49 protein-coding genes and 3 pseudogenes (1 of these 52 running past the window's edge) are annotated in these 57,482 nt (G+C 70.3%); 29 read left to right on the forward strand and 23 right to left on the reverse strand.

From position 1 onward, the window contains the following. Positions 1-306 precede the first annotated feature (306 nt). Positions 307-666, forward strand: a complete 360-nt coding sequence (locus FAF44_RS09120; RefSeq protein ID WP_237102612.1) for a DoxX family protein — start codon at positions 307-309, stop codon at positions 664-666. Positions 667-724: 58 nt separating this feature from the next. Beyond that, the gene (locus tag FAF44_RS09125; protein WP_237102613.1) at positions 725-1,318 is read left to right on the forward strand and encodes a TetR/AcrR family transcriptional regulator; all 594 of its coding nucleotides are present in this window, start codon (positions 725-727) and stop codon (positions 1,316-1,318) included. 88 nt (positions 1,319-1,406) lie between these two features. On the opposite strand, the gene FAF44_RS09130 is transcribed toward FAF44_RS09125, so the two are convergent. Next, positions 1,407-2,039 carry a TetR/AcrR family transcriptional regulator gene (locus tag FAF44_RS09130; protein ID WP_237102614.1) on the reverse strand — a complete coding sequence of 211 codons (633 nt, stop codon included), beginning with the start codon at positions 2,037-2,039 and terminating at the stop codon, positions 1,407-1,409. Between the two features lie 101 nt (positions 2,040-2,140). Here FAF44_RS09130 and FAF44_RS09135 point away from each other — a divergent pair, with 101 nt between their 5' ends. Then, positions 2,141-3,673: an FAD-dependent monooxygenase gene (locus FAF44_RS09135; RefSeq protein WP_237102615.1), complete on the forward strand. Its 1,533-nt coding sequence runs from the start codon at positions 2,141-2,143 to the stop codon at positions 3,671-3,673. A 128-nt stretch (positions 3,674-3,801) separates the two neighbouring features. On the opposite strand, the gene FAF44_RS09140 is transcribed toward FAF44_RS09135, so the two are convergent. Further along, the gene (locus FAF44_RS09140; RefSeq protein ID WP_237102616.1) at positions 3,802-4,149 is read right to left on the reverse strand and encodes a DoxX family protein; all 348 of its coding nucleotides are present in this window, start codon (positions 4,147-4,149) and stop codon (positions 3,802-3,804) included. Between the two features lie 697 nt (positions 4,150-4,846). Between FAF44_RS09140 and FAF44_RS09145 the strand changes: the two genes are divergently transcribed. After that, positions 4,847-5,368, forward strand: a complete 522-nt coding sequence (locus FAF44_RS09145) for an SDR family oxidoreductase (RefSeq protein WP_308193307.1) — start codon at positions 4,847-4,849, stop codon at positions 5,366-5,368. Between the two features lie 93 nt (positions 5,369-5,461). Here the strand turns inward: FAF44_RS09145 and FAF44_RS09150 are convergent, their stop codons facing one another. Next, the gene (locus FAF44_RS09150; protein WP_237102617.1) at positions 5,462-6,808 is read right to left on the reverse strand and encodes a leucine-rich repeat domain-containing protein; all 1,347 of its coding nucleotides are present in this window, start codon (positions 6,806-6,808) and stop codon (positions 5,462-5,464) included. A 399-nt stretch (positions 6,809-7,207) separates the two neighbouring features. On the opposite strand from FAF44_RS09150, the gene FAF44_RS54550 reads away from it, so the two are divergent. The 5 genes and pseudogenes from FAF44_RS54550 to FAF44_RS09175 all read left to right on the forward strand — a co-directional run bounded on the left by FAF44_RS54550 (position 7,208) and on the right by FAF44_RS09175 (position 15,774). Continuing rightward, the gene (locus FAF44_RS54550) at positions 7,208-10,132 is read left to right on the forward strand and encodes a LuxR family transcriptional regulator (RefSeq protein ID WP_272894265.1); all 2,925 of its coding nucleotides are present in this window, start codon (positions 7,208-7,210) and stop codon (positions 10,130-10,132) included. 33 nt (positions 10,133-10,165) lie between these two features. Next, positions 10,166-10,297 (forward strand): hypothetical protein, encoded by a 132-nt coding sequence (locus tag FAF44_RS54555; protein WP_272894266.1) that lies wholly within the window; start codon positions 10,166-10,168, stop codon positions 10,295-10,297. A gap of 33 nt (positions 10,298-10,330) precedes the next feature. Then, positions 10,331-14,437 carry a S8 family serine peptidase gene (locus FAF44_RS09165; protein ID WP_237102618.1) on the forward strand — a complete coding sequence of 1,369 codons (4,107 nt, stop codon included), beginning with the start codon at positions 10,331-10,333 and terminating at the stop codon, positions 14,435-14,437. Positions 14,438-15,118: 681 nt separating this feature from the next. Continuing rightward, positions 15,119-15,403, forward strand: a pseudogene (locus FAF44_RS09170) (transposase family protein); the annotation flags it as partial. Positions 15,404-15,609: 206 nt separating this feature from the next. Next, entirely contained in the window at positions 15,610-15,774 is a 165-nt protein-coding gene (locus tag FAF44_RS09175) for a hypothetical protein (protein WP_237102619.1), read from the forward strand. A gap of 391 nt (positions 15,775-16,165) precedes the next feature. Here FAF44_RS09175 and FAF44_RS09180 read toward each other — a convergent pair whose 3' ends face one another. After that, on the reverse strand, positions 16,166-16,894 hold the full coding sequence (locus tag FAF44_RS09180) for a hypothetical protein (protein ID WP_237102620.1): 729 nt from the start codon (positions 16,892-16,894) through the stop codon (positions 16,166-16,168). A gap of 796 nt (positions 16,895-17,690) precedes the next feature. On the opposite strand from FAF44_RS09180, the gene FAF44_RS09185 reads away from it, so the two are divergent. Continuing rightward, positions 17,691-19,424: a tetratricopeptide repeat protein gene (locus tag FAF44_RS09185; RefSeq protein WP_237102621.1), complete on the forward strand. Its 1,734-nt coding sequence runs from the start codon at positions 17,691-17,693 to the stop codon at positions 19,422-19,424. A 90-nt stretch (positions 19,425-19,514) separates the two neighbouring features. Here FAF44_RS09185 and FAF44_RS09190 read toward each other — a convergent pair whose 3' ends face one another. Further along, positions 19,515-20,075, reverse strand: coding sequence for a TetR/AcrR family transcriptional regulator (locus tag FAF44_RS09190; RefSeq protein WP_237102622.1), 561 nt, complete (start codon positions 20,073-20,075; stop codon positions 19,515-19,517). Between the two features lie 89 nt (positions 20,076-20,164). On the opposite strand from FAF44_RS09190, the gene FAF44_RS09195 reads away from it, so the two are divergent. Beyond that, positions 20,165-21,076 carry a TIGR03564 family F420-dependent LLM class oxidoreductase gene (locus tag FAF44_RS09195; RefSeq protein ID WP_237102623.1) on the forward strand — a complete coding sequence of 304 codons (912 nt, stop codon included), beginning with the start codon at positions 20,165-20,167 and terminating at the stop codon, positions 21,074-21,076. A 158-nt stretch (positions 21,077-21,234) separates the two neighbouring features. Here FAF44_RS09195 and FAF44_RS09200 read toward each other — a convergent pair whose 3' ends face one another. Next, complete coding sequence (locus FAF44_RS09200; protein WP_237102624.1) at positions 21,235-22,242, reverse strand: helix-turn-helix domain-containing protein; 1,008 nt, start codon at positions 22,240-22,242, stop codon at positions 21,235-21,237. 470 nt (positions 22,243-22,712) lie between these two features. Here FAF44_RS09200 and FAF44_RS09205 point away from each other — a divergent pair, with 470 nt between their 5' ends. Continuing rightward, positions 22,713-23,384: a hypothetical protein gene (locus FAF44_RS09205; RefSeq protein ID WP_237102625.1), complete on the forward strand. Its 672-nt coding sequence runs from the start codon at positions 22,713-22,715 to the stop codon at positions 23,382-23,384. Between the two features lie 153 nt (positions 23,385-23,537). Here the strand turns inward: FAF44_RS09205 and FAF44_RS09210 are convergent, their stop codons facing one another. Next, on the reverse strand, positions 23,538-25,343 hold the full coding sequence (locus FAF44_RS09210) for a discoidin domain-containing protein (protein ID WP_237102626.1): 1,806 nt from the start codon (positions 25,341-25,343) through the stop codon (positions 23,538-23,540). Positions 25,344-25,397: 54 nt separating this feature from the next. After that, entirely contained in the window at positions 25,398-26,564 is a 1,167-nt protein-coding gene (locus FAF44_RS09215; protein WP_237102627.1) for an ROK family protein, read from the reverse strand. Positions 26,565-26,715: 151 nt separating this feature from the next. On the opposite strand from FAF44_RS09215, the gene FAF44_RS09220 reads away from it, so the two are divergent. Genes FAF44_RS09220 through FAF44_RS09240 form a run of 5 tightly spaced genes read left to right on the forward strand, consistent with a single transcriptional unit; the run spans position 26,716 to position 32,520 of the window. Then, positions 26,716-27,960, forward strand: a complete 1,245-nt coding sequence (locus FAF44_RS09220) for a Gfo/Idh/MocA family protein (protein ID WP_237102628.1) — start codon at positions 26,716-26,718, stop codon at positions 27,958-27,960. Continuing rightward, positions 27,957-29,561: a beta-N-acetylhexosaminidase gene (locus FAF44_RS09225; protein ID WP_237102629.1), complete on the forward strand. Its 1,605-nt coding sequence runs from the start codon at positions 27,957-27,959 to the stop codon at positions 29,559-29,561. The genes FAF44_RS09220 and FAF44_RS09225 overlap by 4 nt, the downstream gene beginning before the upstream one ends. Positions 29,562-29,585: 24 nt before the next feature. Next, a complete protein-coding gene (locus FAF44_RS09230; protein ID WP_237102630.1) occupies positions 29,586-30,830 on the forward strand; it encodes a sugar ABC transporter substrate-binding protein in 1,245 nt (414 codons plus the stop codon). A gap of 3 nt (positions 30,831-30,833) precedes the next feature. Beyond that, entirely contained in the window at positions 30,834-31,712 is an 879-nt protein-coding gene (locus tag FAF44_RS09235) for a carbohydrate ABC transporter permease (RefSeq protein ID WP_237102631.1), read from the forward strand. Then, complete coding sequence (locus FAF44_RS09240; protein WP_237102632.1) at positions 31,705-32,520, forward strand: carbohydrate ABC transporter permease; 816 nt, start codon at positions 31,705-31,707, stop codon at positions 32,518-32,520. The genes FAF44_RS09235 and FAF44_RS09240 overlap by 8 nt, the downstream gene beginning before the upstream one ends. A 59-nt stretch (positions 32,521-32,579) precedes the next feature. Here the strand turns inward: FAF44_RS09240 and FAF44_RS09245 are convergent, their stop codons facing one another. Then, positions 32,580-33,461, reverse strand: coding sequence for a LysR family transcriptional regulator (locus FAF44_RS09245; protein ID WP_237102666.1), 882 nt, complete (start codon positions 33,459-33,461; stop codon positions 32,580-32,582). Positions 33,462-33,588: 127 nt separating this feature from the next. Here FAF44_RS09245 and FAF44_RS09250 point away from each other — a divergent pair, with 127 nt between their 5' ends. Beyond that, entirely contained in the window at positions 33,589-34,758 is a 1,170-nt protein-coding gene (locus FAF44_RS09250; RefSeq protein WP_237102633.1) for an alpha/beta hydrolase, read from the forward strand. Here FAF44_RS09250 and FAF44_RS09255 read toward each other — a convergent pair. Next, complete coding sequence (locus FAF44_RS09255) at positions 34,755-35,471, reverse strand: TetR/AcrR family transcriptional regulator (protein ID WP_237102634.1); 717 nt, start codon at positions 35,469-35,471, stop codon at positions 34,755-34,757. The genes FAF44_RS09250 and FAF44_RS09255 overlap by 4 nt on opposite strands. A gap of 138 nt (positions 35,472-35,609) precedes the next feature. Between FAF44_RS09255 and FAF44_RS09260 the strand changes: the two genes are divergently transcribed. Continuing rightward, positions 35,610-37,064, forward strand: coding sequence for a serine hydrolase (locus tag FAF44_RS09260; RefSeq protein WP_237102635.1), 1,455 nt, complete (start codon positions 35,610-35,612; stop codon positions 37,062-37,064). Positions 37,065-37,193: 129 nt separating this feature from the next. Here FAF44_RS09260 and FAF44_RS09265 read toward each other — a convergent pair whose 3' ends face one another. Further along, positions 37,194-37,595 carry a nuclear transport factor 2 family protein gene (locus FAF44_RS09265; protein ID WP_237102636.1) on the reverse strand — a complete coding sequence of 134 codons (402 nt, stop codon included), beginning with the start codon at positions 37,593-37,595 and terminating at the stop codon, positions 37,194-37,196. Positions 37,596-37,646: 51 nt separating this feature from the next. On the opposite strand from FAF44_RS09265, the gene FAF44_RS09270 reads away from it, so the two are divergent. Next, positions 37,647-38,201, forward strand: coding sequence for a TetR/AcrR family transcriptional regulator (locus tag FAF44_RS09270; protein ID WP_237102637.1), 555 nt, complete (start codon positions 37,647-37,649; stop codon positions 38,199-38,201). Positions 38,202-38,541: 340 nt separating this feature from the next. Here the strand turns inward: FAF44_RS09270 and FAF44_RS09275 are convergent, their stop codons facing one another. The 3 genes from FAF44_RS09275 to FAF44_RS09285 form a co-directional block, all read right to left on the reverse strand. Next, positions 38,542-40,212 (reverse strand): hypothetical protein, encoded by a 1,671-nt coding sequence (locus tag FAF44_RS09275; RefSeq protein ID WP_237102638.1) that lies wholly within the window; start codon positions 40,210-40,212, stop codon positions 38,542-38,544. A gap of 175 nt (positions 40,213-40,387) precedes the next feature. Then, complete coding sequence (locus tag FAF44_RS09280; protein WP_237102639.1) at positions 40,388-41,578, reverse strand: DUF2786 domain-containing protein; 1,191 nt, start codon at positions 41,576-41,578, stop codon at positions 40,388-40,390. 386 nt (positions 41,579-41,964) lie between these two features. Beyond that, entirely contained in the window at positions 41,965-42,405 is a 441-nt protein-coding gene (locus FAF44_RS09285; protein ID WP_237102640.1) for a MarR family winged helix-turn-helix transcriptional regulator, read from the reverse strand. Between the two features lie 52 nt (positions 42,406-42,457). On the opposite strand from FAF44_RS09285, the gene FAF44_RS09290 reads away from it, so the two are divergent. Further along, positions 42,458-42,871 (forward strand): RidA family protein, encoded by a 414-nt coding sequence (locus FAF44_RS09290; protein WP_237102641.1) that lies wholly within the window; start codon positions 42,458-42,460, stop codon positions 42,869-42,871. Positions 42,872-43,163: 292 nt separating this feature from the next. Here FAF44_RS09290 and FAF44_RS09295 read toward each other — a convergent pair whose 3' ends face one another. Further along, positions 43,164-43,925 (reverse strand): TetR/AcrR family transcriptional regulator, encoded by a 762-nt coding sequence (locus tag FAF44_RS09295; protein WP_237102642.1) that lies wholly within the window; start codon positions 43,923-43,925, stop codon positions 43,164-43,166. Between the two features lie 109 nt (positions 43,926-44,034). Here FAF44_RS09295 and FAF44_RS09300 point away from each other — a divergent pair, with 109 nt between their 5' ends. Together FAF44_RS09300 and FAF44_RS09305 are read left to right on the forward strand one after the other, a co-directional pair. Further along, the gene (locus FAF44_RS09300; RefSeq protein WP_237102643.1) at positions 44,035-45,639 is read left to right on the forward strand and encodes an MFS transporter; all 1,605 of its coding nucleotides are present in this window, start codon (positions 44,035-44,037) and stop codon (positions 45,637-45,639) included. Between the two features lie 189 nt (positions 45,640-45,828). Further along, positions 45,829-46,187: pseudogene (locus FAF44_RS09305) on the forward strand (ATP-binding protein). Between the two features lie 135 nt (positions 46,188-46,322). Here FAF44_RS09305 and FAF44_RS09310 read toward each other — a convergent pair. Both FAF44_RS09310 and FAF44_RS09315 read right to left on the reverse strand, forming a co-directional pair. After that, positions 46,323-46,979, reverse strand: coding sequence for an SAM-dependent methyltransferase (locus FAF44_RS09310; RefSeq protein ID WP_237102644.1), 657 nt, complete (start codon positions 46,977-46,979; stop codon positions 46,323-46,325). Between the two features lie 180 nt (positions 46,980-47,159). Next, the gene (locus tag FAF44_RS09315; RefSeq protein WP_237102645.1) at positions 47,160-47,636 is read right to left on the reverse strand and encodes a hypothetical protein; all 477 of its coding nucleotides are present in this window, start codon (positions 47,634-47,636) and stop codon (positions 47,160-47,162) included. A 115-nt stretch (positions 47,637-47,751) separates the two neighbouring features. Here FAF44_RS09315 and FAF44_RS09320 point away from each other — a divergent pair, with 115 nt between their 5' ends. After that, on the forward strand, positions 47,752-48,300 hold the full coding sequence (locus FAF44_RS09320) for a hypothetical protein (RefSeq protein WP_237102646.1): 549 nt from the start codon (positions 47,752-47,754) through the stop codon (positions 48,298-48,300). 234 nt (positions 48,301-48,534) lie between these two features. Here the strand turns inward: FAF44_RS09320 and FAF44_RS09325 are convergent, their stop codons facing one another. After that, positions 48,535-49,251: a TetR/AcrR family transcriptional regulator C-terminal domain-containing protein gene (locus tag FAF44_RS09325; protein ID WP_237102647.1), complete on the reverse strand. Its 717-nt coding sequence runs from the start codon at positions 49,249-49,251 to the stop codon at positions 48,535-48,537. A gap of 109 nt (positions 49,252-49,360) precedes the next feature. Between FAF44_RS09325 and FAF44_RS09330 the strand changes: the two genes are divergently transcribed. The 3 genes and pseudogenes from FAF44_RS09330 to FAF44_RS09340 all read left to right on the forward strand — a co-directional run bounded on the left by FAF44_RS09330 (position 49,361) and on the right by FAF44_RS09340 (position 50,613). Then, positions 49,361-49,942: an NAD(P)H-dependent oxidoreductase gene (locus FAF44_RS09330; protein ID WP_308193306.1), complete on the forward strand. Its 582-nt coding sequence runs from the start codon at positions 49,361-49,363 to the stop codon at positions 49,940-49,942. A gap of 42 nt (positions 49,943-49,984) precedes the next feature. Next, positions 49,985-50,161: pseudogene (locus FAF44_RS09335) on the forward strand (MFS transporter); the annotation flags it as partial. A gap of 65 nt (positions 50,162-50,226) precedes the next feature. Continuing rightward, positions 50,227-50,613, forward strand: coding sequence for a transposase (locus FAF44_RS09340; RefSeq protein WP_272894276.1), 387 nt, complete (start codon positions 50,227-50,229; stop codon positions 50,611-50,613). A gap of 62 nt (positions 50,614-50,675) precedes the next feature. Here FAF44_RS09340 and FAF44_RS09345 read toward each other — a convergent pair whose 3' ends face one another. From FAF44_RS09345 to FAF44_RS09355, 3 genes are all read right to left on the reverse strand, one after another. Next, on the reverse strand, positions 50,676-51,422 hold the full coding sequence (locus tag FAF44_RS09345; protein ID WP_237102649.1) for a hypothetical protein: 747 nt from the start codon (positions 51,420-51,422) through the stop codon (positions 50,676-50,678). An 831-nt stretch (positions 51,423-52,253) separates the two neighbouring features. Next, positions 52,254-53,354 (reverse strand): VLRF1 family aeRF1-type release factor, encoded by a 1,101-nt coding sequence (locus FAF44_RS09350; protein ID WP_237102650.1) that lies wholly within the window; start codon positions 53,352-53,354, stop codon positions 52,254-52,256. A 385-nt stretch (positions 53,355-53,739) separates the two neighbouring features. Next, on the reverse strand, positions 53,740-54,324 hold the full coding sequence (locus FAF44_RS09355) for an NUDIX domain-containing protein (RefSeq protein WP_237102651.1): 585 nt from the start codon (positions 54,322-54,324) through the stop codon (positions 53,740-53,742). 498 nt (positions 54,325-54,822) lie between these two features. Here FAF44_RS09355 and FAF44_RS09360 point away from each other — a divergent pair, with 498 nt between their 5' ends. After that, entirely contained in the window at positions 54,823-55,137 is a 315-nt protein-coding gene (locus FAF44_RS09360; protein ID WP_237102652.1) for a hypothetical protein, read from the forward strand. 90 nt (positions 55,138-55,227) lie between these two features. Here the strand turns inward: FAF44_RS09360 and FAF44_RS09365 are convergent, their stop codons facing one another. Further along, a complete protein-coding gene (locus FAF44_RS09365; protein ID WP_237102653.1) occupies positions 55,228-55,608 on the reverse strand; it encodes a hypothetical protein in 381 nt (126 codons plus the stop codon). Between the two features lie 337 nt (positions 55,609-55,945). Here FAF44_RS09365 and FAF44_RS09370 point away from each other — a divergent pair, with 337 nt between their 5' ends. Further along, entirely contained in the window at positions 55,946-56,383 is a 438-nt protein-coding gene (locus tag FAF44_RS09370; RefSeq protein WP_237102654.1) for a hypothetical protein, read from the forward strand. Positions 56,384-56,488: 105 nt separating this feature from the next. Here the strand turns inward: FAF44_RS09370 and FAF44_RS09375 are convergent, their stop codons facing one another. Next, positions 56,489-57,482, reverse strand: partial view of an ABC transporter substrate-binding protein gene (locus FAF44_RS09375; RefSeq protein ID WP_237102655.1) — the 3' end only. It continues 1,463 nt past the right edge of the window; the window shows 994 of its 2,457 coding nt (coding positions 1,464-2,457); the start codon falls outside the window, past its right edge; its stop codon occupies positions 56,489-56,491.

Genomic DNA, 57,482 nt, shown 5'->3' on the forward strand with positions numbered 1-57,482 from the left:
GCGCTGGTGGCCGGGGCGCTCGACACCGGCGCGGTGGTGGTGGGCGGGGGTGCGGCGGCCTTCGTCGGCAGCATCCCGCACCCGGTCGTGGCCAGCGCGAGCACGGTCGTCAGGGCCAGAATCCGGTGAGCCATGGGGGAGAACCTATCTTGTCCGAAATTGTGGCGTTCGGGCCGCATGAGAGCGCCTGATGTGTCCCGCCCGCCGGTCGCGCATACGACACCACCATGAACGAGTCCGGAGCATACTATACGGTATAGTATGGAAACTGGTTCATCGTGATCAATCCACTGCCTGAGGAGAGACGTGTCAGCATTGCCCGATCCGGTCTGGCCGGTTGTCGTCCTGGCGATCATCCAGGTCGGTGACGCCGTCATGTGCATCAAGCCCGTTCCGTTCATCGCCCAGTGCTTCGAAAACGTGAACTGGCCGCGCCGTCACTGGTGGATCATGCCGCCGTTGAAGTTCGCCGCCGCGGCCGGTCTGATCCTGGGCATCTGGCTGCCGTATCTCGGTGCCGTGACCTGTGCTGCGCTCGTCCTCTACTTCGTGGTCGCCATCGCGATGCACATCGCGGCCCGAGACTTCGGCCGCAACCTCTTCCTCAACGCCACCGCCATGCTGCTGATCTGCATCGCGGTCGGCGTCTACAGCTTCGCGGCATGAAGCGCGCAGGCGCCTCGGCGAGCGCGGACCGTTCCATACTCAGTGGTACGTTTGCCCGATGAGCACGGCACGAGACCGGTGGCTGAACGAAGGCTTGAAAGTACTCGCAGAGGAAGGCGCAGCAGGGATTCGAATCGACCGGATCGCCGCCCGGCTCAATCTGTCGAAAGGGTCGTTCCACCATCACTTCGATGGCGCCGAGGGATACAAGAAAGCGCTTCTCGCCCACTTCGAGAGCCTGTCGATCGAAACGCTCGAGAATGCGATCGCCGACGTCGGCGAATCGGCCGGCGCCCGGGTGATCCTGGCACGGCTGACGAAACTCGTCCGGCCCGGCGGCGCGGGGCTCTATCGTCCAGAGCTCGATATCGCGGTGCGGGCGTGGGCGACATGGGACGCGGATGTGCGTGCCGTGCAGACCCGCCTCGACGAGGCCAGGCTGTCGGCGCTCCAGCGGGTGTGGCGATCAGCCGTCACCAGCGACGAGGAGGCCCGGACGGCGGCCCTGCTGCCCTACCTGCTCGCGGTTGGAGCGACGATCGTCTTTCCGCCCATCGGCGCTGACCAGCTTCGCGACCTCTATGAGATCCTCCTGCCGCTCGTGCCGGACAGCGCCGGCCAGGCACGCAACGGCGCGACGTCAGCACCGTGACCCGGCCATGAAGGAGCATGCCCAGTTGGTGGGAGGCGCCACAGGCCCTGATCCCGCCGGGGCCGTGCACCCCGGTCGTCCCCGAGATTCACCGAAGCCGCTTGGTGATCGGTTCGCCGGCGTTCAGGCAGAGCGGAAGCGCCTGGATGATCAGCTTGCTCGTCGCTTCGACGTAGGAGTCGTCGACGGCCCGGCCGGTGTTGAGTACCCGCCACTGCGTGAGCCCGACCAGTAGGTCGAGGGCCAGGTCGAGGTCGAGGTCCGCGGGCAACTGGCCACGCTCCACCGCGTTCCGCAGAAACCGCTCGCACGCCGTCCTGCGCGGTTGCCGGATCGCGGTGTCGAATGCCGCGGAAAGCTCGGGGTTGCGAGCGGCCTCGGCTGTCAGATCGAGCACGATGCGCATGACCACGGGATCCGACAGCGTATCCGCCACCGCCCGGACGTAGGCGCGTACGTCGCTGCTCAGGTCATCGGCCCCGCCTGCCGGGACCTGCCGGGAGGCGATGACGTCGATGAGGTCGACCACCATCGCCTCTTTCGAGGGCCACCGCCGGTAGAGCGCGGCCTTTCCGGTACCGGCCCGCCGGGCCACCGCCCCCATCGACATGCCGGCATAACCCGTCTCGGCCAGCTCGGCGACCGCCGCCGCGACGATGGTGTCGGTGACTGCCTGGCGCAGGACGGCGGCGCCACGGCCACGCGGGCGGATCTCAGCCATGCCGGCGATCGTAACACGAGACGGAACGGTTGCGTCTCGACTTCCTGGCCGCTTATCCTCCAAACGGAACGGATAGGTTCCGTCCTTGATTGAGGGAAGACATGACCGACGTAGACGTACTCATCGTCGGAGGCGGACCCACCGGGCTGACGCTGGCTTGCGAGCTGGCCCGGCGCGGCGTCACCTTCCGAGTGATCGACAGATCTCCCGAATTCCACCACCAGTCCCGGGGCAAGGGCATACAGCCACGTAGCCTGGAGGTCTTCGACGATCTCGGCGTGGTCCAAAACTTCCTCGACGCGGGAACGGCCGAGATGCCGGCGCGCATCCACATGGACCGCCGATTCGTCGCGGAACTGCACCTCCTGGCCGGCGCCCACCCGCGGCCGGACGTGCCGTACCCGACGCTCGTCCTGCTGCCGCAGTGGCGCACCGAGCGGATACTTCGCGCCCGCCTGGCCGAACTGGGCGGCCACGTGGAGCTCGGCCTGCGACTGGCCGGCCTCGAGCAGTCCGACAACCAGGTCGTCGCGCACCTCGCCACAGGTGAGGTGATCCACGCCTCCTACCTCGTAGGCTGCGACGGCGGCGGCAGCGCCGTGCGCGAGGCCGCCGGACTCGCCTTCCCCGGGCTGGTGTCGGAGACCGAGCACTACCTGCTCGGCGACGTCGAGGTGGACGGCCTGCCCCGCGACGGCTCCTACGTCTGGTACGCGGCGGACGAGTCGTCCGTGGGCCTCGCGCTGCTGCCCGGTACGCAGTCGTGGCAGTTCGGCCTCACCGTACGTCCCGGCGAGGAGGGCGCCGGCCAGGAGCCCTCACTCGAGCTTTTCCAGCGCCTGTTCGCGCAGCGCACCGGCCGGACGGATGTGCGCCTGCACAATCCGACCTGGCTGTCGCGCTTCAGCTACAAGGTACGGCTCGCCGACCACTTCCGTGCCGGCCGCGTCTTCATCGCCGGAGACGCCGCCCACGTCCACCCGATCGCGGGCGGTCTCGGCATGAACACCGGCATCCAGGACGCCTACAACCTGGGCTGGAAGCTGGCCCGCGCGGTACGCGGCCAAGCCCCCGACAGCCTGCTCGACACGTATGAGCGAGAGCGCCGCCCGGTGGCCGAATCCGTGCTCAGGACCAGCGGCGCCGGCATGACCACGCTGTTCTCCACCAAGCCGCTGATGACCTGCCTGCGCGACCGGATCATCCTGCCGCTGATGCGCAGCACCGCGGTGACCAAGGCGATCATCAGCAAGACCTCCCAGCTCAGCGTGAACTACCGCGACTCCGAGCTGTCGGTCGGCGACAAGGGCAAGGTCCGTCCCGGCGACCGGGCACCCGACTCGCCGTGCCGGCACCCGGTGACCGGCGAGCCGTCGAGGCTGTTCGACCTCTTCCGCGGCCCTCACTTCACGCTGCTGCACTTCGGCGCGGTGGTGCCAGGTCTGGCCGAGCGCCTGGACGCACTCCACGGCGACGACATCCGCGTCCACCATCTGGAGCCGGGGCCCCCGAGCAAGCGCTATGGCGCCGGCAAGGGCACGTTCGTCCTCGTCCGGCCGGACGGCTATGTGGCCGTACGGACCCGGTCGGCCGACGCAGTGGCCGACTACCTGCGGACACTCTCAGTCGCCTGAACCGGGACGAGCCGCTCCCAGCCGCTGCCGCCAGGCCCGCTCCAGGTCCGTTTCCCTGGCCCGCCCGCCGCACCCGGCGGGCGACTCTCACCACACCGGGCTCTCCACGAGATCATGCCGCCCGGCACTCAGTAGTAGGCCACGTTCACGGCCAGGGCGGCCGCCGCCAGCGTGAAGAACACGGACCATGCGCCGAAATGGTAGTCACGGACCCGCAGGTGGACGCAGAACGCGCCGAGGAAGTACAACACGAGGCCGGTGGCGGCGAGCAGGCCCAGCACCGGAACGGCGAACCCGGCCAGCAGTCCCAGCGAGCCCGCCCCCAGCAGCACGCCCAGCGGGAGCGTCCAGGAACGGGGCACGCGAAGCTGGTCCGCCTGCTTCTTGGGGTAATCATGGCCGATGAGGTTGGCGATGGCGGCCAGGCCGACGACGGCCGAGGCGAGGAGAGTGATCACGAGGTAGGCGGCGAACACGATGGTCCCCTTGTCCGTGAGAGTGATGGGCCGGTTTGCGGCACTACACGGACGAGACGAGCACCGGGAACGTGACAGGCCCCGGCGTGATGTGGGTCACAGACGGACCCGGAGTGGCGTGATCAGCGCATGTCGCCACATGCGAAGCGGAAGTCCGGCACAGCCGCCGGTGCTCGGGGCCGCGGGTGGAGAACGTGGTCGCGCCCGGTCACCAGGCGCAGGCCCCTGCCGGCCGCACGGCAACCGCGCCGGGGAGGGGCCGGGATGTTCCGGCCGGTGTCGCACGCCGTTTCGCCTGCTGTCAGGTGAAGAAGCGTCGCGGTTCTGCGGCGGCTCGTTGCGGGTCGCCACCCTTGTCAGCGTTCCACGGCCCCGCGTGGCCCAGGCCGGCGAACTCCGTGCGACGCACGCGTGGCAGGATGCGCTCCAGCGCGCTTCTGGAAGGCGGGACTCCTGGAGCCGCCCAGGAGGAGGACCTCGGTCCCCAGGTCGCGGAACTCGTCCAGCCGGTCGCGGGTCGAGCAGGCGTACATCCCCGAGGCCCGCAACAGACGACCAGCTCCGAGGCGTGCAGCATCACCCGTACCATCCGGCCGATCAACCGGACCGGCACCGAGTAGCCGCCGCCGCAGTCAGCCGCCGCACGCCACCGCGACAACAGCCGGTCCACGGACAAGGAGCGAAACCATGAGATTCCATCCGCGACTTCGCCTCCGGCGTCACCCAGCACACCGACCGCGTCGACATCCTGATCAACAACGGCTCGCGCTACCTCGAAGGGCCGGACCTCCAGTCAGCCTCCGACGCCGATGTCGTCGACACCATCGCATCCGGCGCAACGGGCACGGTCCTGACCGTGAAGAACTTCCTCCCTCTCCTGCTCAACTCGGACAAGCCGGATGTGGTGACGATGGTCTCTGCCTGCGGAACGGCCGGACATCACCGCTCGGACGCGCACGACGCCTTCTATGCGGCCAAGAGCGCCCAAGCCGGGTTCACCGAGATTCTCTCCAAGCGCCTGCGGCCCCAGGGAGTCCGGGTGATATCGCTCTACCCGCCCGACTTCGACAACACCGACCCCCTCTCCGAGGAGTGGAAGTCCACGCCACGGGAGGCCAAGGACGCCCTCACCGCACAGTCACTCGTGGACTGCATCCTCTTCGCAGTCACCCAGCCCCGTGACTGCTTCATCAAGGCATTCCACTTCGAACAGGTCTGAGCGCCGCCGCTGCGGGCGTCACGGTGCTGAAGACACCGCCGTCCAGTTGCGACCGCAGCTCCTGGGTGGGCGCGGAGCAGCAATGGTCGCCCCTCAGTCGACGAGCAGGCCCCGGGCCTCCAGGTCGGCGATGACGGTGGACGTCAGCGCGGGGCATTGATTCACCCGGACCTCCTTGAGGGACGGCAGGTCGATGAGCGTCCCCAGGTCCGCCAGGGCGCCGCAGCGGTAGAGGTCCAGGACGCGCAGGCCGGGCAGGTTTCCGGGGTCGCCGAGGGCCCGCAGATGATCGTCGAAGGCTATGTGGAGTTCCTCGAGCCGCCACAGCCCGGCGAACGGGGTCAGGTCGGTGAGCTGGTCGAGACCCTGCAGGGTGAGCTCGCGCAGGGCGGGCATGCGGGCCAGGGCGGAGAAGTCGCGCAGGTCGTGGGCGTAGGTCAGGCTGATCTCGGCGAGCGAGGGGTGGTTTTCCAGTCCGTCGAGCGAGATCAGTTTCTGCCAGTTGTCGATGTTGAGCTCGGTGAGGGCGGGCAGGCGGGACAGGGGGCGCAGATCCGGGATGCGCGCGTTCGGCAGGCCGAGGTTGGTCAGGTGGGGGTGGTGGCCCAGGCCGTCGAGGCTGGACAGGTTCGTGCAGCCGCTGAGCCACAGCCGGCGCAGCCCGGGCATGGCGTCGATGCCGTCGAGGCTGGTCAGGCGGGCACAGTGCATGGTCAGCTCGGTGACGGAGCCCAGGTCGCGCAGCCCGGCGATGGACCGGATCTTGGTGCCGGAGAGGTCCAGCTCGGTCAGGCGACGCAACCCCGACAGGGGCCGGACGTCCTCGATCGCCCGGCAGTGGTCGAGGTCGAGGCGTTCCAGGTGGGGGAAGGCGTCGCCGACCCCTTCGACGCTGGTCACGCCGCTGCTGCGCAGGTCGAGATGGCGCAGGGTGAGCAGCGGGGTGATGTCGGTGAGCGCCCGGCTGCTGCGGAGGATGAGCGTTTTCAGCACGGGGAGACCCGACAGCGGGGAGAGGTCGGTGACGGCCGCGCAGCCGTCCAGTTCGAGCCGGAACAACCCGGTCAGCGCGGCGAGGTCGGACAGGTCCGTGAGGTGCTTGCAGTGGTCCAGGCGCAGTGTCCGCAGCATGGTCAGGTGCCGCACACCGGTGATCGTCTCGCGGCGGCGCAGCTCCAGCTCGGTACGCCCCTCGCGGGTGAACGCGGGCCCCAGCAGCAGTTCGGCGAAACCGTCCGGGTCGGGCGCCGCCGGCCAGAGCTTGAGCAGCTTGTCGGTGGACGGCTCGGCGATCTCCGCGAATTCGGCGGCCAGCGCCAGGGCGTCTTCGCGGCCGTCGAGGACGAGCTCGCGGGCCGCTTTCCAGGCGCGCGCGGGAGAAATCGAGTCGAGCTTGGCCCGGTAGCCCGGCAAGTCCGGTCGTGCTGGGGAGAAGGTCATGCCACGGCAGCGTAGGGGGTCGCACCGACGGAATCGATCATCCCCTCACCGGCGTCGGCGGGGGTTCGGCGGACGCAGAGTCACCAGGCCCGAGGGCCACGGCCCGCGTTCCGGCGGCACCCGGTCGCCTGCGCCCGACCTCGACGATCGAGCCCGCGAGGCGCGCAACGCCCGTCTTCCTTCGACCACCGGCTCGTCACCGGCACCGGGGTCTGCCGGCTCGGAGGCTCGTTCCCGGCCGTGGCGGGCGGGCGGTGGGCCTGCTGATCACTCACTTCCAGCCGGCGGTTCCGCGTGCACCGACGCCTCATGCAGGACGCACGGCCCGCCAGGATGTCCGCAGGGCCGGTTGCGGTATGAATGGTCGCGGCAAGGGGCAGGTGAGCGGAGGCGATCCCGATGGCCAACGGTGACACGGTCGAGGGACGGGTGGTCTCCCCGGTCCTGGTCGGGCGTGCGGAGGAGCTTCGCCGCCTGGTCGCGGCGGTGAGCCGGCCGCCCGCCGTGGTGGTCCTCGAAGGCGAGGCCGGGATCGGCAAGAGCAGGTTGCTGGCGGAGCTGGCGGCGCTGCCCGGGACGGCCGATCGGCTGCTGCTGCGCGGGGGCGCCCGGCGTATCCGGGAGCCGTTCCCGCTGGGCCCGCTGGTGGAGGCGCTGCGCGGAGCCGAGGAGCCGCTGGCGCGGGCCGAGTTGTCGCCGGTGGCGGGCGCGCTGCGCGGTCTGCTGCCCGAGCTGGCGCCGGTGCTGCCGCCCGCGCTGGAGCCGCTGGACGATCGCGCCGCCGAACGGCACCGGCTGTTCCGTGGGCTCGCCGAGATGCTGCGGGCGCTCGGCCCGGTGGTGCTGGTCGTGGAGGACCTGCACTGGGCCGACGAGCAGACCGTCGAGTTCCTGGCCTACGTGCTGGCGGCGCCGCCCCCGGGGTTGTCGGTCGTGCTCACCTACCGGGGTGAGGAGGCCGGCGCGGTCGTCAGGGAGGTGACCGGGCGGCCCGCCGACGCGGTGTTCCACGATCACATCCTGCTGAAGGCGCTGGACGTCGCGCAGACCGGCGACCTGGCGGCGGCGATCCTCGGGGAGCCGGGCGTCACCGACGACTTCGGCGCGCATCTGCACGAGCTGTCGTCGGGGCTGCCGCTGGCCGTACAGGAGCTGATGGCGCTGCTGCGCGCGCGGGGCGCGCTGATCAGGCTGCGCAGCGGGCGGTGGGCGCGTAAGGCGGTGGCGGAGCTGGACGTGCCGCCGGGGGTGCGTGACTCGGTGCGCGAGCGGGTCGCGCGGCTGCCGGAGGCGGCGCGTGCCGTGGCGGAGGCGGCGGCGGTGTTACAGGCGCCGGCGCGTCCGGCGGACCTGGCCCGGGTGTCCGGGCTGCCCAGGGCCGAGACCGTGGCCGGGGTGGACGAGCTGCTGGTGTCCGGGCTGCTGGCCGAGCAGGCGGGCGCGGTGGCATTCCGGCACGTCCTGGCGGCGCAGGCGATCTACGGCGCGATCCCGCTCGGACGGCGGCAGGAGCTGCACGCGCGGGCGGCGGCGGCCGTGCGGATGCTGAGTCCGGTGCCGCTCGGCCAGGAGGCCCACCATCTGCGCCAGGCCGGGCGGCTGGCCGACTGGGTCGGGGCCGCCGAGCAGGCGGCCGAGCTGGCCTCTCGGCTCGGCGACGACGCCGAGGCGGTGCGGATCCTGGAGGACGTGCTGCGCCACGCGCCGCTCGCCCCGGATCGCCGGGGCCGCCTGGCCGCCCGCCTGGGCTGGGCCGCCGCCCAGGTGCTGCGCCCGCCGCAGATCATCGACCTGCTGTCGCAGGCGCTGGAGACGGAGCAGCCGGGCCCGCTGCGCGGAGAGCTGAACTTCCTCATCGGCACCCTTCAGGAGAGGCTCGGGGTGGACCCGGCCGTGCAGCGCCGCACCATCGCCGCCGCCGTCGGCGACCTCGCCGACCGGCCCGACCTCGCGGCGTGGGCGATGGCGACGCTCGGCAGGCCGATGGACCCGGGCGTGCCGCTGGCCGAGCACGTCGTGTGGCTGGAACGGGCCCTGGAGACCGCGCCGCGCATCGGCGACCCGGTCGAGGAGGTGTTCGTCCTCGGCAAGGTCGCGACCTCCTTCAGCGGGTACGGCGACCCGCGCTGGCTGGCGCTGACCGAGGAGGTGCGCCGCAGGACCGGCGGCCGGCCACGGCACCGGCAGGAGGTGGGCGCCTACCGGTCCATCGCGGAGAACGCGTGCCTCGCGGGCGGCTATGAGGTCGCCGCCGAGTTGCTGGACGCGGCGATGCGGGGCGCGGCGGGCGAGGAGTCGTCACGTGAGCCGCGGTCGCGCTGCCGGCTGATCGCCCTGCTGCTGGCCTGCTGCCGTGGCCGCTGGGACGGCCTGGAGGAGGAGACCGCGCTGCTGCTCGACGAGTACGGCGGGCGCCCGTACGACCGCCTGGGCGCCGAGATCGTCGCGGCCTGCCTGGCGCTGGCGCGCGGCGAGGTCGACACCGCCAGGCGCGAGCTGCCCGAGGTCACCGGGAACGCCCTGGCCCATGGCGCCTACGAGCTGCTCACGCTGTCGGTGGCCGCGTTCCTGCGGTTGTCCACGGCGAGCGGCGAGGCCGGGGCCGCACTCGCGGCGACCGAGGCGGCCGTCGAGGTGTGGGAGGTCAAGGGCCTCTGGCCGCTGGCGGTGCGCGCGCTGCCCGCGCTGGCCGAGGCGATGGCAGCGGCGGGCCGGCGGGACGAGGCGGTCGCGCTGGTGGACCGCCTGTCGGCGAAGCTCGGCGGCCTCGACGCGCCGATGGCTTCGGCGGCGCTGGGGCACGCGCGCGGCCATCTGATCGGGGGAGACACGGAGGCCGCGGCGGAGTTCCGCGCGGCGGCGACCGGCTACGACCTGCTGGGGGCGCCGTATGAGGCGGCCCAGGTCCGCGAGCTGGCGGCCGGACGGCAGTTCGCGGCCGGGGCCGCCGGGGCAGGGGAGCCGCTGCTGGAGGCGATGGCGGCGTTCCGCGACCTGGCCGCCCGATGGGACCTCGACCGCGCCGCGCAGCTCGCCCGCAGGCACGGCGTGACGGTCAAGGGCCGCTACCCCGGCGGTCCGCAGGGCTACGGCGATGACCTGTCGCCTCGGGAGCGGGAGATAGCCGAAATGGCCGCCGCCGGGCTGACCAACCGGGAGATCGGCCGACGGCTGTTCGTCTCGCCCAGGACGGTGGAGAAGCACCTCGGCGCCGCGCTGCGCAAGCTCGGCCTGCGCTCCCGTACCGCGCTCGGCGCGCGTCTCGGGGACCCCCGTAGTGACCCACCCGGTACGGGAACCGCGAATGGGGTGGCCTACCCATAGTCCCCACTGGGGGGCGCGAACGACGCTTGTGGCATGTCCGAAACCGACTCCACCGATGGCGAACCGGTCGGCGCCGACCCAGCGCCGAAAGGACCGGCGGGCCCGCCGGAGAAGCCGGCCGTCGAACCCCTCGAGGACGCCCCCGAAGGGTTCGAGCCCGTCTGAACCTCCCCCCAGCACCCGAAAGGGCAGTTCCGCATGTCCCCACGCAGATCACCGCATGATCCCCCTTCCCTCAGGTCCCGCCGCGCCGGCGCGCTCCTCGCGGCCTCGGCCCTCGTCCTCGGCACGCTCGCCGTCCCAGGCGGCCCCGCCCTGGCCGCCCAGGAACCCACACCCGCCACCCCGGCGACCGGCCAGGACACCGCTCAGGTCACCGCTCAGGTCACCGGCCAGGTCACCGGACCGATCGCGCTGACCGGGCTCGGCGAGGGGGACCGCACGGTCACCCTGATCACCGGCGACCGGGTGCGCCTCAGCGACGCGGGCGGCGGCACGTACTCCGTCCGGCCCGAGTCGAGCGTGCGCCCCGACGGCAGCACCGCCCAGCTCGCCACGCTGGCCACCCCGAAGGGCGTCTACGTCACCCCGAGCGACGCCGTGCCCGCCGTCAACGCGGGCCGCCTGGACCCGGAGCTGTTCAACGTCACCTACCTGGCCGAGAACGGCTACACCGACGACAGGACCAAGCAGTTACCCGTCATCGTGCAGTATCCCGGGCAGTACACCGCCAGGGCCGTCGCCGCGGCGGCCGAGGCCATCCCCGCCGGCGAACCCGTGCTCACACTGGAGAGCGTCAACGCCTCGGCGCTCCAGGTCAGCAAGGCCGAGGCGGGCGCCTTCTGGACCGCGGTGCGGGCCGTACCCGACGGGAACGGGCTCGCCGGGCGGTCGGCGCTGCGCGGCGAGATCGCCAAGGTGTGGCTGGACGGCAAGGTCGAGGCCGACCTCGCCGAGAGCGTCCCGATGATCGGCGCGCCGCAGGCGTGGGCCGGCGGCCATGACGGCACCGGCGTGAAGGTCGCGGTCCTCGACACCGGGATCGACGCCACCCACCCCGACCTGGCCGGCCGGATCGCCGACAGCAAGTCCTTCATCCCCGGCGAGGAGGTGCGGGACGGCCACGGCCACGGCACCCACGTCGCCTCCACCGTCGCCGGTTCCGGCGCGGCCGGAGGCGGCAGGCACAAGGGCGTCGCGCCCGGCGCCCGGCTGGTCGTCGGCAAGGTGCTGTCCGACCAGGGACAGGGCCAGGACTCCCAGATCATCGAGGGCATGGAGTGGGCCGCCGCCTCCGGGGCCAAGGTGATCAGCATGAGCCTGGGCGGAGGCGCGAGCGACGGGAGCGACCCGATGAGCCAGGCGGTCGACGCCCTCAGCGCGTCGACCGGGGCCCTGTTCGTGATCGCCGCGGGCAACGAGGGCGAGGGAGGCGCCGAGACCGTCGCCACCCCCGGCACCGCCGACGCCGCGCTCACCGTGGCCGCCGTGGACAAGAACGACGCGTGGGCCCCCTTCTCCAGCCAGGGACCGCGCGTCGGCGGCGGCCTGAAGCCGGACATCGCCGCTCCCGGCGTGGCCATCACCGCGGCGCGCGCCGCCGGCACGGGCCTGGGCAGCCCGCTCGACGAGCACTACACCGCCCTGAACGGCACCTCGATGGCCACCCCGCACGTCGCCGGAGCCGCCGCGATCATGGCGCAGCGCCACCCCGGGTGGACGGGGCCGCAGCTCAAGGCCGCGCTCATGTCGACCGCCAAGGACGACGCGCTCAGTGTGTACAAGCAGGGCGCCGGCCGGGTCGACCTGGCCAGGGCGTACACCCAGCAGGTCTTCGCCACCACCGGCGGGATCGACTTCGGCGCCGTCGAGAGCGGCGCCGAACCCGCCACCCGGGAGGTGACCTACACCAACCTGGGCGGCGCGCCCGTCACGCTGACGCTCGCCGCGGACCTGCGCGAGTCGGCGGGCGGCGCGGTCGAGGGCGGGCTGAGCCTCGGCGGGACGACGCTCACCGTGCCCGCCGGAGGCACCGCCACCGCCACCGTCACCGTCGACCCCAAGACCCTGACCGGCCTGGACAACTACACCGGCGCCGTCACCGCGACCGCCGACGGCGTCCGGTTGCGCACCCCCGTGGGCGTCGTCCGCGAGGCGCCCAAGGCCACGCTCACCATCCGCACCCTGGGCCGCGACGGCAAGCCGCTGACCCCCTGGGCCCAGGACACCATCGACGTCTCCGGCGACAAGGGCGTCATCGGCGGCGTCTCCGTGACCGCCGAGGGCACCACGGTCGTCCGCGTCCCGCAGGGCGTCATCAGCGTGGCCCAGTTCGTCGAGTGGGTCGGTGACGACGACCGGTTCAACCTGGCGATGCTCTCCGTGCCGGAGCTCAACGTCACGGGGGACACCGAGATCACGCTCGACGGCCGGAAGCTGAGCGAGGTGCGGTTCAGCACCCCGAAGCCCGCCGAGCCGCTGAGCAACTTCCCCAACCTGGCGTATCAGCGGACCGTGGTCAACGGAGACTCCTACATGGGGTTCACCTGGCCGCGCGCGCCTTACGGAGGGTTCGCCCGGCTGTGGGCGCTGCCCACCGAGAAGGTCACCAAGGGCGCCTTCCGCTTCCACACCCGCTTCACCCTCGGACAGGCCGAGGTCGCCATGAGCGTGCGCGGGCGCGACGGGCTCACCCTGCATCCGGTCCCCGCGCTGCACGGTTTCAACACGTTCGGGGTGCACGAGCAGAGTGACGGATACCCCGACTTCCGGCCGTTCACCGGGACCCGCGATGTGGAGGTCACCGACGTCGGCGAGGGCAGGCCGGAGGACCTCGCGGGCCGCGACCTGCGCGGCAAGCTCGTCCTGCTGGAGGCGCCGATGTCGACGGGCGTGTTCGGCGACACGTGCGGCGTCCAGATCGAGCGGATCGGCCCGATCCGTGACGCCGGCGCGGCGGCGGTCGCGTACTTCCCGAAGCCCGGGACCGGCTGCGCGATCCCGCTGGGCTTCACGCAGATCCCGTTCACCGGGGAGGCCAAACCCATCGGCGTGCCGACGGTGTCCCTGCCCTCCCGAGACGGGCTCGCCCTGCGCGACCGGCTCACCGGCGGCAAGCAGGTGACCGTACGGGTGACCGGCACCGAGGAGTCCCCCTACACCTACACCTTCGCCCCCTACGAGGAGGGCCGGGTGTCGCGCTCGCTGCACTACACGTTCAAGGAGCGCGACCTGGCCAGGGTCGATCTGGACGTGCACGTCGTGTCCCCGCACCGCTATGACGACTGGCGGTACGCGGCCAGGCCCGACGACGTCCTGCCGCTGTCGGCGAACCTCGCCGGGTGGGGCGGCCCCAGGCTCACCCGGCAGGAACGCCGCGACTGGGTCGGGCCGCTCGACGGCGGACTCCTCTGGTCGCACGGCATGGAGGAGATGCGCGGCGCACCGGCGGACTTCCGCGTCCCGCAGTGGGCGCTGGAGGTGTTCGACAAGCCGGTACGCGTCCGGCAGCCCTGGATGGCCACGCCGCTCACTCCCGGCGCCGCGACCGGCTCGGCCAAGGTCCACGAGCTGGCCCGGCCGGGCGCCAACCTGGGTGCGTTCTTCCGGTGCATGATGTGCGTCCAGGGCGACAAGCTGTGGGCGGAGTTCGAGCCCAGCTACGGCTCCCCGGGAACCAGGCAGTACAGCGGCGGCTACTGGCCGGCGAACGACCTGACCAAGCCGGGCTTCGACGTCCGTCTCTACAGGGACGGCCAGGAGATCCCGCGCGCCGAGGCCGGCGGCTCGACCGTCCTGCCGGTCTTCACCCTGCCGGAGCGGTCGGGCCGCTACCGGCTGACCGCCAGGAACGACCGGCACGACACCGAGTGGACCTTCACCGCCCCGGTCGGGACCGAGCGCCTGCCCGGCTCGTTCTGCTCGTTGGACGTGCTGTACGGGACGGCTCAGCCCTGCCGGCCGGCTCCGGTCGTGTTCGTCAGCTACGACCTGGGCGACACGCTGGACGCCGCCAACAGCGTGCGCGCCGGGCGTACGCACTCCTTCACCGTGTCCGCCTACCACTCGCCGTCCGCGTCGAGGATGGCCGGCATCGCCGGTCTGAAGTTGTGGGCCAGCACGGACGACGGCGCCACGTACACGCCGGTCGCCGTCAAGCGCGGCAAGGACGGCGCCTACACCGCGAAGACCCGCTATCCCGGACTCGGCGCCACCAAGGGCGCCGTGACCCTCAAGGTCGAGGCGTGGGACGAGGCGGGCAACACCGTCAAGCAGACCACCGTCCGGGCTTTCGACCTGCGTTGACGGTGACCGGGGCGGAAGGCGGGCTCGTGCCGGTCGTCGAAGGTCTTCGGGAAGTCGTTCCCGTCGCCGTTGACGTCGCTCACCAGCGTACGGTCACCCATCGCGTACGTGGTCGAGCCCCGGACGAGGCCGCCTCCGCCCCGGCCCGGCAGGTGGAGGCGATCGCCTGAGCCGCAGGCGGGATCGAACCGGTCGTACCTGAGCCTCTGGACGAGATGCGCCGCCTTTCACCTCCAGGGCCAGAACCTGCCGATCGACAGGCCCTCTGAGGGAGACCCCCAGCGGAAGTGGTCGATTCGGTGCGGCAGATGAAACGGGCACCACCGGGCACTTTGCCGGCTGGCCCGTCGCTGCCAAGCACGTGGTGAAGGGCCCGTAAGAAAGGTGTGCCAGCTCGGTTTTCCGGGGCCAAACCGTTACCGACAACTACCCCAGCTTCAGGCCGCTGAACTGAGTCCAACCACACCGGTCGTACTTCGCCGCGCTGGCCGGGGAGGAGCGCCCGACGAGGGCCTGAGCGGTGCACGTCGGCAACGTCGGTGACCAGGGCCTCCCCAGCGAAATGAGCGATCTTCCCCGGCGATACACCATCCAGCCACACCTCGGTCGGCCCGATCGCGTCCATGCCCTCCAGCAGCTTGAACCGATCGGATCCACCACCAGCATCCGCGCCGGCCTGGCCTCGCCTCTCCAGACGGCACCGTCATCTGGACCTCCGGCGCACTGCCGGGCAGCACTCACGACCTGACCGCCGCCCGCATCCGGGGCGCACTGACACAGGCCGACGTCCTGACCCTGGCCGACCAGGGTAACGAAGGCGCCGAAGGCCCGGTCGCCACGCCGTACAAGGGCCGCACCAAGCCCCTCCCCCAGAAGACGGCCAATCGCTCTCACACACGGTCACGCGGACCCGGCGAACGTGCCAACGCCCAACTCAAGAGCTGGCGTATCCTCGGCAAGCTCCGCTGAGTGGCGGAATCCGGATCACGACGCCCGGCATGGGCCAAGATCGCCGTGATCGCTCGCGGTGAGCTTCCCCAGCACGCCCGCCGCGTGAAGTCGATCACCGGCGAGTGCTTTGACGGGTGCGGACCGGGCCCTCGGCTCCTTGGTCGGCATTGTCGGCCGGAGAGATGATCCCGGTCTGTTCGGGTGCGCGTTGGGTACCCCGGATGGCTGAGGCCGTGGGTCTTGCCTGGCAGCGCGCCCGGCTCCCGGACGGCGGCACACCCACGCACTCGCTCCGCGACGGCCCGATGCGGCCAGGCCGGTGCACCTGCACCGGCCTGGCCGCGATGGCCTTCTGGCGTCAGGTCATGGACGAGGCCGCCGAGTAGGGCCGCCGCGGCAGCGGCTGTTGCGGTTCAGAGACCGTGTTTCTTCCTGGAGTCACACCACCCAGGAGCTGGTGCAGTGGTAGGTCTGGCCGAGGCCGGAGGTCGCCGCGCAGGCTTTGTAATGCCAGTTGGCGAGGGTCCTGTGCGCAGTGGTGTAGGTCGTGTTGTTGATCCCTTCGACTGATGGTGACGGACTTCGTCTTCAGGTTGCCCACGCCCGTGGCGCTGGTCGGCGCGGACGACTGCCAGTAGTCCGCAGCCTGGGCGGTGGAGGCGGTCATGGCGAGCGGCGCCGTCCCCTCGAAGTGCGAAGGTTGCCGCCTCGCACCGACGGCTGCTGAACCTCTGTCGCTCCGCCGGCGCCGATCCGCGTCATCGGATGGCCGGCTGTTCAGTCGATGCCGTAGTAGACGCGTTCGTACTTGGCGGCGTCCCACAGATTCCAGCCGAGGTCATCACCGTGGGGATTGCCGACCCCACCCACGTACAACTGCTGGTAGTCCTTGAACGCCAGGTCGCCCTTGGCGTTGTTCCGGAGCAGTGCGCTGACGGCGAACGGCTTGCCGGCGTTGTCGATGACTTGGGTGACGGCCCCGGTCGCGGTGGCCACCTGCATCTGGAAGGTGTACTCACAGTAGTGCTCAGCGGTGACGGTCTCCAGTCGCAGGGCGATGGTCTCGTTGTGGGCCAGGGAGATGGTCCGGCGGGCGAAGTAGTCCTTTTCCCAGTCGCCCTCGTCGGGGATCCGCTGCGCCTTGGGCTCCGGCTCGTCGAGGTCGAACCCGATCGGGGCACTCGCTTCTTCTCCAGCCGGGGGCGAGTAGAACAAGGTGCCGCGCAGGGGTGGCCCGCATTCGGTGATCGCTGTCATGCCGGTGATCCGGACGCCTTCGGGCCGGGCCCCGCGCAGGACCACTTTGATGAAGCTCTCGCCCGGATCGACCGCCCCGATGCCGCGGAAGAACTGGGGCATGGAGAGCTTGGGGTCGGCGGCGTTGGCAAAGACTCGCAGGGAGTCCAGTTGGGCAAGTTCGCGATCGGTGAGATCGGCCGCGTTCGCGGTGACCCAGGTCTCGCCCGACGCCTCCAGACGTTCTTGTTGCACGAGGTCGAGCGCCACGGGGAGCGACCCACCCGGAGCCGGGCGCGTCGAGCGCGGGGTGGACACCGGCGACGCGCTGGATGTCGTGGACGAAACCGAGGCCGGCGCCGAGGCTTCGGGGGTCGGGGAAGGATCGGCGGAACTCGGGATGACCCCCCACTGGGTGAACCATGCGGTCACCACAGCGGTCCCGATCGCCACGGCCCCGGCGACGACCGCAACGATCACTTCGCGCCTGACCCCGCCGTCCTTGCCCGAACGCCCACCGGTGCGGCCGGCGGAGTGCGTCGCGGGCGGCGACCTCCGCCGGCCCCGCCCGCGGCGGAAGATGCTGAGACTCCGCATGCCCATATATACGTGTCAGACGGAATGGTGTTACGCCAGGATAACGGTGCCGTCGCTAAGAGCGACCATGCCCGTCACTCTCCGACATGAGATGCCAGTCTTTCGCCGCGGCGACAGCGGGTCTCCAGCGCGGTTTCACGCCTAACGCCCTAGCGCCGCCCGCGATCCGCCGGCCCAGTGGGCGGAGCGTGCGCCCGCTTCCGTGCGACTGCTCAGTGGTGGAGAGGTGGATCGCTTCGCCGGCCCCGTCCACTCTCTTGCCCGGGACTGTGCACACCCGACAGTATCGGCTCAGGAGCAACGGAGGTCGGATGGCTCGGCGCGTGACGTACGCCTGGGGCGGAGCGGTTGCCGGGACGCTGCTGACAGCGGCCCCGATCGTGGTGGCGGGGCTGAACACGCCCGGCCGGCCAGGCACTCTCGTGGGCGGAGACAGGTCCGGAAACGCCGCCACACGGGCCCTGCGACGATGAGCGACCGGCCCACACCACCGAACGACGAGCAGAGCGGCACTGCCACGCCCGGGGCGAGCGCCGAGGGAGATCGTGCCCTGTCCATCGGCGGTGACCTCAGCGGAATCGCGTCCACGGGCGAAGGCGCGATGAACGTGCTGATCCAGTCTGATCAGGCGACCGTGATCCCACCCGAGGCATTCGTCCGGATGGCGGATCTCCCACCTCCGCGGGGGCTGAGCAACCTGCCGTGGCGCACGGGTCTGTTCGTCGGCCGCGTCCAGGCCCTGGCCCGCCTGGACGAGGCGCTGGAAGGACCGGGCGGAGCCGTGGTGCAAGCGGTGCACGGACTGGGCGGGATCGGAAAGAGCACACTCGCCGCGCACTGGGCCGCCACCCGGGCCGCCGCCCGCTGTTCCCCGATCTGGTGGATCACCGCCGACAGCGCCGCCGGCATCGACGCCGGGCTGGCGAAGCTCGCCACCGCGCTGCAGCCGGCGCTGTCCGCGTTCCTTCCGCTGGAGGCGCTCAAGGAGCAGGCGATGCAGTGGCTTGCCACCCATGAGGGCTGGTTGGTCATCCTGGACAACGTGAACGACCCCGCCGACGTCCAGCCGCTGCTGGCAAGGGCACCCACCGGTCGGTTCCTGATCACCAGCCGCCGTGCCACCGGCTGGCATCGCCTGGCCGCGTCTGTCGGCTTGGACGTCCTGGACCAGGCGGAAGCCGTGGAGCTTCTCCGCGGCATCCTCACCCATGACGGCGAGCGTGACCTCGCCGGTGCCGGCGAACTCTGCACGGAACTGGGCGGCCTGCCGCTGGCGATCGAGCAGGCCGGCGCGTATATGACGCAGACCGGCATCAGCCCGCGTGCGTATCTGGACCTGCTCGCCGAGCACCCGCGCGCCATGTACCGGGACACGGCTGAAGGCGTCGACCCCGCACGCACCGTCGCCCGCGTCTGGCATGTGACGCTGGATCGCCTCGCCGATGATCCCCTGCCCGGACAGCTCCTCCGGATCCTGGCCTGGTACGCCCCCGACGACATCCCCCGAGCCCTCCTCGGGCACCTGGCCGGCGGCCCGGCACTCATCTCGGCGGCCGGCCGGCTCGCCGCGTACAGCATGATCACCGTGAGGAGCGACACCTTGGCGGTCCATCGCCTGGTCCATGCCGTCGCCCGCACCCCGGACCCGGATGACCCGCACCGCCTGCCCGAGGACGTCGCCCGAGCTCGCGAACAGGCCGCCACCGCCCTGGCCACGGCCCTTCCCGATCGTCAGGAGTTCGGCTTGTGGCCCGTCTGGCGGATTCTCCTTCCCCACGTCGAAGCGGTGACGCACCAGGCGGATCCGGAACCGGGCAGCGCCCTTCATTTCCTCAGGAAGGAAGCCGCGCTCTTTCGCGTCACCTTGGCTGCCGTCTCCGGCCAGATCGAGGATCGGCAACGAGCGCTGTCCGAATCCGTACGGGACCTGGGCGCGGACCATCCGGACACCTTGGCCGCCCGGGACGGTCTTGCCTACGGTTATGAATATGCCGGCGAATGGGACCGTTCGATCCCGCTGCACGAACGTAACCTGCAAGCACGCCTACGACTCTTCGGCCCGGACCACCGCGACACCGTCCGCACCCGCCGGAACCTCGCGGACGCCCGTCGATGGCCCCAGACCTACGCGTCCCTGCCGCACTCGACCCAGCAGCTCCTTGACATCTATCACGGAATCCCGAAGAGCACGGAGGACGAGTAGCGACGATGGTCCGCCGCATCCCCCGTCAGAGGTGGCGAGTGCGGCTCTCATGCCCCGCAGGGCCCATCACGGGGCCCATCGCGGGGCCCATCACTCGGGCCCACCATCCCGCCCTGCCGGGTGTGGGGCCGGAGTGGCCAGGCCGTCGAGGATGACGGTGGTGAGCGGGTCGTCGGCGCGGGCGCCGGGGCGGCAGACCGCCACGTTGATCAGGCCGACGACCTGCTCGGGCGTGAGGTCGCCGCGTACGGACCCCTCCCGCTGCGCCTGCTCGACGACCGCGGCCAGCAGCGTGTCGATCTCGTGGACGAGCCGCAGCCGGGTCTCCGACCTGGGCGAGGCGTCGGTGAACGAGGTGATCAGCGCCAGCGGTTGCCCTGCGCAGTGGCGTACGACGTCGGCCAGCACCTCCCACCGCGGCACGGCCCTCCTCGCGCGGTCGCGCACGTGGTCGCGCAGGGTCGTCAGGGTGCCGGAGGCGATGTCCTCCACCAGGGCCCGGCGGTCGGGGAAGTGCCGGTAGAGGGTACCCACGCCGAGGCCGGCCTCCTGGGCGATCTCCTCCATCGACACGCCCGCCCCGTGCCGGGCGAACAGGTCGAGTGCCGCCGCGACGATGCGTTCGCGGTTGCGCCGGGCGTCGGCCCGCATCGTGCACCCCCTAACCGGAATCCAGGATTCACGTTACTGTAGCCTGCCTAACATGAAGCGGAAGGTCCGCTTCACTTTAGGGAGGCGTCGTGAGAGTCGGTCTCTACCTGAACACCCTGGGCACGGACCTGGACACCCTGCTGGCCAGGATGCGCACGGCCGCCGCCGCCGGGTTCAGCGGCGTCTTCCTGTCCCAGCTCACCTCGCTGGACGCGATCACCGTGGCGGCGCTCGGCGCCCGGGAGGCGCCCGGCCTGGAGGTCGGCACCGCGGTCGTCCAGACCTTCCCGCGCCACCCGCTCGCGCTGGCCGGGCAGGCGCTGACGGCCCAGGCGGTCAGCGGCAACCGGTTCACGCTCGGCGTCGGCCCCAGCCACCGGCAGATCATCGAGGGCTCCTACGGCCTGTCCTACGACCGCCCGGCCCGGCACACCCGCGAATACCTCTCCGCGCTGGTGCCGCTGCTGCGCGGGGAGGCGGTGGAGTACCGCGGCACGACGTTGTCGGTCGCCGGGCAGGTCGAGGTGCCCGGCGCCACCCCGCCGCCGGTGCTGCTGGCGGCGCTCGGCCCCGAGATGTTGCGCATCGCGGGCGAGTTGGCCGACGGCACCGTCACCACCTGGACCGGCGCCGCCGCCATCGCCGATCACGTCGCGCCGCGCATCACCGAGGCGGCGCGGGCGGCCGGTCGCCCCGCCCCGCGCGTCGTGGCCTCCGCCCTGGTGGCGGTCACGGACGACCCGGACCGGGTGCGGGAGGAGGTGGCCGGGCGGCTGGGCTTCGCGGCCGGCTTCGCCTCCTACCGTTCGATGCTGGCACGCCAGGGGTTGTCGGGCCTGCACGAGACGGTCATCGCCGGCGACGAGAGCACGGTGGGCAGGGAACTGGCCAGGTTCGCGGACGCGGGCACGACGGACTTCCTGCTCAGCCCCGCGGGCGACGAGCCCGACCAGGCCCGCACCCTCGACTTCGCCGCCTCCTGGTACGCCGACCGCCCCTGAACCGCGACCCGGCGGCGCAGGGCCGGCCGGTCAGGCGGTGGCGTTCCGCCGGCCTCCGGCCCGCCGGTCCCTGGCCGCAGGCGTCCTCGGCCCGCGGCCTGGGCCTCCGTTTTCCGTACGTGGCCTGCTCAGATCCCCCGCTTCCGCAGATGAGGCTGTCACTGCGGTGGCAACCTCGCCTCGAGCGCCTGGCGGCGGTGGTCGCGCGGGCTGATGCCATAGGCGGCGCGGAAGGCGCGGCTGAACTCCGCAGCGGTCTTGAACCCGCTGCGCACGCTGATCTCGCCGATCGGCCGATCGTGCAGTCGCGGGTCGGCGAGGTCGGCGAGGCAGCGTTCGAGCCGCCGCCGCCGGATCGTGGCGCTCACCGTCTCGGGACGCTGCTGGAAGAGCAGGTGCAGGGTCCGTACGGAGATGTGGTGGTGGGCGGCGATGACGGCCGGATCCAGGTCGGGATCGCCGAGGTGGTGGTCGATGAAGGCATCGATCCGTGCGATCAGGAGACGGCGGCGGCTCTCAGGCGTCAGGCTGTCCCCGGCGCCGAGGCGGCCCGCCAGAAAGGTGGCGGCCAGGTCGGCGGCGACGGTGCCCAGGCGGGGCAGTTCCTCAGGGCGGCAGCCGGCGGCGTGCTTGCGCAGGCCGGTGAGAAAGCGAGCCAGTATCGCTCCTGTCCCGGTCGTGCCGGAGAGCTGGTGCGCCAGCAACTGTTCCATCTTGCCGCGCGGGAGGGGCAGCGCGTCGCCTGACAGGAACAGGATCGTCAGCCGTGCGGGCTTGCCGACGTCGATGAGTTCGGTGACGTAGGGGTGGGAGGTGTCGAACAGCGAGAAGTCGCCGGCCTGCAGGCAGGAGTCCTTGCGACGCTGCTCCAGCAGTATCGGGCTGTCGTGGACCAGCAGGAGTTGGTAACCGTCGGGATCGTGCTGCCGGATGTGGGCGGGGGAACGCCAGCCCCTCAGCGGCGACATCGTGAACTCGGCCACCCGCACGCCCACCAGGTCGATCGAGTGAGCGCGGCCGTGGAAGTCGCCGGCATGGGCGCTGGACATCGCCGTGGGCGCGATCTCGTGCGCGGACATGTGCGCCCACCAGGCCAGGCGCTCCTTCCTGGGCACCGCATCGGTGGACACGGAGACCACGGGGCTCCGTTCGACCGTCTGGTGCATCCACGAGGTTCCGTACGCGTGCTCGCACGTCGCATCTACGCTCTCTTGCACCACCCAACAGTGCACAACCCCGGACCCGGTCGCAAGACCGGCGGCCCTGCGGCCACCGGAGCGGGCCCACCCGCCCTGTCCGGCACCTGGGCGTCCCGGCTTGCGCCCACTGCCAATGCTTCCTGCGCTCCGTGCTAAAGACGCCGGGGCAGCCGCCGTCGCAGGATTTGCCTGTTGGGCCCTTTCGATTCCGATCGAGGACAGGTGCTCGTGTCCGCCCACCTGCAGTCCGCAGGTAGGGAGGCAATCCCGCACACACCCCACACCCACAGGAGGGAGCACGTGTGTTATCGAGAACCCTGAGGAGAATCGCCTCGATCGTCATCGCCTGCCTGGCAGTCGTGGTGATCGCCGTCCCCGCACAAGCTCATGTCGTGGACGAATCGGCATGGCTCTACCGATCAGACAACCTCTGCGGCTTGATCACCTCCGAAGTGTCGGACGGAAACGGCTACGGCTACGCGAAGGTCGAGACCAACATATCCACCAAGTTCTGGTGGGCGCCCTACAAGGTCTGGTTGTACTGCACCTCGGAGACCGGCGTCCCCGCCGGCCGCATCCTGCTGCGCTACGAGTACCTCGTCTTCAGCTTCTATTCACAGACGTGGGGGGTGTGCATGCGGACGGACTGGTACTCGAACACCAGCTCCGCCTCCCGATGGAGGGTGTCCACCAACTTCGGCGGCTACCCTCCCTGCGGGGAGGCATGGTACGCGACCCTGGGGTTCGGCCTCGTGTCCCCAGGCGACGGCCACTACTACGGCGGGACTCTCGCATCAGGCAATCACTGGTTCACCACGCCGTACCTCGCCTCGGTTCCTTCCGTGGCCAAGCCCGCGATGCCCGCCTGGGTGGGCAAGGACGGCACCGTCGACCTCGCCGCGATGCCCCGGCGGCTGCCGGTCATCGACGAGACCGGTCACGTCCTTCTCGATGCGAGCGGGCAACCGGTGACCACCGCGATAGAGACCGACGCACCCGCCGCGAAGAACGTCCTGGAAGCTCCGCAGGGCGTCACGCGGTTGGAGACCGCTGAGAACGGCACCGTGACGGGCGTCACCGATGCCGTGGCCAGACGTCCCCTCACCTGACCGAGCGCTCCTGCGACCCGCCGCCCATCGGCGGGTCGCAGCCGCGCCCTGGTCAGTTCGACCTGGCGGCGGACCGGAATCCGCTCGTATTCCGGTCGAACCGGCATGCCCGCCGCATCCGACACCCGCAGCCGGTCCAGCCGGATGCGCGCGTCATACGAGCGGCACGTAGGGGATGATCTCCGCGATCGCGGAGGCCCCGCCCATGCCGTAGTCCACGCGCAGCCGCACGTATCTGGCCATGACCCCGGTCATGTCGACATCGTTCGGCGCGGTCATGCGCGGCCACTCGACCCGCTTGACGTCCCTGAACGTCGTGCCGTCGTCGCTCACCTGCACCACGCCCTTCAGGACGGTGCCGTTCATGTCGTAGCTCAGTCTGGGCTGGAACCGGGTCGCGGACAGTTCCCGGACCCGCCCGAGGTCGACCGTGATGAAGTGGGGCTGGGGCACGGTCTCCGCGTCGTCGGACTGGTAGGAGGTCGTGACATCGCCATCGACCGCCCGGGCGGGGTCGCCGACACCGGGCTTGAAGGTGGTCGCCGTCGCGCTGAGCTCGGCCGGCGGGACCGGGGTGCCGGCCGGGGCGGCGGGCCAGACGCCGGGGGCGTCCTCGGGCTCCTCGCTGACGATCGGCCGGTCGGGGCCCCCTCCCAAGCCGCGGATCACCACATCGGTGACGACCGCGCTGTGGTCGGAGTAGAACGGATAGGTCTGGTCGAGGGCGTCGCCCTGGTGGCGGGGCAGACGGTGGTCGTCGATGCGCGAGCCGAGGACGCTGACGTCCTCGCCTCGGGTGAACACGTAGTCGGTGCGGGCGGGCGCGGAGCGGTAGCCGCTCAGCGAGCTCCAGGTGCGGCCGGGATAACGCCCGGCGTCGGCGTTGGCGTAGCGGAAGGTGTCGACGAAGCCGGCATCAGTGAACATCTTGGTCAGCGGCCACGGCAACACCATGCCCGCGTGCCCGCGCGCGTTCTTGAACTGCTCGGTCCAGTCCAGGTGCGGCCAGGCGTTGAGGTCTCCGCCCATGAGCACGGGGGCGTCGTCATCGCCGATGAAGGAGGGCAGCGCCTTGTCCAGGATGGCCTTGCCCATGGCGACGCGACGGAAGCGGTCGTCGTCGAGGAGTTGCGCGTCGGTCTTCGTCCGGGACTGGCCGTAGAGGTTCTGCACGGCCGCCTCGTGGGTGTCCCAGTTGGCGGAGATCTCGTGCCAGGTCCACATGCTGAAGGCGTGTACGTGTCTGCCGTTGGGCAGGCCGAGCCGGGCGCCGCCGAGGTTGAACGAGGTGATGTCCGCATCGGCGTAGCGCGGGTAGACCTTCTCGACCTTGAGCTTGGTGTACAGCCACAGGTTGTCGCCGTTGACGCTGTAGTCGGCCGGCTGGGTGAGCTGCACACCGGAGAACCGCTTGCCCGCCGGCCGGCCGGCGTTCAGGCCGTCCAGGATCTTCTTCCCCGACCCGTACCCCTCGACCACGAACAGGACGTCGGGATCGACCTCGTTGAGGTACTCGATCATCTGCCTGAGATTCTCGCCCGTCTTCTCCTGGCCGTTGATCGTGCCGCCGACGAAGAGGTTCCACGCCATCAGCCGCAGTTGCGTGCCCGCACTGGTTTCCGGCATGCGGGTGATGAAGACGTCGACCGTCACCTTCTGCTCGGGCAGCACGAAGGGACGGCTGCGCGCGTTCGCGGTACGGCTGTAGAAGGTGTCTCGCGCCCAGACCTGGTCGCCGCTTCTGACGGTGGTGGTGATCTCCTCCACGAGGCCCGGACGCGGATTGCCTTCCACGACCACCGTGCAGGTGCTGCCGGGACGGTCGCCGTCGCAGTCGAGATGGTACGGCCAGGGCCCGGGGGGCCCGGACGGATCGACGGGATCGGCGGCCGCCGGTGCCGGGGTCAGCAGTCCGGCCAGGGCCAGGGCGATGGCGAGGGAAGGGAGTGATCTGCGCATGCGCGTGTCCTTCGGGGAGGGGGGTGTGCGTTTTCCGGAAGAGAAGAAGGGTCGTCAGGCGAGCCGCTGGGGCGCGGCGGGACGGGAGATCGAGCCGTCGGGTGAGAAGAAGTGCTCGTCCACGTGTTCCAGCGCCAGGCAGGCCGCGCCGAGGGCGACGCATTCCTCGCCGAGCGCCGAGGGCCGGATCTCGGGGACGCGCAGGCAGTGGGGTTCGAGGGCCCGGTGCAGTGCGGGCAGCAGGACGTCGGCGGAGCGGGAGAAGCCGCCACCGAGGACGACCAGTTCGGGATCCAGGGTCAGGACCATGGCGGCGGTGCCGAGCGCGAGATGGTGGGCGTAGGTGCTGACGGCCGCCAGGGCGTCAGGGTCGCCGGCACGGGCGGCGGTGAAGACGAGCCCGGCGGCGTCCTCGGCCGGGACCCCCCGGGCGGCGGTTGAACCTTCCAGGTGCGCGGCCATGGTGCGCCAGCCGGTCATCTCCATGAGGCCGACCTCGCCGGTGGCACCGCTGCAGCCGTGATGCAGGCGGCCGTTGAGGATGAGCGCGGCACCGGGCCGCCGTCCGGCGTGCAGGTAGACGAGGTCGTGGACGCCCGCGGCCACGCCCAGTCGTTGCTCGGCGAGGGCTGCGAGCTTGCTGTCGTTCTCGACGGTGATGGGGCAGGACAGCCGCTGTCCGAGATGGCCGATGAGGTCGACCCCCGGCCAGTCGGGGAGGTCGTTGACCCGGGTGATCAGTCCCTCCCTGTTGACGACGCCGATGCTGCCGACGGCGACGCCCCACAGGTCGGAGGCGTTCAGGCCGGAGGCGGCGAGCGCGGCGTCGACGGCCCGCCACATGGCCTCGAGCCGCTCGGCCCGGGTGGTACGCCCGTCCACGGCGACCCGCCCGCTGGAGACGGTCCGGCCGGCCAGGTCGGTGATGGCGGCGAGGACCTTGTGGACTCCTATGTCGATGCCCAGCACGTGCCCGGCATCGGCGCGGAAGCGGTAGCGCTTGGCGGGCCGGCCCATGCCGCCCGGTGTGGGCTCGACTTCGCCGATCCAGCCGCGTTCGTGCAGATCGGTGATGACGTCGATGACGGAGTTCCGCGACAGCCGGGTCCGCGCGGCCAGTTCGGTGAGCGTCAGCGGATCGGCTGACTCACGCAGGGCGCGCAGGCTGCTGAGCGAGTTGAGCTGACGCAGCCGCTGAAGGTCCCCACCGCTGACCTGCACAGGCTCATTCCCTTCAGTAATGGCGGTCTCCAAATTATGTCCGCCCGCAATGGGCGTCCACTTGCCGAATCATCCAGGAGGAGAGGTCTTGACGGCAAGATCTGGTCGAGACTATCTATGGACTCCGCAATAAATGGGGGAGGGCGCGGCAATGACAGTGACCGTAGCGGTCGTCGGGGCGGGAGCCCGCGGCCAGATCTACGCCAGGGCGGCCGCCGCCGACGGCCGGGCGCGGATCGTCGCCGTGGCGGATCCCGACCCGGCCAGGCGGGCCAGGCTGGCCGGCGAGCACGGCGTGCCGGAGCAGGCGTGCTTCGCGGACTGGGCCGAGCTGGCCGCCGTCCCGAGGCTGGCCGACGCCGTGGTCATCGCCACCCAGGACCGGTTGCACGTCGAGCCGGCCGTGGCCTTCGCGGGGCTGGGCTACGCCATCCTGCTGGAGAAGCCCATGGCGCCCACCGAGCCGGAGGCACGCAGGGTCGTCGAGGCCGTCCAGCGGGCCGGAGTGGTCTTCGCCGTGGGGCACGTCCTGCGCTACACGGCCTACACCAGGGCGTTCAAGCAGCTCGTGGGCAGCGGCCGGTTGGGCACGATCTCCAGCGTCCAGCACCTGGAACCGGTGGGCTGGTGGCACATGGCCCACTCCTTCGTCCGCGGCCACTGGCGCAACGCGAGCGAGTCCGGGCCCATGTTGCTGACCAAGTCCTGCCACGACATCGACTGGCTGCTCCATCTCATCGGAGACCGGCCGGTCGGCGTGTCCTCCTTCGGCTCGCTGACCCACTTCCGGCCGGAGAACCGGCCGCCGGGGGCGAGCGGGCGCTGCGTGAGCTGCGCGGTCGAGCCCACCTGCCCGTACTCCGCCCGGCGCCTCTACCTGGACTGTCTCGGCGACCCCGGCCGCGAGTTCTGGCCGCTCGGCGCGGTGACCTCCGACGCCACAGCGGCCGGCGTCACCCGCGCCTTGGCGGACGGCCCGTACGGCCGCTGCGTCTACGACTGCGACAACGACGTGGTGGACCAGCAGGTGGTGCTGATGGAGTTCGCGCGGGGCGCGACCGCGTCGTTCACGATGACCGCCTTCACCCCGCTGGAACACCGCAAGACCAGGATCTTCGGCACGCACGGCTTCGCAGAGGGAGATGGCCGGGACATCAGGGTCGTCGACTTCGTGACCGGCGCCGAGGAGAGGATCGACACCGGGACGCGCGCCGGCGCGTCGCTGACCGACGGCCACGGCGGCGGCGACACGGGCCTCATCACGGCCTTCATCGACGCCGTGGCCGCGGGCGACCAGGCGCCGCTCGGAGCCGGCGCGACTGACGCGCTGGCCGGGCACCTCGTCGTGTGGGCCGCCGAGCGCGCCCGCCGGACCCGGACGGTGCAGGCCCTGTGACGACGATCCCGGCGCCCGCCCGCCGCACCCCGGCGGAGGGGCGCTTCACCTTCACCGCCACGACCCCGCTGACCGCCGACCCGGCGCTGGCCAGGGCGGCGACCTGGTTGCGCGAGAGCCTCACCCCCGCCACCGGCCTGCCGCTGCCCGACGGCCCCGGCGGGGTCGAGCTCCGGCCGGCCGACGGGCTCGGGCCGGAGGAGTACCGGCTCACGGTCACAGGGGAGTCGGTGCTGATCGAGGCCGCGACCCCGACCGGCGCCTTCTACGGGGCGCAGACGCTGCGCCAGCTCCTCGACCCGGCCGCGTTCCGCAGCGGCCGCGTCGCGGACAGGACGTGGAGCGTCCCCGCCGTCGTGATCGCCGACGCGCCCCGGTACGGCTGGCGTGGCTGCCTCATCGACGTGGCCCGCCATTTCCTGCCCAAGAACGACCTGCTGCGGTACATCGACCTGCTGGCCATGCACAAGCTCAACGTCCTGCACCTGCACCTGACCGACGACCAGGGCTGGCGGCTGCAGATCAGGAAGTATCCGAAGCTGACCGAGGTCGGCGCCTGGCGGCGCGAGTCGCCGCTGGGCGCCGGGCGCCCGCGCCGCTTCGACGGGCGTCCGCACGGCGGCTACTACAGCCAGGACGACATCAGGGAGATCGTCTCCTACGCCGCCGACCGGTTCATCACCATCGTCCCGGAGATCGACCTGCCCGGTCACACGCAGGCCGCCATCGCCGCCTACCCGGAGCTCGGCAATCTCGACACCCCGCTGGACGTACGTACGCAATGGGGCGTCGGCGAGAACGTGGTCAACGTCGCCGACGGAACCATCGCCTTTTTCACCGACGTTCTCGAAGAGGTTCTGGAGCTCTTTCCCGGCCCGTACGTCTGCGTCGGCGGCGACGAGACCCCCAAGACCCAGTGGAACGAGAGCGTCCCCGCCAAGGAACGCATCCGCGAGCTCGGCCTGCGTGACGCCGACGAGCTGCAGACCTGGTTCATGAGGCACTTCACCGACTTCCTGCTCGCCAGGGGGCGCAAGCCGCTCGGCTGGGACGAGCTCATGGAGGGCGGCCTGCCGCCGGGGGTCACCGTGGCCTCCTGGCGCGGGGCCAGGTGCACGGCGCTGGCCGCGCGGAGCGGCCATGACGTGGTCGTCTCGCCCTTCGCCGAGACCTACCTGGACTTCCGCCAGGCCGAGGGCGCGCAGGAGCCGGTGCCGATCGGCAGCGTGACGTCCCTGAGCGCCGTGTACGCCTTCGACCCGATCCCCGGCGGCCTGACCGGGCAGGAGCGGGGCCGGATCCTCGGCGCCCAGGCGGCGTTGTGGACCGAGCACATCGACTCGCCCCGGCTCCTCGACTACATGGCCTTCCCCCGCCTGGCCGCTTTCGCCGAGGCGGTGTGGAGCGACGAGCGCGACTTCGCGGACTTCCTCGTCCGGCTCGCCGTACACGAGAAGCGACTCGACGCGTTGGGCGTGGAATATCGCCCGGCCGCCGGACCGCACCCCTGGCAGCAACGCCCCGACTCCCCAGGTCACCCCCTGACCAGGGCGGAGATCGACGGCAAGCTCGCCGCCTGGACCGCGAACCTGCGGTTCTGAGCCACCCCCCACCTGGAGAAACCCGTGCGTTTTCGCCTCCCCCTGGCCGGGCTGCTCGGCCTTGCCGTCCTGGCCGCCGGCTGCGGCTCGTCCGGTGAGCCCGCTGCCGACGGCAAGGTCACCATCAGCTACGCCATCTGGGACAAGAACGACCAGCCCAGCGCCGAGAAGATCATCGCCGCCTTCCAGCAGGCCAACCCGGCGGTCACGGTCAAGCTGGAGATCACCCCATGGGACCAGTACTGGACCAAGCTCCAGACCGCCGCGTCCGGCGGCGCCGCTCCCGACGTCTTCTGGATGAACAGCCTCAACGTCGGCATGTACGCCGAAGGCGGCATCATCGCCCCGCTCGACGAGTCGAAGGCGGAGGGCCTGCCCGAGGCGGTCGTCGACGGCTACCGCCACGACGGCAAGCTGTACGCCCTGCCGCACAACGTGAGCATCCCGGCGCTCTGGTACGACAAGAAGATCTTCGACGCCGCCGGAGTGAAGTATCCCACCGCGGACTGGACCTGGGACGACGTCAAGGCCGCCGCCGAGAAGCTGACCGACCCGGCCAAGAAGCAGTTCGGCATCCTCGCCCCGATGTGGGACCAGGGCGGTTTCTACAACACGATGATCCAGGCGGGCGGCCACGTGCTCTCGCCCGACCGCAAGAAGAGCGGCTTCGACGACCCCGCCTCCATCCAGGGCCTGGAGTTCTGGACCGGCCTGATCAAGGACCGGGTCGCGCCCGTCGCGCAGGTCTACACCGACACCGACCCCATCCAGCTCTTCCAGTCCGGCAAGTACGGCATGTACTACGGCGGCGTCTGGTTCGCCTCCACCTACTGGGCCAACCCCGAGATCCGCGAGCGGATCGACGTGGCCCCGCTGCCCAAGGGGCCCGCGCGGGAGGCCGTCATCCTGCTCGGCCTGGCCAACGCCGTCTCGGCCAAGAGCGAACACCCGCAGGAGTCGGCGGCCTTCGCCGAGTTCGTCTCCTCCGAACCGGCGCAGAAGATCCTCAGCGCCAGCGGCGGCGGCGCCCTGTCAGCCCGCCCCGGCACGCAGGACGGCTGGTTCGAGGCTTTCCCCTCCTGGCACCTGAAGGAGACCTACGACGCCTCGATGCCGCACGGCGTGCCGTACCCGGCGACGCTGAACACCGCGCAGTGGCAGGACGTGCAGAACAAGCTGCTCGCCGAGGCCTGGGCGGGCAGGCGGCCGGTGGCCGACGTCGCCAAGGAGATCGCCGCGCAGATGAACGAGATCCTGGCCAAGGAGTAACGGATGCTCTCCAAGCGCGAGTGGGCGTGGGGGTACCTGCTCATCGCCCCGATGGCGCTGGGCCTGGCCGTCTTCTACCTGTGGCCGATCGCCCAGACCCTGTATCTCAGCTTCACCGAGTCGGGTGTCTTCGGCGGCTACACCTGGGTGGGGACGGCCAACTTCACCGAGTTGCTCGGTGATGAGGAGGTGCTCGGCGCGCTCGGCAACACCCTGCTCTACGCCGTGCTCGTCATGGCCGGGGTGCCGCTGTCCATCGTCGTCGCGGCGCTGCTGAACGTGCCGGGGCTGCGCGGCCTGAGCGTCTACCGGACCCTGTACTTCCTGCCGGTCGTCACCATGCCCGCCGCGGTGGGCCTGACCTGGCGCTATCTGTTCAACGGCGACTTCGGCGCGATCAACTACCTGCTGGGCGAGGTGGGGATCGACGGGCCGTACTGGGTGGGCGATCCCGACTTCGCCATCTACGCGATCGCGATCGTCGGCATCTGGAGCACGATCGGCTACAACGCCGTGCTGCTCCTGGCCGGGCTTCAAGGCATCCCGCGCCCCTACTACGAGGCGGCCTCGATCGACGGCGCGGGGCGGCTGCGGCAGTTCTTCCGCATCACGCTCCCGCTGCTCACGCCGACCACGTTCTTTGTCGTCGTGATCACGATGATCAACGCGTTGCAGGTCTTCGACCTGGTCTACCTCATGGTCGATCTGAAGGGCCCGGCGCTGAGCGGCAGTCGCACGATCGTCTACCTCTTCTTCGAGAAGGGCTTCGTGCAGAACCAGCGCGGGCTCGCCGCGGCGATCGCCGTCCTGCTGCTCGGGCTGATCCTCGTGCTGACCGCGATCCAGTTCAGGCTGCAGAAGAAGTGGGTGCACTATGAATAGGCCCAGGACGTGGCCGGCCCACGTGCTGCTGACCGTGGGCGCGCTGGTGATGCTCGCGCCCTTCGCCTGGCAGGTGGTGGTCTCGCTGCAGACCCTCCCCGACTCGCTGCGCCTGCCGCCCAAGTTCACGCCCTCCTGGCAGTGGTCGAACTTCGGCGACGTCTTCCGCTCCGTGCCACTGGCCAGGCAGTTCCTCAACACCGTCGTGGTCGCCGCAGTCGTCACCGCCGGGCAGTTGCTGCTGTGCTCACTGGCCGCCTACGCCTTCGCCCGGCTGCGCTTTCCCGGCCGGGGCGCTGTCTTCCTGCTCTTCCTGGCCGTGCTCATGGTTCCCGGTGAGCTGTTCATCATTCCGCGCTACGAGATCATGCAGGGGCTCGGCTGGCTCAACACGCTGCAGGCGCTGATCGCGCCGGGCGTCTTCGGGGCCTTCGGCACGTTCCTGCTCCGGCAGTTCTTCCGCACCCTGCCCAGGGAACTCGACGAGGCCGCGCGCCTCGACGGGGCCAACCCGCTGCAGATCTACTGGCACATCATGCTGCCGCTGGTCAGGCCCGGTCTGCTGGCGCTGGGACTGCTGACCGTCATGTGGTCGTGGAGCAGCCTGCTCTGGCCGCTGGTGGTCAACACCGATCCCGAGATGATGACGTTGTCCGCCGGTCTCGCCTCGCTGCGCGGGCAGTTCCAGACCAACTTCCCGATCCTGTTCGCCGGGTCGGTCGTGGCCTCACTGCCCGTGATCGCGCTCTTCGTGGTCCTGCAACGGCATCTCATCGCCGGCATCACCTTCACCGGCTCGAAGGGCTGACCCGTGCGTCCCGCGCTGAGGACGCCGAGCGTCAGGCCGCGTACGCGGTCCGGTCCCTGCTACTCCGTCGGCTGCCGGGTGTCGGCCGCCGCTCGGGCGAAGGCGCGGATGAGTGGCGTCTCGCTCGCCGTACGCCAGGCGAAGGTCCACCGGCACGGCGGGGCGTCGCGGATCGGCACGAAGGCGAGGCTGGGCCAGGGGTAGAAGGTCGCGGCCTCGGCGGTGACTCCGGCGGTGGCCTGGCCCGAGGCGACGGCGCTGAGGGTCTCCTGCCAGGTGGTGACCTTGTGTCCGCGGCGAACGGGGCGGCCGGAAGGGGTGTGGTAGGGGTTGAAGATCTCCTCCATGCAGGCGGGGATCGAACGGCCCTCGACCACGGTGCAGTCGCCGAGGTCCTCCAGGCAGATGGAGTCTCGTCCCGCGTAGGGGTGGTCGGCGGAGACCATCAACACCACGTCGGAGGCGTACGAGGTCGGTTCGACGGTCAGATCGGGCTCGCGGATCGGCAGCCACAGGTGCGCCACGTCCACCTCGCCCGACTTCAGCAGGTCGAGAGGGGAGGCGGGCTGGATCTCGCGGTGCTGCAGCCGGGCGTTCGGGTGGCGGGCGAGGAACAGGTCGAGAACGTTCTTGATCTGCGTGGAGAGCGGGCCGAGCGTGCCGAGGGTCAGTGTGCCCGCGGTGCCGTCGGCGGTGGCCTGAGCGGTCGCGATACCTTGCATGATCTGCCGGTGGCCGCTCTTGAGCGCCTGGTACATCTGCTCGCCGAGCGGGGAGAGGCGCACCGCCCGGGTGGTGCGGTCGAACAGCGGCGCGCCGATGCGCCGCTCCTGCTTCTTGATCGATTGGCTGACGCGGGCGGGGCTGATGCCCAGCCGCTCGGCCGTACGGCTGAAGTGCAGCTCCTCGGCCAGCGTCAGGAAGATCTCGATCTCTCGCATCTCCACGGGCGGGCCTCCGAATTCTTCATTTCCGGGTTAAAGGACGTTATCGGATCCGTCGTAGATGCGAGGCGGGCGGGTGGGGGAGGCTTGGCGCGTTCGAAGGAAGTGTGGTTCTGGAGGTTCGGTGCCCGTCGGATATCTGATCCCTGTGGTGCTCGTCGCGATCGGGACACTGTTCGCGCTGCGGCCGCTGCCGGGGTGGAGCACGCCCGGCCGGGTGAGTTACTTCTTCGGGCTGGCCGCCAACGAACTGCCGTTCGCAGCCTTCTTCTGGCTGCTGCTGGCCCCGACGGCGCTGGCGTTCGCCGAGGGTGACATCCACACGGCGGGCGGCTGGGCGATCGTCGCCCTGGCCGCCGTGACAACGATCGGGCTCACGGTCATCGCCTGCCGCGGCCTGGGGGAGCGGGCCAGGATCTGGCGCGCGATGGACGCCGGCCTGGGCGCGGGCTGGCACGCCGCCATCGACGCCGACCTCGCCGCCGGGCTGCGCCGTCGTCCGCCGTGGGCCCGCATCCTGTTCCTGCCGATCCTCAAGCGCCGCATGGACGTCCGCCGGGTGGCCGACGTCTCGTACGGCGACGCCGGCCGCCGCAACCTGTTCGACCTCTACCACCACCGCTCGCGCCCATCAGGCGCGCCCGTGCTGATCCACCTGCACGGAGGTGGTTACACCGGCGGCCACAAGAACAGCCAGTCGCTGCCGCTGCTCTATCGGCTCGCCGGCCACGGCTGGGTGACCATCAGCGCCAACTACCGGCTACGGCCCCAGGCCCAGCACCCCGACCACCTGATCGACCTCAAGAAGATCATCGCCTACGTGCGCGAGCACGGGCACGAGTACGGCGCGGATCCCTCGACGCTGTTCGTCGCGGGCAGTTCGGCCGGCGGGCACATGGCGGCGCTGGCCGCACTCACCCCCAACGACCCCGCCTACCAGCCGGGCTTCGAGCGGGCCGACACCTCCGTGACCGGTGCCATCTACCTGAACGGCTGGTACGGCAGCTACTTCGGGCAGGGGCCCGAGTCCGCGCCGGCGGCCCACATCACCGCGGACGCACCGCCGTTCTTCGTGGCCCACGGCGATCTGGACCCGCTGGTGCCCGTGGCCGAGGCCAGACACTTCGCCGACCAGCTCCGCCGTACGTCGGCCTCCCCCGTCGTCTATGCCGAGTTGCGTGGCGGCAACCACGCCTTCGACCTGTACCACTCGGTCCGCTTCGAGGCGCTCGTCGACGCCATCGAGGCCTTCACCGCCCGAGTGCGGTCGCAGCAGCGGACACCGCAGCCTTAGCCCTCGTCGCCATGCCACCGGGCGGCCCGATCACTGCCGGGTTCGAGCCGGGCCGCCAGGCCGTCGAGGATCCGGTCGAGGCCGTACCCGAATCGGTTCTCGCGGAGTTGTCGCGGGTCCGCGTCCTGGTCGAAGTCCGGGCTGTGGTCCGCCACCCATGCGCGCTCGGTGCTACCGCTGCGGGCGATCAGTGAGACGTATGCGGCCTCGGTGGTCGCGATCCCGATGACGTATGACATGAGTGTCGCCGCGGCCTCGTGCTTCTCGTCCGCGGGGAAGCCGGCCGCCTCGAACTGCGTGAGCAGTTCCGCTGTCATCCGCGTGGCGTTCGGGCCGATGTGGATGAGTCCGACCTGGCCGAGTTCGGGGGCGATCCAGGGGTGGCGCAGGACCATGGCCCGCACTTCGGCGGCGGTGCGGGCGACCGTCGTGCGCCACTGCGTGCGCTCGGCGGAGGCCGGTAGGTCGAGTTCGCCGTAAACGTCGTCGACGGCCAGTTGGACGAGCTCGTCCCTGTTGGCCACGTGCCGGTAGAGGGAGGTGGCTCCGGCGCCGAGCCGGGCGCCGAGTTTGCGCATGCTGAGCGCCTCGACGCCGTCCGAGTCCAGCAGCTTGATGGCCGTGGCCACGATCTGCTCGCGGGTCAGCTGTTCCCGCTGCGGATGGTGTGGACGGGTCCACACCGAGGCGATCGGCTTCGCGTCGGCTGGCATGCGACCTTGCTCCTCTTCGTCCGAAGCTGTGTCGCCCCTCATCGTAGCGCACGTCGTACGCGGATTGCGCACACCGTTCCGTTATGCGTACAGTGTGCGCATCGAGAGGCGACGTACGCATCGAGAGGGGAAACCGCAATGTCGAACAACGTGAGCTGGGACGAGCAAGGCAACTGGGGCGCCGACGGGGCATGGGGGACGCGCGACTCCGCCGGCCGCAAGCTGGATCTCGCCCACTGGCAATCCCGCCTCGACCAACTCCGCGCCAAGCACCATGTGCCGGGCGCAGCCCTCGCCGTCCTCGTCGACGGCACCGTCCACGAACTGGCCAGCGGCGTCCTGCACCGTGGCACCGGCGTGGAGGTGACGACCGATTCGGTCTTCCAGATGGGCTCCATCGCCAAGATCTACACCGCCACCCTGATCATGCGGCTCGCCGAGGCCGGGGAACTGGACCTGGACGCGCCGGTCGTGGACGTGCTGCCGGAGTTCTCGGCCGCCGACCCGGAGGCGACCAAGGTGATCACCACCCGCCGGCTGCTCAGCCACACAAGCGGCCTCACCTGCGACTTCACCTACGACAGTGGGCGCGGCGACGACTGCCTCGCCAAGTACGTCGAGGCCGCGAAGGCCGTGGCGCTCGACTGTCCGCCCGGCAGCGTGATCTCGTACAGCAGCGTCGGCTACAACGTGCTCGGCCGGATCATCGAGGTGGTGACCGGCAAGGTCTGGGACGAGGCGCTCAGGGAACTGCTCCTGGCTCCGCTCGGCCTGACGCACACCATGACGCTGCCCGAGGAGGCGCTGCGGTTCCGCGCGGCGATGGGGCACCTGGGGGAGCCCGGCCAGGAGCCGGACCCGGCGCCGTCCTGGGACCTGATGCCGCGCTCGGCCGGCCCGTACGGCCGGGTCATCGCCACCGCCGGCGACCTCGCCCGGCTCGCTCGGATGCACCTCGCCGGCGGCGTGGCCGAGGACGGCACCCGCGTCCTCGCCGAGGAGACGGTCGCGCAGATGCGGCGCCGGGTGGTGGACTGCCCCGACAAGTGGACGGTCAGCTCGGACGGCTGGGGCCTGGGCTGGACCCTGTACGACTGGAACGGCGTTGCCGGCTACGGCCATGACGGCGCCTCCATCGGCCAGTACGGCTACCTGCGCGTGGTGCCGTCGGCGGGCGTGGCGGTCGCGCTGCTCACCAACGGCGGCGGTGCGCGTGAGGTGTACGCGGCGCTCTACCGCGAACTCCTCGCCGACCTGGCCGGGGTCACCATGCCGGAGCCCCTCGCCCCGCCGGCCGCGCCGCCCGTGATCGACTGGGCGCCCCTCGTCGGTACGTACCGGCGCGAAGGCGTGGTCATCACCGTGACCGACAGGGGCGGCTCGGGACACGCGCTCTATGAGTTCGTCGACGGCATGAAGGACTTCTCCGAGCCCCTCCAGATCGATCTGCTGCCGGTGACGGAGACGGTCTTCGCCGGTACGGGGGTCGGCGCGGCCTTCAGCGAGGACTACACACCCGTGGTCTTCTCCACGCTGCCGGACGGGACGGGCTGCATCTACATCGGCATGCGCTGTGCCCCCAAGGCCGCGTGACCGTCCGCCTTCACTGACGACGCCATGCTCAGCGCGGCTCCCACCTGCGGCTGAGCCCAGCGACATCGCCAACCGCCTCGTCAGCGAGGCGGCCGATCGGCCTGCGAGTGCCGGCGGTCATCGACGGGCCTACGAGCGCAGGGCCTTCATGAGGGGCAGCGGGTTGATGTAGTCGCGGTAGGTCACCACCTGGCCGTCGCGGACCCTGAGCACCGCGATCGGGTGCTGCTCGAACGGCTCGCCGGTGGCGGTGACCACCCCGTGGGCGGCGTACTCGACGATGACCACCTCCGGGTCCACGGTCTCGTGCATCTTCACGTCGGTGTACTCGGTGAAGGTGATGAGCCCTCCGTCGGAGGCCACGAACGCGCCGACCGCCTCCCTCCCGCGCAACTCGCCGGGCACGCCGTCGGGCCGGTACGGCCATTCGAGCACGACGTCGGGGGCCATGAGCTTCAGGAAGCGCTCGTTGTCGCCCGCCAGGCCGGCCCGCAGGATCTCTTCCACGACTTTCGTTGGACGCATGTTCATTGAATGACCGTACAACGAAAATGCCGGGTTGAACACCCGTACAATGAGACGATGGCCGAGCCACCCCGCCGCACCCGCGCCCAGCAGCGCCGCGACACCGAAGCCCGGATCCTGTCCGCCGCCCGCGAGACGTTCTCCGAGCTCGGCTACGAGCGCACCACGATTCGCGCGGTCGCCGCCGCCGCCGGGGTCAGGGCTGGGCTGGTGATGCACTACTTCGGCTCGAAGGAGAAGCTGTTCGCGCGCTGCGCCGACCTGTCCGCCCACGTCCTGGCGCCGGGGGATCCGGCCGAGGCCCTGCTCGGCGCCCTGCGCGAGCGCCTGCGGGACCAGCCGGTGGGCTCGCTGGTGGTGCTGCGCTCGATGCTCACCCACGAGGAGGCGGCCGACGGGTTCCGCGAGGCGGGCCGGAACTGGCTGGACACGATCGAGCGGGCCATCCCCGCCGAGAACGCCGGGCTGCGGGCCGCGCTGATCTCCGCGATCATGACAGGCGTGGTGGTGGACCGCTACCTGCTCAAGCTCAGCTCGCTGGCCGACGCGCCCGCCGAGGACATCCTCGACCTGCTGCGGCCCTGCTTCGAGAGCCTGGCTGAGCCACGGTGACCGGCCTGTCGTCAACGGCTGACTCCCGTGGTCCACAGAGGTTCGCGGTCATGGCGGTCTCGGCAGGGGATCCGAGCTGATCCCCTACGATCCAGCGGCAGAAGCCGGACGCCGCTCCCTCCAGGACGCGAAGTCATCACCTCACCCTTGTGGTGTGCCCCGACCTGCCGGTCCGGGCGCACCGGCACCGGGAACTGACCAACCGACCGGAGCACGCGCATGGCGGCTGCCACGAAGTGCACGTCGTGGCGGGAAGACCCGGCCGGGCTGAGTCGTGTGGTTCGGCGTGCCCAACGACATGGGTGACGGCGATTCGGATCGCCGTCACCCCGCCGGGAGGTTACGCGGGGGGCTGGGAGACGACGACCACGTGGGTGGTCCTCGCCGACTCGACTGTCGAGTTCCCCGCCAGTTGGATGACGTACGTGTGCTTGCCGGCCGTTGTCGGCGTGTCAGCGAAGCTGAACGACCCGTCGGCAGCGGCCGTCATCTTGGCCAGGGCTGTCGAGGTGGTGCCATCGGAGTTGGAGACGTTACGTACGACGGTGACGATGGTGAGCGGGAAGGTGCTGCCGTCGGCGGCGAACGTTCCGTCGAACGCGAGTCGCTCGCCGACGACGCCGGTCGCCGGGCCGGTCACCGTGAGCACCGGCTGGTACAGGTCCACCTCGACGACGGCCGAGGCGCCGCTGCCCCTGAACCATGAGTTGCCCGGCCAGTACAGCCGATACTCGTACGACCCCCATTTCGGTGCGGTATCGGTGAACCGGTACGTGCCGTCCGCCTCCGTGGTGACTTCCTGGAAGGGCCGGGAGCTGCCGTCGGGCAGCCAGCGGTACAGCTCGAGCGTCTGCACGCCGGGCAGCGCGCCGGTGCCCAGCGTGAGCCGCCCGCTGAAGGTCAACTGCTTGAGCGCGGTCGCCTCGGAGGGGGCCGTCATGGTCAGGGTGGAGGCGTGGTAGGGCGAATGCGGCAGCCGCCAGAGGTGCATCCGTCCGGTGTCAGGCTCCTTCAGCACCGCATAGGTGAGGACGCCGTAGAAGGCGATGCTGCCCGCCACCAGCGTCTTCCCCTGGTGGTCGGCCGAGTAGATCACCTGCGCGGTGGCCGGGTCGTACACCACGAGCTCCGCCGCGTCGCCCGCGGGGGAGTTCCAGCCGCCCACGACGTAGGCGCCGTTAGGGCTGGCCGCGACGGCAGTGGGGAGGCCGTGCTCGCTCAGCTCGCCGCTGTCGTAGGCGCCTGTCCTGGCGTTGGTCGTGGTGTCCCAGGCGTCGAACCGGTGGGTGTCGGCCGGCGCCGACAGCGCCGTCGCCCCGTGGTCGGCGAGGGCGAGGTCCCGCAGGGACGTGTCGGCGCGGATGTCACCCCGCGGGGCGGCCGGGGTGGTGCTGACGTCGTACACCCTGATCGAGGCGGGGTCGGCTCCCGGCTCTCCCGCCACCAGTGTGTTCCCGGCGACGGCGAGCAGCGGAGGCTGCGTCGTGCCTGGCCCGACCGGGACGAGGGCGGGTGTCGGCCTCCACAGCTCAAGGGCGACGACGCCTCCTTCCCCCGCTTGGCCGCACCCGTATCCGACCCACAGCCGCTCGTACGACTGGGCCAGCGTGGACGGGCACGGGTAGGCGGTGAGGTCGACCCGCTTGGTGATGGCGAGCGTCGCGATGTCGATCTCGATCACTTCATCCGAATCGCGCAGCGCCGCGTACACCTTCCTGCCGTTGTCCGCCACGGACAGGGCCACCGCACCGGACAGGCCGCTGATCGTGTTGATGAGCGCGCCGTCGCTTCTGGTGACCACGATCCGATCGTCGGCGGCGACGAAGATTTTGCCGCTGTGCCCCACCACGTCGCCGCCCCTGCCGGCGGTGACACCGAGGTCGGTGACGGTGTCGGCGGCCGAGGCGGCGGGTGCCGGAGCGACGAGCAGGACCGCTGCCAGGAACAGCGACCCAGCCAGGGCGACTAATCGGTGGGAGAGAGGAGCACGGCCAGAGCTTGAGAGGCGCACAGGCACTCCATTCGGGAGGACGATTGTCGAACGTATGTTCGCACACTGGATCATCGTCGTCCAGAACGGCCCCAGAAAAGGTGGCCCATCGCCCGCCACCGCAGGCGGACCTCGTACAAACATCAAGGGCTCCGTACCTTCATGCCTGCGCGATGGACGTCCGGCACCCGCAGCGCTATCGGTCACGCGCCTTGAGGCTGGCCTGGTCGGCGGCGGTGCGGCCGGCCTTCCAGCCCTCCTGGTCCCAGGAGGTGCGGATCGCGTGCGAGACCAGGTTCGGGAACATGCGCTCGACCGCCTGCTCCACCTCCTGTTCGCGGGCCGCCAGCACCGGCACCAGGTCGGTGCCCCGGCTGGCGCTCTCCTGCGCGACCGCCTCCGCTGTGGCCTCGGCGAGCCGCTCCCCGATCCTTGCGGCGAACGCCGACAGGAACGACTGGCGGAATGTCTTGTTCCTCGACCGGCCGGTGCCGTGCTTCTTGGTGCCCGAGTTCACCAGCGCGGTCTGCGCCTGCACCAGCAGCGAGGTGAACAACATCTCCACCCAGGACAGGTCCGCCGCGAACCCCAGCACGGTGGCGAACCCCAGCTCCTTCGACCAGATCACCCGGCACCTGTTGGCCTCGGCGACGAGGTTGAGCAGCACGGCCTTGGGCTGCTCGTACGGCGCGTCGATGCCGACCCGGATGCCCGCCGGGGCCTCGCCCCCGCCCGGCTGCGCATCCAGCATCGCCGTGTCGATGCTGTACTTGACCATCAGGCTCTGCGCCGCCGACGTGAACGTCTGCGCCTCCGCCTCGTACGGCGTCGACTCGGCTTTGGCGAGCAGCGCCCGCACCCGCGTGAGCGTCTTCTCGCTGACCGCGTGCGGGCGTGCCCGGACCGTGCGGCGGGCGGCCCCGGGCAGGGGGCCGAGCGACTCCAGCCTGGGCAGCCCGGTCAGCAACTTCAGCAGCTCCAGCACGCCGGAGACGGTCACCAGCCGGCCGGCCCCCGTCCCGTCGCGTGCCTGCCGCGCCGCCAGGTAGCCGCCCTTCCACCACACCACGGCCTCCAAGGCGGCGAGCTGCTCGCGCCAGCGCTCATCCACCGTGGCCGGCGCGTAGGCCCGCAGCTCCCAGGCGATGAGGTCGGCCGCCGTCCGCCCGTGCCAGTCGCTCAGCCGCCTGGCCGCGATCCTGACCACGTCGGCGGGCTGCCAGCCGGTGCGCCACAACCCCGAGATCGCACGGGCCGCGGCCTCCATCAGCACCCGATCGGCGTCGTCCCCGTCGGCCAGGAAGGCGGCGGCGGAGTCGAAGGCCGCCTCATCGTCGCGGGCCAGCGCCTCCAACGCCGCACCGATCAGCTCACTGGCCTTGCTCACACGCGCCGTCCACCTCGAAGATAGTCCGCCAGAACTTCACCGTGACGGAACCCCGTCCCTGCTCACCGGTGCGGCGGAAGGTGGCGAGGTTCGGGCCGACCCCAGCCGTGTCGTTCCCACCGGCGCAAGCCACCTTGAGTCTCGGTTCTCAAGCTGCGGAGAATACTACCCGGAGGCGCTTGAGCGGCCGTGAAGGCCCAGCCCGGACCAGAGACCCTGAGCCCTCGCGCTCCGCCGCCGGTTCACCCAACCGCCCAGGGTGTTGGCGTTGATGCCACACTCGCGCGCCACCGGCGCGACTGTCCGACTGCCTTCCAGCGCGGGGGCCGGTGATGATGAGCAGGGCGGTGTCGGGAGGTGCATGGCCTGGCTTACCGCTCTGGCCGTCATGAGGGGTGGTCGCGCATGTCACGGGGGAGTCGGGCCAGAGTCCGCGCGGCGCGCAGGAAGGTTGCGCGGTCGGCTGGCGGCAGCCGGTCGAGCAGGCGGTCCTCGCCGGCTTGGATGGCGGTGCGTACGGACCGATGAAGGCGGGCGCCTTCGGCGGTGATCGCGAGGATGCGGGCGCGCCGGTCGCGGGGGTCGGGGTCCCGGGTGATCAGCCCTGCGTCCTGGAGCCTGTCGAGGGTGCTGATGATGCGGGTCTTGTCCGCGCCGATCGCCTCGGCGAGGGCGGCCTGCGTGCGTACGGCGGTGTCGGCCAGGGCGGTGAGCACCGCGTAGCCCCACATGGAGATCCCGTGCGCGGCCAGCACGGGCTGCTCGGCGGCGATGAGCGACTGCACCAGGGGCTGCAGCATGGCCGCGAGATCAGGACGAGCTGTCACAGCACTAACCGTACTCGTTGACAGATGATAAGCACATGTAGATTATAGGCGGATGCCTAGTAATTCTGCTGTCCGACTGATTCGCGACGATCGGCTCGCTCAAGCCGTCGACTACGCCTACGCCGCGGTCGCCGACACCCCCGTGCGCTGCGTGTGGGTGGCCGGCGCCTGCCCCCTCGACCTTGACGGCAAGACTGTCGCCCCTGGCGACTACGCCGCCCAGACCCACCAGGTGATGCGCAACCTCGTCACCGCGCTCGACGGCGCCGGCGCGTCCCTGACCGACATCGCCAAAAGCACCGTCTACGTCGCCTCCTCCCGCCAAGCCGACCTCAGCACCGCCTGGGAGGTCTACCGCGAGTACATGGGGGACCATGACGCGCCGAGCACGCTGCTCGGGGTAACCGTGCTCGGCTACACCGATCAACTGGTCGAAGTCGAGGCCGTGGCGGTGATCCGCGCCTGATGCACGTTCGAGCCGTTGGGACGAGCCGCGCGAGGCACGGGGGATCCTGACTGACCGCAACCCCCACCTTTGCGGGGGTGCGGGCATGCTCGCCGCTCTCGCCCCGGTCGAAACCAGCCGCCGCGTGATGCCCTGCCGGACCCGGACCACCTCTGGGGAGGAGCCGCCACGCACCATGATCCTGGTTGGCCAGGACCGCCGGTGCCGCGCTAGGCGAGCTCTGGCGGACGGCCGGCATGGCGTCTCGGCGGCTGTCGGCTCGTCGCTGCCGACGGAAGAACGCGGGAGGACCTCACGATTGACTGAGGTGCCGCGCGGGGGCCAGCAGGTTGTGCACGATGACGATGAGCCCGTCCATGACGCGCTCGAACGCTTCGTCCACGCTCATCAGGGGAGCGGCGGCGACCGCTTCGCGCAGGTGGGGAACGGCCAGGGCGGGATGTGCCCGCAGCCAGAGCGGCGGGACCGGGGTGTGTTCCATGACCGGCTCGCCCTGGTCCTGGCGGTAGTCCACGAGCAGGACGAATCCAAAGACGCGCAGTGTCAGGTCGCTGTGCACGAACTGAGCGTCGGCGACGCTCAGCCCGATGGCACGCAGCATGCCCAGGAACGCATCGGTGTGGGTCAGGCGATTCGGGTGGATCGCGGAGCCGTCGATCTGCTCGTCCAGCGACACCAGCAGGGCGCGTGGATGGCGCCGGTAGACCGCGCGCAGCGCGGCGCCGTACTCCCGGATGCTGCGCTCCCACTGCTCGGGATCAGGCTGCGGCGCCGGCCATTGCTCGATGAACAGCGCGACCGCGCGGGCCACGATCTCGTCGCGGTCCTCGACGTAGTTGTACAGGGCTCGTACCGTCACGCCGAGATGCTCGGCGAGCAGTCGCATGGTCACGGACCGGAAGCCGCGCGCGCCGGCCAGGTCGAGCATCGCCTGGGCGATGTGGTCCTTGGTCAGGGTCGGCCGGCCCTTGCGTGTGAGCGGCCGCCGGCGGCGGGAGCCTTTGGCGTCGGCGGTTTCCGCGCCGGCGGTGGCCCTGTCGGGATCACGAGACACCGTCTGAGCATAGCTCTCATTAAACTTCACACACCGTTGACTTTAGCGTTCGGCCCCGGCACCCTTCTTAGGTGAGCCTTACCAAAATGCACCTCCCCGGAGGTCCCCGATGACCGCGCCGACCGCCGGCCGGCCCGGGACCGTACGCGGGCGCGCCCTCCTCGGCCTGGTCATCGCCGGCACCGCGCTGGTCGTGATCGACATGACCATCGTGACCATCGCCCTGCCCGCCATCCAGGCCGACCTCCGCGGCACCCTCGCCGGCATCCAGTGGGTGATCATCAGCTACATGATCACCATGGGCGCGGTGACCCAGGTCGCCGGCAGCCTGTCCGACCGCATCGGCCGGCGTCGCATGTACCTGCTCGGCATCGCCCTGTTCACCGCCGCATCCATCGTCTGCGGCGCGGCGCCGACCACCGTGGTGCTCGACCTCGCCCGTGCCGTCCAGGGGATCGGTGGCGCCATCCTGATGGTCAACGCGCTTCCCCTGCTCTCCCGGCAACTGGACGGCGAACGGCGCAACATGGCCATCTCCACCTGGGGCAGCGCTGCCACCGCGGCCGGCCTGATCGCCCCGCTGCTGGGCGGCATCCTCGTCGACACGCTCGGCTGGCGTGCGATCTTCCTGATCAACGTCCCGATCGGCGCCGCGGCCTTCGTGATGTGCCTGCGAACCCTTCCCGCCGACGTCACCACCCGGGATCGACGGGGAGCCCGGCACGGCCGCACCGACTGGGCGGGCACCACCCTGCTGATCGGCGCACTCGCCCTGGCCAACCTGGCCCTGCTACGCGGCGAAGACCAGGGCTGGGGATCGGCGGCGACCTTGACGCAGCTCACGATCGCCACCGTCCTGTTCGCCGTCTTCCTCCTCCTCCAATCCCGGACCGGCGCCCCCACCCTGGACCTCGCCCTGTTCCGCAAGCCCGCCTTCACCGGCGCCGCCCTGGGGATCTTCATCTCCCGCGTCCTGACCATCGGCGGCACGGTCTACTTCGTGCAGTTCTTCCAGGGATCGATGCACCTGAACCCCACCCAAAGCGGCCTGCTGCTCACCCCCGTCTTCCTCGCCCAGATGGCGGCGGGCATGCTCGGCGGCAAACTCCTGAGCCGATACGCTCCCGGCCACGTCATCGCCGTCGGCTACGCCTGCAAAGCGGCCGGCGCCGCGCTGCTGGCGCCGGCCTTCACCCCGGCTGTCTCCCCGTGGCTCCTGATCGTCCCCCTGCTCATCTGGGGCGTCGGCGGCGGCATCGCCGGCGCACCGGTGATGGCCGTCGCGATGAACGTCACCGACACAGAGCGGGCCGGGATGGTCGCCGGCACGATCACCAGCCTGGCCTCCATCGGCGCCGGCATCGGCACCGCCGTCCTCGGCGCCGTCTACACCGCCCGCATCGCCGACGTCATCGCCACCGCGTCACCCCTGCCCGCCGCAGCGCGCGAGGCCGTCCTCTCCGCCGCCGCCGACGGCGACATCCAGCACGTCCTGGACCTCGCCCCCGCCGCCACCCGCGCCACCATCGAGGCCCTCCTCGGCGACGCCATCGCCTCCGGCGCCTCGGCCGTGCTCTACAGCTCCGCCGGCCTGGCCCTCATCACCATCGCGCTGGTACTGACCCTCATCAGCCAACGCAACCTCCCCCGACCCGCAGCAAGCAACCAGCGGGCCGACCCACATCCACAGCAGGAGGGACGGCCCAGCCCCTGATCGTCCTCCATCGCATCGGCCTTCGAGATCCATCGAGGCCGTCCGCCGCCTTGGCCCGACCAGGCAGCATAGTGTGACCAACTCGGCGGGGCCGATCACGCGCGAGGCCCACGGTGCGCCCTCAGCGGCAGGTGCCGCGGTATGGAAGGCAAGTCCCACCTGCTCATCGCCCTGGGCGCCGAAGCCGCCATGGCCGGCTACCGAGTCAAGTACATCCTGGCCGCATCCCTGGTCAACGAACTCGTCCTGGGCAAACCATCGCCCGCTACGGCCGCTACGACCTGCTCTGCCTGGACGAACTCGGCTACCTGAAACTCGACGAACGCGGCGCCAACCTCCTGTTCCAGGTCCTCACCGAACGAGAAGAACGCGCCAGCGTCGCCATCGCCTCCAACGAGTCCTTCGCCGGCTGGACCAAGACCTGCGCAGAGCCGCGCCTCTGCGCTGCGATCGTCGACCGTCTCACCTTCAACGCCGCCATCATCGACACCGGCACTCGTTCCTACCGGCTCGCTCAGACTGAGGCCCAGCACTCCCTTCACGGCTGACCGCGGTCAGCCCGTCGTTCAGTGCGTGAGCATCGCCTGCCCGCTCGACATGAGCTCGCGCGCCCGCTGGGCAGGCGATGCTCACGCCATGCAGGGTTCGGGGACGCAGTCCCCGAGTCCGCAGGCGGACAAGGGTCAAGCCCGGGGGCTGGTGTCCTTGAGTACGTCGTAGCCGACGAAGTGGAACATGCGCTCGCCGAGAGCCAGCGGCTGGGGCCGGCCCGTGAAGCGATGCACCCCTACGCCGAAACCCGCCTGCGGGTCGGAGAGCCACGTCCGGTCGAATCCTCGGTCCTCGAACCAGGTGCAGATCCGCGGGACTCGGTCTGGCGCGCTGCGGTGCCGCGTCCAGATGATGGTGGCACCGGTGGCGCATAGCTGTGGGCAGAAGCCGATCGTGCGCTCGATGTCCTCGTCGGTGATGTTGCCGAATATTCCGCAAGCCAGCACGATGTCGGCTGGCACCATGTCCTGGTAGTGGTCGGTGAGCGCAGCGTCTGCCGTCACCACCTCGACTTGGTCCAGTCCGGCGGCTGCGGCCGCAGCCTGGGCAATCGCGGTGTTGCGCGGGTCCAGTTCGACCATACGCGCCCGGACATCGCCACGACGGGGATGATCGACTATCGCGCCGAGAAGGTCCCGGCCTTGCCCCGAGCACAAGCTGATCACCTTCAGCCGACCAGGCGGGCGAGCGTCCAAAGCCAGCCGAAGCTGGTCCTGGACGACCTGCAGTCGCCGCGCCAGGACGGAGTTGTCAAGGTCGTACTCGTCGTGCCAGGTCTGCCAGTCCATGGCTGCACCCTACGGTCGCCCTGTCGAACAGTCCCAACGAATATTGCTAGCAAGCCCACCGCCTTGCCGTCGCGCACGTCGCGTAGCTGGGTCCGGTCGCCCGTCTGGATCAGCGAGACCTGGCCGCCCGGGCCGAGCCTGCCGAAGTTGATCGAGGAGTTCGCCGGGGAGATGGAGAGGTCAGAGGTCAATGGAGAAGACCCGGTCCTCGATGAGGTAGCGGAACGTCCGGCGCTCGAAGGCGCCCTGGGGCTGCTCACCGCCAATGTCCGCGTTGCTCAGCAGCGGCACCGTGGTGAGAAGTTGCGCGTCGGCCATTCGCCGGAACTGAACCTCGTCGTCGGTGATCGAGGCGAGCAGCTTCCCGTCCCCGCTGACCGTCACCGTGCCTGCGTTCCAGGCTCCTTGCGGGCCGGCGCCGTCTTTGAGGCCGATGTCCAGGACGGACCCGTCCTTCAGGTTGGTCAGGCGTACCGTCTGGGCCCGCGGCGTCGCCAGCCATGTGCGGTCCGCGCCGGCCACCGCGCCGGCGGCGGCAAGCCGCGTGCGCTCGCCGGTCCGTGGGTTCCACCGCTGTCTCTTGCCGGGATCGCCGTCAGTGAGTACGCGTGATTCGATGCGCCCGGCCCGGACAAAGTTCGCATCATGACAGCTCATGGCGACTCCTCCTTCCTGGCGAGGAAGTCGCGGCGGAGCCCCCGTCCTTCAGGCGGGGGAGGACGCCGACAAGTCGTACTGAACTTCTGAGCCGTCTGCCGCATCCAAGCTCAGCATGAAGATCCTTACCGCGTTCGCCGCAGCCGCGACCTTGATCGCCGTCCCCGCCCCGGCTCAGGCCGCCACCCCGGCCTGTCCGGCACCGTCCCAGGCGGAGCTGAAGGAGACGAAGACCGACAAGCCGGCTCATGGTGCGAAGGCCCTCAAGGGGGTCCGCGTCCAGCACCTCCCCAAAGGCTTCGTCTACGGCCAGGTCGTGGCCGCCGAACACGATGGCGTCACCGAGTACGGCTACCGCTGGTCCGACGACCGCGACAGCGTGGACCGCAGGCACCGGAGCCTGTGGGTGCGGGTGGTGTGCTGGCCGAAGGCCGACAAGCCGGCGTCCCTGACGAAACTGCCCGTCACTGAGGGCAGGTTCGCGAACGACCCGCAGGTCGTGAAGCTGGGCGGCAGGAAGGTTCTCAGCATGGAGGGCGACGGCGCGCTGGGGCACGGCCGGTACGTCGGCTGGGTGCATCGTCAGGGCGTCGTCGTGACCGTGATGGCCAGCCGGCCCCTGGCGCCAGAACTGGCCGCCGTGATCAAGGGCATCAAGCTCTGACACGTGGATCAACCTCAGCCAAGCAGGCGGCAGCGAACCCAGGCCAGTGATCGCCGGTCAAGGTTCGGTCGGGGACAGGGCGTCAGTGCTGTTACGTGCCCGGCCACTTCGAGCTGACCGGGAAGAGCGCCAGATCCGCCTGCATCGTGAATCGTCGCAGGGCGACAACCTGTCGTCCGTCTCGACGCATGGTGCTGAGTCGTTCGCTACCCGCATGACCTTCAAGGGGCGCCCTCAGATGGTCACGCGGGCGGCGATGCCGTCGAGGAGACAGTTGAGGCCGAGGTCGAACTGCCCTTGCCTGTCGTCCTTTCGGGTGGCGGTGCGCAGGTAGTGCTGGTAGGTGGGGTAACGACCGGTGCGCATGTGCCAGGCCATGAGGGGGGCGAGTTCGGTGCGTAGTTCGTCGTTGGTGGACAGGCTCTGCGCGCTCATGAAAGCCTCGACGGCGCTGTCGTGACTCATGGCGCCGTGTACGTAGGCGTCCACGCTGCGGAAGATGCCCATCATGGTGTCGGGGTCCAGGCCGAGGCCGTCGAGCGCCGTCAGGGTCTGCTCGGCCACGGCCATGCGGCTGGGGGTCAGGGCGAGCTTGGTCTGCGGCGGAAGCTGGGCCAGCCACCGGTGCTCCAGCATCAGCTCACGGGTGCCCATGGCCAGGGCGTGCAGGCTCTCTCGCCAGCCGAGGCCGGCGGGCAGGCGCATGCCTGCGTAGACGTGGTCGACCATGAGTTCCAGCAGGTCGTCCTTGCCTGACACGTAGCGGTAGGGCGCCATGGGGGCGACGCTCAGTTCTGTGGCCAGGCGGCGCATGGTGATCGCCTCCAGGCCCTCGGCGTCGGCTACCGCGACGGCGGCCGAGGCGATGCGCTGCGCAGACAACGTCTGGCGGGGGGCCGGTGCGGGCCGTTCCAGCCGCTCCCACAGTGGTGCGCTCTTGTCGGTGGCCATGCCATCGTCCCTTCTCCTCACCTGCGATACAACGTACCGAAAGTAGACAACGTACACTTCCATGTGTACGTTGTATCCGCTCGATACAGTGTACACAGAAGGGCCACAAGTGCTTGAGATCGCCGTTATTCTCGGCAGCACCCGTGAGGGACGCTTCGGACCCTCCGTGGCGAACTGGCTGCTCGACCACCTCCAGCAGCGTGACGACATGAGCGCCGACCTGGTCGACCTGGCCGAGACGCCGCTGCCGACCGTCTTGCCCATGCTCGGCCGGCCGCCCGCCTCCCAGGCGGACAGAGATCTGCTGGCGGCCGTCTCGCCGCGCCTGGCGGCGGCCGACGCCTTCGTCATCGTGACGCCCGAGTACAACCACAGCTTCCCGGCCGCGCTGAAGAACGCCATCGATTGGCACGGCGTCGAATGGCAGGCCAAGCCCGTCGCCTTCGTCTCCTACGGCGCCTTCTCCGCCGGGCTGCGCGCGGTCGAGCAGCTCCGGCTCGTCCTGGCCGAGCTGCACGCCGTCACCCTGCGTGACACCGTCGGACTGCAACATCCGTGGGCGCAGTTCGACGGCGACGGCAAGGCCCTCGACCCGGCCGCCGACGCCGCCGCCAAGGTCATGCTGGACCGGCTCGCCTGGTGGGCGCACGCGCTGCGCGACGCCAGGGCCGCCCGCCCCTACACGATCTGAGCCGTCACGACACGCCTGGGCGTCTTCGAGCTGCTGACCGGCATGTTCCTGGCCATGCTCGACGGCCTGATCGTCGGCACCGCGCTGCCCACCATCGCCGGCGATCTCGGGGATCTCGACCAACTTCAGGGGGTGGTCACCGCGTACATGCTCGCCGCCGCGGCCACCACCCCGATCTGGGGCAAGCTCGGCGACCTGCTCGGCCGCAAGGCCACCTTCGTCTGCTCCGGCCGTCGCCCTGCGGCCCGGCGCCGGAGCCGCCCACCACGAGGCCGCCGTCACCCCTGACCTGCTCGCCGCCGAGCGGGGGCCGCTGCCAGCAACGCCGCGCCACCTTCACCGGCTTATGCGGCGCCTGCCCGCTGCGCGATCGCTGCACCACCGCCACGACCGGCCGCATGCGGACCATTCGCCCGCACCACGACCTGCGGGCCTCCGCCCGCCGCCAAGCCGGCACCGACCCCGCCTGGCAAGCCGATCACCGCCGCTCGCGGCCCATGGGCGAACGCGCGGTGGCCTGGCTGGTCGCCCACGGCAACCGCCGCCCTCGGGACCGCCGCCAACGACCGCTGGCCCCACCACCGCGCCGCCGCTCTCAACCTCCGCCGCTGGTCAACCTCGGACTCACCCACACCAACGGCACCCGTACACTCACCCCGATCGCCCCTTAGCAACAGGGTGAGCGACTCATTCACCAAGATCTTCAGGACATTGCTAAGGCCAGGCAGTTCTGTCAGGTGTTCGGGTCAGTGAAACAGACCATGTCTTCGCCGCCGGACACCAGGACCATCCAGTACACGCTGTTGTCGTACTGGTTCTTCTTGCAGTGGTCGGCGTGGGCGTCCGGCGGGGCCCGGTAGACGTCCGAGACGACCATGATCCGGTTGTAGGACTTGGGCACGCGGTCGGCGTTGCAGCCCACGGCGGTCGACAGGCCGAAAGACAGGTTCTGGTTCCCGGAATCAACCGCGAGGACGCAGTAATTCTTCACCCAGATCCGCCTGAGGCAGAGTGTCGTGGTCTGTCTCGACATGGCGGAGGAGTAGCGCCATGAGTCCTCGGCGAGGCCGTTGGGGCAGATCAGGCCGCTGCCTCCGGTTTGGGTGACATAGAAGAGACCGGCATAGTTGCCGCGGCAGGAGACCGGTTCGGGTGGCTTCGGCTGACTCCAGTCGTCGCCGTAGCCGGTGCGGTAGATGGGCAGGCAATCGCCCGCGCTGACGGATCGGAACGCGTCCTCGGTGGGGTCGTGTTCCGGTTCTTCCGCTTCGGAGTTCTGCTCGGATCCGCTGTCCTGCTCGTTGTTGTCCGAGTCGCCGCCCACCTCGATCGGGACCTCGATCGGGACCTCGATGGTGATCCCGGGCTCGTCGTCGCCGGAGCTGTCGTTAGGTTCGGCGCTCGATGTGATCTCGTGCTGAGAGGTGCTCGGCTGGTGGGACGCCGTGTCTCTGTTCTTGCGGTCGCAACCGACCAGCATTGCCGGAATAAGCAGCCATATCAGCGATGCACGGCATATACGGCGATATCCACATTTCATATGGGCCACCCCGTGTCACGAGAGAGCTGCGGTGACGCGAGTTTGCCACAGCGCGCCGCGCGGTACGGTGGACTTCGGAAGAGCACGTCCCCCATGTCACGGTTTCGGCATCGCACCTCTAAGGCGTGTTTCCTTAGTGATCTCTACTTGAGATGATCACTGTGTGGGTCGCGGGGATCCGACGGATGCACAGTGGGCAGTGCTGGAGCCGCTGCTGCCGGACTCGGTCGGACGAGGGCGTCTGGGCGCAGCTCATCACCAAGCTGCAGACCCGAGCGGATGCGGCCGGGCTGATCGGCTGGCAGGTCAGCGTGGACTCCACCATCTTGCCGAGCCCACCAGCACGCCAACTGCTCCCGCAGCACGCTGTTCCGTTCCCGGGCCTGGTCGGTGGTCGCGTTCGTGGCTTGTAGCGGCCGACGCGTCGAGTGCTTCCTGGTGATGGTCATGACGATCGCCCGAAGCCGCCTGCGCACCCGACCCGGCCTGACCGCTCCTGAGGTCAGGGCGCCTTGTTGACCATGTTGAGAATCGAATGTTCGCTTTGGCCGGGGCCCTCTTCACGACCCGCCGGCGGGTCACCAGAACGTCGGAAAACGCGTGGCGAACGCAAGGGGAATCATCACCTCCCGCGACGGCTGCTGAACGTCAGCCGGTCCACGATCTACACGTTCATGCCCGAACTCGCCACCGGCCGCCGCGCTGTGACCATCCTTGCCTCGGAGCGCGGCGGCCCGCCGCCCGATGGTGCCTCGCGATCGCGACGACCGCTCACCAGCGCAGCATCGCCGCCACTCCGCCCGCCTCGGCCAGCTCGCCCGCCGCCCTGCTCTCCAGCACGGTGACCTCACCTCCGTGCTCGAGGGCGAGCTCGATCATCTCCTCCTCCAGTTCCTCGGGGGCGACGGGCTTGGGCGGCGCGGCCTTCCACCCGCCGGCGTCGTCGAGCAGCAGGTGCTCGACCCGGCCCTGCCGCAGCAGGGAGAGGATGTCGTCGAGGCCGACCGCGCCGTTGCCGCCCGACAGGGCCAGGTCCCGGGCATGCACGGCCAGGGCGGCGTCACGCCGGGCCCGCACCTCGTCGAGGGTGGGACGGACGAACGCCAGCACCTCCGACGGCGACAGGGCGGGATCGAGCACGGCGTCCATCTGGATGATCTCCGTGCCGGCGGGCAGCGCTTCGCTCAGCACCGAGGTGTCGCGGGGGTCGCCCACCAGCAGCAGCGTCTCCCAGCCCAGCCGCCGGGACTCCGCTGCCACCTGCGGGGCCGACTCGCGCAGGAACCTGGCCAGGTGTTCCTCGACGCGCTGGTCGAAGCGGTCGGGGTGGATGCCGCTCCGCGAGAGGCCGGGCAGCGTCGCCGGCCCCTTGGCGGACCCGCCCGCGGTCGCCAGCCTGAAGTTGACCGGCTCCAGCTCGTCGGTCAGGCCGTACCGGCAGTCGAACAGCCGTACGCCGTCACGCCCCACCCTGACCACCCCGGCGGGCCTGTCGGCCTGAACGGCGGTGACGAGCGGCAGCAGATAGGCGTGCTCCCTGAAGGTGGCGAGGTCGCCCACCGGGAGCTGAACCCACTCGGTACGGACCTCGTCACCGGCCACCTGCGCGAACAGGGCGCGCCCGAGACCGGGACCGGCCGGGTCGAGCAGCTCGTCGATCCGCGGCTCCAGCAGGTCGAGGCGGAGGCCCGCGAGCCTGGCCCGCTCGTGGTCGGGGTCCGCGGACAGCTCCTGGCGCAGCGCGGCGATCTCGCTGCGCAGCCGGGTGCGCCCGGCTTGCGTGCCCGGCTCCATCGTGGTGTAGAGCGACAGCACACCGACTTCGTCGCCGAAGGCCGCCAGCTCGCGTAGATCTGTCTGGTCGAACACCATGACGCGCTCACCTCCGTGGGCGGGGCCCTGGCGCGGGCCCGGCGGTGCGGGGTGGACCCAATTTTATCCCGCAGCACGTTCTCGCTGGTCAGCGGCCTGCCGGAGTGCTGGGTTAGGTGGGGCGTTGATTGCTCCCTTGGCGACCACCAGCCACCACACCGGCCCGTCGGCAGCCACCGCACGCTCAGGCCGGGAGAAACGAGGCAGCACAATGCCGGAAGACCCCTGAATATCCGTGTGGCAAGTACCCGGAAACCCTACTTTCCCGACATGCCTGACTACTTGACGTCACCCGAGACAGCCCTGCCTTCAACGGCCTTCAGCGCCTACGTGGCGGCTCATGGCGCAGGTTGACCTCGCTGTCTCTTGGAGCCCTGCGGCGTCGTCACGTGACGTCTTGTCCAGGCCGGGGAAGGTCGGCCGTCTGGACGGAGTTCGGCGGCCGGAACTCCGGTACGGGGCCTGGACGCCAGAGGTTGCCCAGGAACGGGATCGTCGGCGGCAGCGTGCGATCATGCAGGCCGCGCAGGTATCCACCGATCGGCGGGCGCAGCGGCAACCGGCTGAGCAGCGTGACCGGGACGAACTGCGGCCGCAGAGCTGGCTCGCTGCCCACCGGTTCGCCGGTGGCGTGCTCGGCGAGGAAGACGATGTCGATCGTCCGGTTCGTGCCTGCGGGCGCGATGGTCTCGAAGGCGAACGCGCACCGCGTCGGTTCGGCCCGCAGGCCGCTCTCCTCGACGGTCTCGCGGCGGGCGCAGGCGGCCAGTCCTTCCCCGGGGTGCGGGTCGCCGCCGGGCAGCACCCATTCGGGCCGCCCGTCGCGCACGCGTCTGATCAGCAGGATCCTGTCGCCGCGGAACACGATCATGGAACAGCGCAGCCGAACCACGGTGTGATCGTTGATGGCCTCCCCATGAGGACGCTCATCGGGTGGGGGAGACAGGTGGACGGTGGTCATCTTCCTCATCGCCTCTCCATGCGAGGTCCTGACTTGTGCCAGGAACCATCAGCCCGGAGGCGGTTCGGGCGGCTTGGCCGCCCCGGTGGGGTCCATCACCGTCACTAAGAGTTTAGTCGGTGGCGAACTGCGGTCAAAAGTGAGGGCTTGCCCCTTGTGGGGGGCGCAGCCTCGGCTCAGACCCGCTTCGGCCCCACGATCGCCGAAGGCGAACATCATGCGCGTAGACATCGGCGCCGAGGAGACGAACGGCCGCCCGCGTCTTCGTCACCGGTCTGCACGGCCATTGCCGCGCATCCTGGGCCGGGCAGGACTGCGCGACTCTCTTGCGGAACGCACCAACCGCCAAGCGGTCCGGCATCTGTCCGCCCGCGGCGACCGCCGGCCGCCCCCACAAGACCGGTGAATGCCCCGTGGCTGACCTGGAGCAGCGTTCATTCCGCCAATAAAGTCCGATCTATCCCGGTGGGCACCATAGGGATGCCCTCTCGAACGAAAGGATGCGCCGTGTACAAACGAATCGTCGCTGGGCTCGCGTTGAGTCTCGCCGGCCTCGTCGGTACAGCGCTCGTGCCGTCAGCAGCCGTCGCGGCACAGCCCGTCCTGGCCGCAGCCGGCTCTGGCGCGGGAGCGAAAACCCTCGTGATGCCGTGTGTCTCCAATTGCACATGGAGTACGGGTGTCGGGACAAACAAGTTGCAGATCGACATGCTCAGGACCATCGAGACGGTGAATTTCGTGCAGATGGGTTACACCATCGTGTCTTCTGTGACGCAGGCAGCACGTGGTGGCTGGGAGGGGGTCATTCGGTACCACGTCTGACGATGGAGTCTGGGCAGCGGCCCAGCTTGTCGAGGCTTTGCGGGTCGGCCGGGAAGACGGGCTGGAGACGGGTTCGCAGGGACGAGGTCGTCACAGATGTGGTGGAGATGTCGGCGTGGCCGATGACTCGGGAGACCACCTCGATCGAGACGCCATCAGCAGGCGCGTCGCCGCGGTGAGCCGATACCAGTGCGGGTCAAGGGCGGTCCCGGTCTTGCCGGCACAGCCGTCGCACCAGGTCGTAGGCGCCTCTGCGATGCGGATCCCGCTTTCGTAGAGCAGCGCGAACAGGAAGCGGTCGCGCAACCGGTCGCACGCGTCCGGGATCGTCCGCACCTCGACGACCGTGAGCACCCGCGGCAGCTCGCGCGCCGCCTTGAGGCTGATCGTGCTGCGCGGTTGGAGCCCGCCCTTGCTGATGTGAGGCAAGAACGGTTTCCAGATCGTGCTCCGTCGCCCGCCGGCTGCCAAGTGATCAGCAAATCGCCCAGGTCGACCCCCTGGCGAGCGGCGTGCCAGGAGAACGCCGATAGCGCGGACAGTTCCAGGTTCGCCGTCGCCTCGGTGCAGTGGTGCTCCACCGAGGGCAACGGCGCGATGTTCCCCTCGCGCATCCCGGGCGGACGGCGCAGCCAGGCCACATACTCGCCCAGGTCCTCAAGACGTACCTCGCGAGGAAGCGGGAGAGACACCCGGCCGAACGCGGGTGGGCGAAGGCGTCGTCCGGCCGCACAGACGGCGGCGTCTCCCTGTCCCTGCCTGAGTACGACGGCGGACGCTGCGCCCCGTGGGCTGGTATGCAAGGCCCATGGGATCAGCGAAATCGCGCCACGTGGCCGCCGCGCTGCTCGACCTGTCGGTCGCCACCGGGGTGATCCTCTTCGTGCTACGAGTCGTCTCGTTCCCGCGCGACACCTCGGTCACCGTCAGCCACATCATCCGCACCGAGGGGTTGTTCTTCCTGCCGGCGCTCGGCCCGGCGGTGGTCATGACGGTGCTCGTTCTGCGGGGTTCGCGGGCGGGGCGCATGCTGGCGCTGGCGACGGCTCCGCCGTACCTCCTGGTGCTCGTCTTCACCTCCCTGGTCTCGCCCTTCGACTTCGAACGCGGCGGGGCCACCCTCGTCGGCCCCGAGGAGCCGCCCTGGTACGCCACCGTTTACTGGATTTCGTGCGTGGTGCTGTTCGCCGGGCGGTGGTTCTCCGGATCGTCGCGGTTCGTCGCCCGGCCGGAGGCGCAGCGGTAGCGGGAGCCGCCACAGCGGCACGGCCGGACCGTCGGCCGGCTGGTGTGGCGACTTCGTGTCGCACCACTGCGCACCCGCTCCTGTTCAAGTGTCTGCGTACGCGCGTTACGACTCGGTCGGTTTGCAGTTGGCGGCTTCAGCGGTGGGCCGGCAAACCAATGCCGCCCGGATCGGCCTGCCTGACTCGACGGTCATGAGCCATACCTCGCGGCCCTGGGCGTCGTGGTTGCTGGCGTGGGCGGAGAAGGAGACCTTGCCGCTCGCGCCGTCGAACTCCTGTCCACGCAGGTTGTAGTGCACGCCGCTGCGGATGTCGCCGGTACCGCTCTGTGTGAGGTAGGCGTTGAGCGCGATCGCGACGGCCTGGGCCGCGTCATAGCCGAAGGCGGCGTGGGCGAAGGAGATGTGGGATGACGTTGCAGCCGCCCATTGCTGCAAGGTCTTCTGGCCCTGGTTGAGCGAAGTGTCACGGACGTCAGTCAGTGATACGAAGGACATGCTCACATCGTGTTTGTCCGGGTTGGATCGCACGTCATTGGCGACGGAACCGGTGACGTCGTCCGATGCGAGCAGTCTGATCCCTTGTTTTTCGCATGAGGCCCCCCACGCGAGCTTGAGGCTGCTCAGGAAGTCGGCCCTGCCCGTGTAGTAGATCACCTTCGCGCCCGACGCGCAGGCTTCCTTCACCGCGTTCTGGAGTGAGGCGTTGTCGGCGAAAGCGTGCTCCGTCTTCTCCGCTCCGTACTCCTTCCAGAACAGATCCTTGAGGTCCTGGCTGTAGAGCTCACCTGGCTGCTGCTGCCAGACGACGGCCACCTTGGGCCGTGCTCCCATCCCCTTGGCGAGCGCGAGTGTGTCAAGCCAGTGCACCGTGGCCTTCATCTGCAGGCTGTCCACGACGGCCAGCCGGAACAGGTAGGCCGACGGACGGCCTGCCACCACATTCGCGATCTTGTCCACCGTGGAGACCGTGCTGACCATCGGAACGTTCGCCTTCGTCAGCACCTCCACCGCCTGTCTGACCTCCTCGCGGCTCCAGGCGAACCCCACGGCGGCCGCCAGCGACGAGTCTTCCCGCGCACGTTCCCCGACGCCGGTA

The organism is Nonomuraea sp. MG754425 (genome assembly GCF_021699195.1).
Classification (GTDB): Bacteria; Actinomycetota; Actinomycetes; order Streptosporangiales; family Streptosporangiaceae; genus Nonomuraea.

Coding starts and splice junctions, on each gene's coding strand:
- FAF44_RS09125 (WP_237102613.1), top strand. CDS start 725: ATGAGCACGGCACGAGACCGGTGGCTGAACGAAGGCTTGAAAGTACTC.
- FAF44_RS09130 (WP_237102614.1), bottom strand. CDS start 2,039: ATGGCTGAGATCCGCCCGCGTGGCCGTGGCGCCGCCGTCCTGCGCCAG.
- FAF44_RS09135 (WP_237102615.1), top strand. CDS start 2,141: ATGACCGACGTAGACGTACTCATCGTCGGAGGCGGACCCACCGGGCTG.
- FAF44_RS09150 (WP_237102617.1), bottom strand. CDS start 6,808: ATGACCTTCTCCCCAGCACGACCGGACTTGCCGGGCTACCGGGCCAAG.
- FAF44_RS54550 (WP_272894265.1), top strand. CDS start 7,208: ATGGCCAACGGTGACACGGTCGAGGGACGGGTGGTCTCCCCGGTCCTG.
- FAF44_RS54555 (WP_272894266.1), top strand. CDS start 10,166: ATGTCCGAAACCGACTCCACCGATGGCGAACCGGTCGGCGCCGACCCA.
- FAF44_RS09165 (WP_237102618.1), top strand. CDS start 10,331: ATGTCCCCACGCAGATCACCGCATGATCCCCCTTCCCTCAGGTCCCGC.
- FAF44_RS09175 (WP_237102619.1), top strand. CDS start 15,610: ATGGCTGAGGCCGTGGGTCTTGCCTGGCAGCGCGCCCGGCTCCCGGAC.
- FAF44_RS09185 (WP_237102621.1), top strand. CDS start 17,691: ATGAGCGACCGGCCCACACCACCGAACGACGAGCAGAGCGGCACTGCC.
- FAF44_RS09190 (WP_237102622.1), bottom strand. CDS start 20,075: ATGCGGGCCGACGCCCGGCGCAACCGCGAACGCATCGTCGCGGCGGCA.
- FAF44_RS09200 (WP_237102624.1), bottom strand. CDS start 22,242: ATGCACCAGACGGTCGAACGGAGCCCCGTGGTCTCCGTGTCCACCGAT.
- FAF44_RS09210 (WP_237102626.1), bottom strand. CDS start 25,343: ATGCGCAGATCACTCCCTTCCCTCGCCATCGCCCTGGCCCTGGCCGGA.
- FAF44_RS09220 (WP_237102628.1), top strand. CDS start 26,716: ATGACAGTGACCGTAGCGGTCGTCGGGGCGGGAGCCCGCGGCCAGATC.
- FAF44_RS09235 (WP_237102631.1), top strand. CDS start 30,834: ATGCTCTCCAAGCGCGAGTGGGCGTGGGGGTACCTGCTCATCGCCCCG.
- FAF44_RS09240 (WP_237102632.1), top strand. CDS start 31,705: ATGAATAGGCCCAGGACGTGGCCGGCCCACGTGCTGCTGACCGTGGGC.
- FAF44_RS09245 (WP_237102666.1), bottom strand. CDS start 33,461: ATGCGAGAGATCGAGATCTTCCTGACGCTGGCCGAGGAGCTGCACTTC.
- FAF44_RS09255 (WP_237102634.1), bottom strand. CDS start 35,471: ATGCCAGCCGACGCGAAGCCGATCGCCTCGGTGTGGACCCGTCCACAC.
- FAF44_RS09260 (WP_237102635.1), top strand. CDS start 35,610: ATGTCGAACAACGTGAGCTGGGACGAGCAAGGCAACTGGGGCGCCGAC.
- FAF44_RS09265 (WP_237102636.1), bottom strand. CDS start 37,595: ATGAACATGCGTCCAACGAAAGTCGTGGAAGAGATCCTGCGGGCCGGC.
- FAF44_RS09270 (WP_237102637.1), top strand. CDS start 37,647: ATGGCCGAGCCACCCCGCCGCACCCGCGCCCAGCAGCGCCGCGACACC.
- FAF44_RS09290 (WP_237102641.1), top strand. CDS start 42,458: ATGCCTAGTAATTCTGCTGTCCGACTGATTCGCGACGATCGGCTCGCT.
- FAF44_RS09300 (WP_237102643.1), top strand. CDS start 44,035: ATGACCGCGCCGACCGCCGGCCGGCCCGGGACCGTACGCGGGCGCGCC.
- FAF44_RS09310 (WP_237102644.1), bottom strand. CDS start 46,979: ATGGACTGGCAGACCTGGCACGACGAGTACGACCTTGACAACTCCGTC.
- FAF44_RS09315 (WP_237102645.1), bottom strand. CDS start 47,636: ATGAGCTGTCATGATGCGAACTTTGTCCGGGCCGGGCGCATCGAATCA.
- FAF44_RS09320 (WP_237102646.1), top strand. CDS start 47,752: ATGAAGATCCTTACCGCGTTCGCCGCAGCCGCGACCTTGATCGCCGTC.
- FAF44_RS09325 (WP_237102647.1), bottom strand. CDS start 49,251: ATGGCCACCGACAAGAGCGCACCACTGTGGGAGCGGCTGGAACGGCCC.
- FAF44_RS09345 (WP_237102649.1), bottom strand. CDS start 51,422: ATGCTGGTCGGTTGCGACCGCAAGAACAGAGACACGGCGTCCCACCAG.
- FAF44_RS09350 (WP_237102650.1), bottom strand. CDS start 53,354: ATGGTGTTCGACCAGACAGATCTACGCGAGCTGGCGGCCTTCGGCGAC.
- FAF44_RS09355 (WP_237102651.1), bottom strand. CDS start 54,324: ATGAGGAAGATGACCACCGTCCACCTGTCTCCCCCACCCGATGAGCGT.
- FAF44_RS09370 (WP_237102654.1), top strand. CDS start 55,946: ATGGGATCAGCGAAATCGCGCCACGTGGCCGCCGCGCTGCTCGACCTG.